Origin of the sequence: Thermacetogenium phaeum DSM 12270, from assembly GCF_000305935.1 — a bacterium.
Classification (GTDB): domain Bacteria; phylum Bacillota; class DSM-12270; order Thermacetogeniales; family Thermacetogeniaceae; genus Thermacetogenium; species Thermacetogenium phaeum.
Genome location: NC_018870.1, coordinates 1,766,030 through 1,822,953, shown reverse-complemented (window position 1 = coordinate 1,822,953; position 56,924 = coordinate 1,766,030). Strand labels below are relative to the sequence as shown.

The following is a 56,924-nucleotide window of genomic DNA, read 5'->3' as shown; positions in this document are numbered from 1 at the left end:
AATTGAAAGGGGTTAAAGGGATGAAGGATTCATTTATCGATTCCCTTGCCAGGGTTGCAGGGATCAGGATCGATCCGAAACGAAAGTTTTATTCGGCAACTCCCGAGGAAATTCTCTGCGGAGCAACGACGGATATTTACTTTGTCAGAACCCACGAAATCTTAAGTGAGTTGGGGCTGATCAACACCCCGGTGATGGCCGAGGTGTTCTGCCGCAGAGAAGGTGTTTTTGCGGGCATCAAAGAGGTAATGGATCTGCTTGAGGATAAGGACGTAGAGGTTTGGGCGCTTCCCGAGGGCAGCAGCATGCAGGGGAAAGAGGTTGTCCTGCGCCTCAAGGGCCCGTATGGGGAGTTCGGGATTTTTGAAACCCCGATCCTGGGCTTTTTGGCGAGCTCTTCGGGTTGGGCGACGGCGGCTCGCCTGGCGAAGGAGGCTGCAGGTGAGAAACCCGTGCTGTGTTTTGGAGCGCGCCATATTCACCCGGCGGTAGCCCCGGTAATGGAAAGGGCAGCTATCGTTGGAGGATGTGACGGAGCCAGCTGCATTTTGGCTGCCAAGCTGGCGGGTAGAGAGCCGCAGGGAACCATTCCCCACGCCATGATCCTGATCATCGGGGATACCGTAAAGGCTGCTCTGGCCTACCACAGGTTGATGCCGCCGGATGCGCCGCGAACTGTGCTCGTAGATACCTTTAAGGATGAAGCAGAGGAGGCCCTGAGGGTCGCCGAAGCTTTAGGCCTGGGCCTGACCGGCGTGCGCCTGGACACGCCCGGGGAGCGGGGAGGCGTCACTCCGGAACTGGTCAAGGAGGTGCGGGCGCGGCTGGATCAGAAAGGATATAATCATGTCCGCATTTTCGTATCCGGAGGCCTTACTCCTGAGCGGATCAGGGTTTTGAGCGAGGCCGGGGCGGATGCCTTTGGAGTTGGCAGCTACATCTCCGGTGCCGCACCCATCGATATGACCCTCGACCTTAAAGAGGTCAACGGAACGCCCTTGACCAAGCGAGGGAGGATTCCCGGGGAGACACCCAATGAGCGCCTCGTGAAAATGAAATAAAGCATAAGCGGACGGCCCCCTTCATAGATTGTACCAGGATGTGGTAAGAGGGAAGGGGGTTTAATGGATGCGCCGGTTCCATTTGAGCGGACGGGAAATTCCTATCTGGCTGCGATGTGGGGCATTGGCAGCGGCCGTTCTGTTGGTGGTGCTCCTGACCATCCGGGTTGTGGAGAGAGAGGCCGGGGTAAGTGTTCAGATTGCCAGATCCCCTGCCTTTCTTGATCCGGCCCGGATTTCTTCTTTTGAGGAGAAGCTGGTGTGTGGTGCCCTCTACGAGAGCCTTGTTGAATACGATCCGGTAAAAAACCGCTGTAAAGGGGTTCTTGCCGCAAGCTGGAAAGAGGATGCAGGAGGCACGATCTATACCTTTATCCTGCGGAAAGGGGTGCGCTTCCACAACGGAAAGCCGCTGACTGCAAGGGATGTCAAATACAGCTGGGAAAGGGTGATGAACCCGCGCCTGAGCAGCTACGGGTACCTGCTCCAAAATGTCGAAGGGGCGGATGAGGTTATCAGCGGTAAAAGACGCACTGCTGCCGGACTGGTGGTTGTTGACGACAGGACGGTGAGGGTCTTTTTAAAAGAGCCCGATCTGACCTTTCCCGCCGTTGTCAGCAGTCCGGTCCTGGCTGTTGTCAACCGGGAGCTTGCCGAGAAGTGGGGTGACAGATACGGGGAACAGGGAACCCCTGTCTCCGGAACAGGCCCCTTTTACCTCGCCAGGTGGAATGACGGAGAAATCCTTCTTTCCAAGAACAGGAGGCACAAAACGGCTGCGGCTTCCTTGAATTCTCTGGCCTTTGTCACCACAGGCAGCACCCAGGAGGCCAGGCGCTTTTTTGCATCGGGCAGGGTGGACATTCTGACCGGGGTGCCGTCCCGGTTTGCCGGGGAATTGGCAGGAGATAAGGCCGTTCTCGTCAAGAAACCCGTGCTCTCCTTTTATTTCCTGGGCTTTAACATGGGTCAGGAACCTTTTGGCAGGAAGGTTGACCTGCGCCGGGGGATCGATCGGGCCATTGATAAGGAAAGGCTGACTGCTCTCCTTTTGGGAGAGTCCGGCAGGCCTCTGGAGAGGCTGCTCCCTCCGGAGCTCGGCGGTGGTGAGAACTCACCGCGGAGGGAGGGCTCTGGTCGTCAGGAGGCCTTGCGTTTCCTGGCGGAGGCGGGCCATCCTTACGGTTTCAATCTCCCTCTCCTGTCCTTCGCCTTTAACGACACCCCGGGGCATGAACTGCTGGGGCGCTTGATTCAGGAAGAGCTGGACAAAGTAGGGGTTGAGGTCGACCTGAAAAAAAGGCCGTGGAAGGAGTATCTGAGGGAATTGCGGCAGGGGGAGCATTCCTTTTTCCGCCTCGGCTGGGAGGCTGATTACCCGGAAGCCGGGAACATCCTGGCGTGCAATTTTGCCGGCTGGGAGAGGAAGCGCAACAATTTAACAGAATACGGCAACGGGAGGTTTGACTCTCTGATCAAGGAGGCCCGGAAGGAGCGCCATCTCTCCCGCCGTCGGGAAATTTACCGGCAGGCGGAGGAGCTGATCCTGGCCGATCTCCCTGTGATTCCCCTTTTTCAGAAGGTGGCGGTCTTTGTAGTGCGCAAAGGTATTACCGGTTTTCAGGTGGACCCGCTGGGCAGGATAGATTTCGGAAGTCTCGGGCGGGCCGGTGAGCTGCAGCGCCGCTCTGCATCCACCCCGTGACCTGTACTATGGTTCTCCTGTCTGGCGGGTTGTCGAGGCCGCTACCGCGTTAGTCTTTCCCCCGGAGGGGTTACGTCCAACAATACAGCTTTACAAGGGTGTGCACAAGGTTTAAAATAAAGGGGACAAAGGGGGTGGCTTGACAGTGCCGACCTATGATTTTGAGTGCAAAAACTGCGGGCACCGGTTTTCGCTGTTTACTACGGTGTCCGGAAGATTGAGGGCCGTTTGCCCGACCTGCCAGAGCGGCAATCTCCAGCAGCTTTTTACCGGCATTTCTTTTGTGAAAGGGTCCGGCGGTGAAGGTGGCAGCCAGGCGGCTTCCGGAGGATGCTCCCGCGGCAGCTGCAGCGGATGTCCGGGGTGCTGATGGAGCCGGTTTTCCCGCTCTTCTATCGGGATGGGGAGTGCTTATTGACAAAACCGTCTAGTCGACCTTATAATAAGAGTGGATTTTAAAAATGCGGAAGTGGCGGAATTGGCAGACGCGCACGTTTGAGGGGCGTGTGGGCAACCGTGCGGGTTCAAGTCCCGCCTTCCGCACCAAAAGGCACAAAAAAGAGGCTGTAGGAAAAGACCTACGGCCTCTCTCTTTTGTCGAGACTTTTTAGAGCGCATTTGACAGCACGAGCGGAAAAATATTATTGTTAAAAGTATTTTTCCAGGATCTTTTTGACTGCTAAGAGAACTTTATCGAATTCTTCAGTCGTATAATCGAATTTATTTTCGCGTTCAATACCAATGCTGGTTACCAGGAAGTGTTCGTCAGGTTTAACTCCTGCGCTGTCGAGCACTTTTTTAGCGCACCCTTTAGAGCATCCCTCGATCAGCACCCATTTTGATGTATTGTTTTGAGCTTCAGATAGCTTTTGCCTGTCCTTCTCTGGGAATCTATCACCTGACAGCCTGATGAATTTGCAGTATCCTTGCTTTTCCAGAGTGCTTGCGGCGTTGTAGGCCAGCAGAGAAACGTTGGAGCCTCCTGGACAGGTAACGATAATCACATTGCTTTGGTTTTTTCCGGACATTTTATGACCTCCCTATTTTAGGACTGATAACACGAATAGTTGTCTTGAGATATCTTCGATGCAAGAATGATGGTTACCTGCCTAAGTGCAGTTAAAGCAGAAATGACTGGGATAACATGGATGATATCTTCGAAATATTTATTGTTTAATAAAAGAAAAAATGATAATATAAGAATATAATAATTTAAAAATTATTAAAAAATGTATGGCAGAAAGGAGTGCGGCAATGAAAGAGGTGGAGATCTTAGTGTTCGGCACTAATGCTGTAATTGAGGATTGCGGTTGAGGGTGTTCATCTGGGGACGCAGGCTGCGGACCGCCGAAGACGATAAAGAATGAAGCAGAAGAGCTGAAGGAATCTTTGATCAGGAATTTTGGCGAGGCAATAAAATTTCGTTATATAGATGTGAACAGCGATGAGATCAAAGAATACCCGGACGTTGCTAAAATCCTGCATAAGGTTCGCCTTCCGTTGACAGTGATCGACGGGAAACCAAGATTTCACGGCGGTTTTTCCTTCGGTATGATTGCCGGAGAGATCCAAAAAATACTTAAAGAATAGGAATTGAAGCAAATCCGGATAAGGTGGTTAAAACAGAAGGGAGCATCAGAAGTGACCGCAAAACCATCGGCAAGGCTTTCCGTTCTCGACCGCTTTCTAACCCTCTGGATCTTTCTTGCTATGGTGATGGGAGTTTTGGTGGGGTATTTTTTCCCTGGCATAGCAGGGGTGCTTGATAGATTGTCAATCGGCACCACTTCTATACCGATAGCCATTGGTCTAATCGTTATGATGTATCCGCCCCTGGCCAGGGTGAAGTACGAGGAACTGGGCAAGGTTTTTAAAAATGGCAGGGTGTTGGGGCTGTCTTTGATTCAGAACTGGATCATCGGGCCTATCTTGATGTTCGTGCTGGCCGTTGTCTTTTTAAGGGGTTATCCGGAGTACATGATAGGGCTCATTTTGATCGGTCTTGCCCGTTGCATTGCTATGGTAATCGTCTGGAACAGCCTGGCCCACGGCGACTCCGAGTATGCCGCCGCTCTGGTTGCATTTAACTCTCTTTTCCAGGTGTTGTTCTACTCGATATACGCTTATTTCTTTATCACACTTCTACCACAGTGGCTGCATCTATCGCAGCAGATCACCGTTATTCATGTATCGATGGCCGAGGTTGCCAAGAGTGTAGCCATCTATTTAGGAATTCCTTTCCTCGCTGGGTTTATCACCAGGTTCGTCTTGATACCGGCTAAAGGCAGGGATTGGTACGAGCAGCGCTTTATTCCGAAGATCAGCCCCGTGGCATTGATTGCTCTGCTCTACACCATCGTCATTATGTTCTCACTAAAAGGGAAATATATCGTCAACCTTCCGCTGGATGTAGTGCGGATTGCTGTGCCCCTGTTGTTCTACTTTGTGATCATGTTCTTTGTTTCTTTCTATATCAGCCGGAAAGTGGGGGTTAATTACTCTCAGACTACGTCTCTTTCCTTCACCGCTGCCAGCAACAATTTTGAGTTGGCCATCGCAGTGGCAGTAGCCGTCTTCGGCATTGACTCCGGCCAGGCCTTTGCGGCCGTCATCGGCCCTCTCATTGAGGTGCCGGTTATGATCGGATTGGTCAATATAGCCCTGAGTTATAAGCGTAAATACTTTACACCGGAGGGAGAGCCGCTTCTCTAGAAAGGGGTATTTTATTAAAGATTGTCCGACAGCTCAAGGTCAATGTTGTAAGAGTGTTGGAAAGTGGTGGAGAAAGGCAGAATTAAACAGTTGGCGGTTTACTTGAAAGCGGAGGGGAAGCAGATAAAATTTATTGAATTTGGGAGGGGAAATGTATGGAGGAAAACAGATCGATAGAACAGGGACTTATCTACCTGGTGGCCTGCTCCGGTGCGTGCTCCAATTTCGGGCAACTTAGCGCCCGGGTAATGAGCAGGCTCGGCAAAGAAAAGTACGGTAAACCTTTTTGTCTTGCAGGATTGGGTGCTCATTTGCCCCGTTTTATCGAAAGGGGGAAGCAAGGGAGCTTCATTGTGATTGACGGATGTCCGCAGCAGTGTGCGCTTAAAACAGTGGAGCATGCAGGGATGAAATCTGTAAAGAGCATTGTCATTGCCCAGCTAGGAGTCGAGAAAAAAACCGGTAGTTTTGAGATATCGCCGGAAGAAGTCGAAAGAGTTTTCGAGCAGGTGCGTCGTTTGCTGAATGAAGAAGCAGATCTGCACAGCCTTTCCGAAGCCTGAACGCCGGTTTTGTCAAGGCGAGAGGAGGAGCGATCTGTGGAGGTTTATTTGAATAATGCTGCTACCTCCTGGCCTAAACCTGAAAGCGTTTATGTGGCAGTCGACGCCTATCTGCGCAACTTTGGTGCTAGCAAGGGGAGGGGTAGCTTTCGACGCAGCCAGGAGGCAACAGATATCATTGAGGACTGTCGTGCGAAACTAGCCAGGCTCTTTGGGGTTGATGAACCTTCTCGCTTTGTTTTTACCAGGAACTGCTCCGAAGCCCTGAACTTGGCGATCAAAGGGATTGTGCGCAGGGGAGATCATGTAGTCACCAGCAGCATGGAGCACAATTCCGTCTGGAGACCTTTAAAGGCCCTTGAGCAGAAGGGAGTCATCTCTTTAACCGCAGTGAAGTGCAATCGGCAGGGGGAAATTGATTTAGATGCAGTGAGGAAGGCGTTCATGCCAAACACACGCTTGCTGGTCTGCACCCATGCCTCGAACGTTACCGGTACCCTTTTCCCCATTGCCGAACTCTCTGAGATTGCCCATCAGCACAACGCCATTTTCCTTGTGGATGCTGCTCAAACGGCGGGGGTTTACCCCATCGATATCAGTTCCACAGGAATAGATCTGCTGGCATTTCCCGGCCATAAGGGACTGTTGGGGCCACAGGGTACCGGGGCGCTTTACGTTTCGCCCCAGTTGACACTGGAGCCGCTTATGGAAGGCGGCACCGGAAGCAGCTCATTGTCACCATTTCAACCGGAAGTGCTGCCGGAGCGTTTTGAAACGGGAACCCCGAACGGACCCGGCATTGCAGGCCTCGGTGCGGCTCTTGGATTTATTTTAGAGACAAAAATAGAGGTCATACGGCAAAAAGAACAGATGCTTACCGGTATCATCCTGGAAAGGCTGCAAAAGATTCCCGGTATTGAACTTTACGGGGTTCTTGACCCTGAACGTCAGGTGGGTGTGATTTCGTTTAACGTCCAGGATGTCAATCCTAGGCAAGCGGTGACTGCAGTTATTTCATGGAGATCATTTACGAGGATGGGGAGCCTTTGTCTCCCTACCAACACCTGATGTTTAAGCGACAGGATATCGAGAGTAAGAAGATGAGGGGGCCCATCTGATTTTTGAGAAAGAGCCGACTGCACAGGAATAAGCATCATTGCTTATGATTGCTGCAGATATCTCTAAAAAAGGAGCTAGGCCTGCTCGGGGTGGTTTTTCCCAAGTTCGCGAAAACAGGCTACCCGGTGCATCGAGCAGGCTTTCATTTCCGGCCGTTCCCGGTAACACCTGGGAAGGGGATGAGGGCAGCGCCGGGCAAAGGGGCAGTGCTCCCGTCCGGAGGTTGAACCCGGCTGGACGGCTTGTTCGCGTTTTTTTCCCGAATTGCGGACAGCCCTGGGCGGGCCGGAAACTTCTCTGGAAAGCGCCGGTGCCGCTTCCACCAGGCACTTCGTGTAGGGATGGAGGGGGTTGTTGACGACTTCGCTGGTGGGGCCTTCTTCGACGATCGACCCCCGGAGCATTACCGCCATGCGGTCGCTGACTTTCCTGGCAAGGGCGATGTCGTGGGTGATCAAAAGGAGGGCCAGCCCTCTCTCCTCCTGGAGATCGAGGAGGAGCTTTAGAATCTTTGCCTGGACGCTGGCATCGAGAGCAGACGTTGGTTCATCGGCAATGAGGAGCTTGGGGTCCAATACCAGGGCGCGGGCAATGGCCACTCTTTGGGCTTCCCCTCCACTCAGGTGATGGGGGTATTTCTGCATATACTCCTCATCGCTGGGCAATTCAACCTCATCCAGAACCTTCCGTACCTTTTTCAGCTTTTCCTCTTCACTGCGCCATCCCTGGACATCAAGCGGCTCTTTGACGGCTTGGTAAACGTTCATCCGGTGGCTGATCGACTCCCCGGGATTCTGGAAAACCATCTGGACACGCTCGTAAAACTCCTTTTTTCTCTGGAGGATCCGCTCACCCTCGAGGAAGACTTCACCTCGCTCGGCGGGAATGAGACCCATGACCGTCTTCGCCAGGGTGGTCTTTCCGGAGCCGCTTTCCCCGACGAGGGCGAGAGTTTCCCCTTCATAAAGGGTGAGGTCGACGCTTTGCAGCACCTCCACCTTGCCGAAGCTTTTGCTGATGTTTCTCACTTCCAGAAGAGGGATGATTCCCCCTCGGTGGCAGGCGAGATGCCTGTTGCCTTTTTGCTTAAGTTCCGGCACCTCCTGCTGGCAGACGGCTATTTTCTGGGTGCACCTGGGATGGAAAGGGCAGCCCTCTACCCTGTGGGACATCCTTCCCGGAATTCCCTGCAGATCCTTGGTTGTGGTCATGTTGGGATAAGAGCGGATCAGCCCTCTGGTATAGGGGTGCCGGGGAGATTCCAGCAGTTCTGCTGTGGGTCCCATTTCCAGGATCCTGCCACCGTACAAAACGGCGATTTTCTCTGCCATTTGAACGGCGGCAGCGATGTCGTGGGTGATCACCAGGGTGATCTTATTCCTCGCCACTTCCCTGAGCAGAGCGATGATCTCCACTTTTGTGAGGGAATCAAGCGCCGCTGTGGGTTCATCGAGGAGCAGCACCTCGGGGTCATTGGCCAGTGCGATGCAAATGAGGGCTTTTTGCTTTTCCCCGCCACTCAACTGGTGGGGGTAGGATTGCGCCCGCCTTTCGTCGAGGCCGACTCTGGCGAGAAGCTGCCGGGCACGCTCCCTGGCAAAATCCCTGTCCTTTTCTCCGTGCACCAGGATCGCTTCCATTATCTGCTGGTTGACGGTGTAAAGGGGATGCAGGGCGGCTTCCACATTCTGAAAGACCATGGCGATCTCCCCGCCGCGCAGCGAGCGCATTTCCTCTTCAGACAGGTTGAGGAGGTTTTTCCCCTGAAAAAGGATCTCGCCGGTTAAGCGGCCCTCGACGAGACCGAGAATGCTTAAGGAAAGGGTGGTCTTACCGGCACCTGTTTCTCCGATAATGGCAAGGGATTCCCCTTTTTTCAGGGTCAGGTTGATCCCTTTGAGCACATCAAGTCCGTTGTAGGAAACCTTAAGGTTTTTAATCTCCAGCATGGCTTACTCCTTTGCGCAATCGAGGATTTAAGGCCTTTTCCAGTGCATAGCCGAGGAAGCTCAGGCTGCTGATCAGCAGGGAGAGGGCAGTGCCGGGTGGTAAGAGCCACCACTTCCAAACTTCGAGGTAGGAAAACCTCAAAGCATGCTGCATCATTTTTCCCCAGCTGACTACAGCGGGATCGGAGATGCCCAAAAAGGAAAGCCCCGCCTCCATGAAAACCGACCTCCGGGCATCATGGATCATCGTTGCCACAATCACCGGGCCCAAATCGGGAATGATATGGTGCAAGATGAGGTGACTCCACCCGGCCCCGAAGGTGCGGGCAGCGGACACGTGCATCCGTTCTTTTAATGAGAGGGTTTGTCCCCGGATGACCCGGGCGCCTCCCGGCCAGAGAAAAGCGGAGATCAGCAGGATCATCAGCAGATAATTGGGTCGCAGATAGGCTGCCACCAGGATGACCACGATAACCGGAGGAATGACGATCAGGGCATCTACCAGCCGCATCAGCAGACGGTCGTAAATCCCACCGACAAGGGCTGTGGTACAGCCGACCACAACGCTGAACAGCGCAGCAAGCAGGGCAGCCCCACAGCCGACCACCAGAGAGGTGCGCGCCCCGTAGAGAAGTCTCGTCCAGATGTCCTGCCCGACATCATTGGTACCCAGCAGGTGCTGCCGGGATGGGGGGCTGAAAATGTGACCTGTGTAAGCCTCGGGCCGGTATTCGGTGAGCAGCGGGGCCAGGGCGGCAAGAACCAGCATCAAAATGAGCAGTATCAGCCCCACTTTGCCGAATTCGTCATCTTTGATCTCCTGCCAGTAATTGATGTGCACGGCAGATCCTCCCGCTCCTTAATGGGCTTGAGAAACCCTGGGGTCGATCCTCGCATACAGCAGGTCTACGAGGTAATTTGCGGCCAGGATCACCACCGTTGTCACCAGGAGAATTCCCTGCATCAGGGGGTAATCCCTGGTCAGCAGAGAATTGTAGAGGATTGACCCAACCCCGGGGTAAGAAAAAATGATCTCGATGAACAAGGCACCGGTAACCGAGTGGGCGAGCTGAAGGCCGGTGGCGGTCACCACCGGTAACAGCGAGTTCTTCCCGGCGTGTCTGTACCTGATCACCCTTTCCCGGCAGCCCTTTGCCTTCGCAGTAAGGATAAAGGCTTCGCCGAGGGTGGTAATCATCGTGTTCCTGGTCAAGAGGTAGGTTCCTGCTAGGCGCACCAGAACAAGGGCAAACAGCGGAAGCGCCAGGTGATGCAGGACATCGAAAATGAGCTCGAGACCGGTTTTTCCGGCATAGGGTGTGACGGCACCGGCTAAAGGCATCACTCCCAGAGCTACTCCGAAGAGCAGGAGCAGCAGGGTGCCCACGAAGAAGTCGGGAAGGCCGCTGAAAGACATCAGGCCTGCCAGAAAGACTTTGTCCAGAGGGCGGCCGCGCCGGTAGCCGCTTTCGATCCCCAAAACGATGCCGAGGATGCTGGAAGCCAGCACCGCCAGCCCCACCAGAAGCAGTGTCCAGGGTAGAGAACCGGCGATTACCTCCAGCACCGGGGCATTGTAGTAATAAGAATAACCCAAATCGCCGCGCAAGAGCGCCAGGAGATAGGAGATGAACTGCTCACCCAGCGGCCTGTCGAGGGAAAACCGCTGGGTGAGCTCTGCCTTCAGTTCAGGGGTCATGGCGATCAAGGCCTCTTCCCCGTAAATTGCCATCAAGGGGTCTCCCGGCATCAACCGCGGCAGCACAAAGTTGATTGTGATGATCAGGAAAAAGGCGATCAGATAGCTAGCTCCGGAACCCGCTTTTTTCAAGCTCGGATATCCTCCTACTTAACGAAAGCCAGCTTATTTAAAGGAATGGGAACTCCAATGGCGATTCCCTGTCTTGTGTAGAAGAGCTTGATTACTTTTTCATTAAAGGCCCAATAGGAGGTCGGATAGTAGAGCGTCAGCGCCGGAACCTCTTCGGCGTATAATTTCTGGATTTCTGCCAGGATCCCTTTGCGCTCCCTTTCGTCCATTGCCTGCTGCTGTTGTTTGAGTAGGTTGACAAGGGTTTCGTTTTCGGTGTACCTGGCGCTGTTGAAGCCCTGGCCGATGATGCTCCTGTTTAAGAAGTCCGGGTCGCCTCCGATCCCCCCGTGGCCGCTTAAGGCCAGGTCGAACTTCCACTCATTGACCAAATTGTCCCGGGTTTTCGACTCCACGCTCCGCAGGGTGACTTTGATCCCCACCTTCTCCAGCTGCTGCTCGATCATTTCCCCTTCCCGCTCACCCGGGGAGCCGGTTCCGCCGGCAACGAGAAGCTCAAGTTCGAGCACCTTTCCGTCCTTCTGATAGTAGCCGTCCTTCTTCACGTAGCCCAAACTTTCCATAATCTCTTGGGCCTTTGTGGGGCTGTACCGGTACTGCTCGGCTTCCGGGTTATACCAGGGGCTGTCTGGGAGCACAAACCCGGGGTTTCCAACCAGGCCGTGCCCCCTCAGGCAGGTAGCCACGATCTCCTCTCTATCGATGGCGTAGGCGAGGGCCTGCCGGAACCTTTTTTCATTAAATGGCGGTTTTTTGTGGTTGATCATCAGCTTGGCGTTCCAGTCGTGGGTGCCGATAACGGTGAACCCCTCTTTTTTCATTGCCTCCACGAGCTCAGAGGGGATGCCCGCAGCATGAACCTGCTTCTGTTTCAGGGCGCTGGCGGCCATTTCCTCGCTTATCTTAACGAACCTCAGTTGTTTAACTTTGGGCTTGCCCAGGTAGTAATCATCGTAGGCCTCATAGAGATAGGTCCCCTGAGCTTTGTTGTAATCAACCAGCTTAAAAGGCCCCGTCCCGACCACTGCCTTCTCTTCTTGGAACTGCTCTGGATCCTGGACGTCTTTCCAGATATGCTCGGGGAGGATGGGCAGGGTGCAGGCCACGTTGTCTACAAACGGTGCGTACGGCTTGCTCAAATAAATCTTCACAGTATCTTCATCAACTACCTCGGCCTTCTTTATGATGGAGGAGTCGACCCACTGATACGGGTGTTGCTTGATGTAGTCGATCGTAAAGGCCACGTCCTCGGCGGTGAACCTTTCTCCATCGTGCCAGGTCACATCTTTTCTCAGTTTGAAGAGGTAAGCGTTTTCATCCTCGAGGTATTCCCAGCTTTCGGCGAGAGCAGGGACATAGCCCCTGTCATCCTTCCAGACCAGGGTGTCGAAAATAAAACTCATCCGCACGTAGCCAGGCCCCCGGGAATAGTGAGCGTAGGGAGAGGGAAACCCCCAGTCTCCTGTCGTATCGGCAACCGTATACACGTCGATTCTCTCGGTGACGGGAGCCGTTTCCCGGGACGCCTTTTTAGCACCACAGCCGGCAGCAGCGAAGATAAGCAGGTTTAGGGCTGTTCCCAATATCAAGAGCCATCCGATAATTCTTAAGCGGGGTCTGAGATTAACCCGAGCCATGAATTTTCCCTCCTTTTATCGAAATGATGGATATTCTGAAAGGGTCACTTTACCGGAAAAACGCTTTTGTTGAGCCAGCCGATGCGGGCATTGGCAACGCTGTCAATTTCGGATGAGTAGGGCTTGATATCTAGCAGAGGGCTGCCGTCGATTGCTTCAACCCCCCGCACCAGCAGTCGGTTGCCATCTCTCTTCAGGAGTTTGGCAACACAGAAAGCGATAGGATTGGGGCGGGCCGGGGAGCGGCAGGCAAAAACGCCTCGCAGTTCCGGGCCCCACGGTGTCTTCGTCTGCAGAACATCCCGCTTTACCTGATGGCACCAGTAGAGGACGATCAGATAATCGGCCATTTCCACATCCTTGAGGGCGTCGGCAAAGCGGGGGTAGATTTCCAGTTCTACGGTTTCCTCGGAGAAACGCCCCTGAAAAGGAGCTTCCGACTTTTCTCGATAAGGGCTGTGCACCACGCCGACAGGCACCAGTTCCAAATGGATTCACCTCCTGAAACGAGCGCATCGCTACCCTGATAAAATAAAAAAACCACCAAGGCTCTTCCTTCTGGAAGATTTCGCACCTTCGTGGCGCCGTTACATTTCTGCTTTCTCTTGTTAATTAATCTTAAAGAGGCTTCACCAAGTTCGTCATTTTTTACTTAGAGACTTATTCTACAGAACTTTGATAATTCCTCCTTTGAATTACTACATTTTCTTCTTCTTATAGCAAAAAGACCGGCCGGTTGACCCCAAGGGGTTCGGCTTCTTCATTGAATTGATTTTCTGTTATACTTGTTCAGTAGCCGCTGCTTTCCAAAAGAAGAAAAAAACACAGAAGGGGACGACCATCATGAAAATGAACAAAAAACTGCTCGGACTGTTGGGGACAGGACATGCCGTTACCGACATCAACCAGGGAGCGCTTTCCGTCATTCTGACATTCTTTGCGCATTTCAGCCAGCTCCAGGTAGGTGCGGCGATGCTCGCTTTCAACCTCAGTTCTTCGGTTATCCAGCCGCTCTTCGGTGTTTTCAGCGACCGTTTCAGGGCGGCCTGGCTGCTGCCCGTGGGCTGCCTCTTGGCGGGATTGGGTATGGCCGTCACCGGCTTCACCATCGGCTATTTGCCTCTGCTGTTGGCCGTTCTCGTCAGCGGATTAGGAGTTGCTGCCTACCATCCCGAGGGTTCTAAGTTCGCCCGGTTTGCCAGCGGAGAGCGCAAGGCCTCGGGGATGTCTCTTTTTTCGGTGGGGGGCAATTTCGGCTTCGCGGCCGGACCGTTATTGGCCGGTTTGTTTTATAAGCTGGCGGGGCTTAAGGGGACGGTAGGGTTTTTGGTGTTAAGTGGGGTTATGGCTCTGCTCCTTTGGCTCAATCTGTCTGCTATCAATCGCACTCAAACCGGCGAATCGATGCCTGATGTCAACAATCCCCGCAACCGCTCCTCGAAGAAGGGGTTGGGCAGGGGTTGGAAGTACCTTTTACCGGTTTTCATTCTGGTTCTGGTGATCATCCTGCGTTCCTGGATTCATCTGGGAATCGTCACTTTTCTGCCCCAGTATTACGTTCGTTACCTGCATCACACCAACACCTACGCAGCAGCGGTGGTTTCACTGTTTCTTCTGGCAGGGGCTGTGGGAACGCTTATCGGCGGCCGCCTTGCCGACCGCTGGGGGTTGAAAACGATGATCATGCTCTCGATGGCGCTGCTTATCCCTCTCTTATACCTGTTGAGCCACTTAAAGGGTTTTTGGTTAATAACTGTAGTGGCCTTGACCGGGTGTGCCGTCGTATCCACCTTTGCTGTGACGGTGGTTTTCGGCCAGGAACTCCTGCCCCATAATGTCGGGCTTGCCTCAGGCCTGACGTTGGGTTTTGGGATCGGGATGGGCGGCGTCGGAACCACTTTGCTGGGGTGGGTCGCCGACCATTGGGGCCTGCCGGCAGCTTTTCATGCGATGATTATTTTCCCGGTGTTCGGGCTGCTATTGACGCTGTTGCTCCCCGGCAGAAAGGAGCTGGCCCGGATGAATCAGGAGGTCGAGGTGGTATCGTCCCGCATCTGATATCGTTATCGGCGAAGGGTGTTAAGTGTTACCGGTCGATCATTAAATGTCCGGCAGATCCCGGCATGATGGCGGTGAGCGGTACATTCATGCTGCCGGGGGCCTGGCAGGCTGGGTTCGTTTCGGAGGGCGTGAACTGTGGTGGGTCAGTCTTTAATTAAAGCTAGAATGGGAGCGAAAAGGCTGCCGGATAAAGGGGGGCGCGCTACCCGTCCTCCCTTTCCGGTAATAAATGCACTCCTTGACAGAGCGTTGCTCTAGATAAATAATATAACTAATGAAAAAACGGGGGTGCCGAAAGGCTGAGAGGCGGGAAACCGCCAACCCTTTGAACCTGATCTGGGTAATGCCAGCGAAGGGATGTGATATAGTGTCAGATTTCTTGTGAGCGCTCTCTTTGCTGGGGAGTGCTTTTTTGTTTCCCAATAAGCGGGTTTGGCGTCCGTTGGAAGTTGAGCAAGCAAGAGAAAAGCAAAGCAATAACAGGGAGTGAACGGGATGATCGGTAAGATAAACGACGACTTGTTCCGCAGGGCAATTCTGCCGCACACAGGGGCCGCGAAACCGCAGGTGATTGTCGGCCCCCGGATGGGAGTGGATGCCGCGATCGTCAAGATCGGAGATGAGTACATGGCCATCGCCGAGGACCCGATTTTCCCGGGGCCCACGACAACCCCCGGGGATTTCGGCTGGATCACCGTGCACATCGGTGCCAGCGATGTGGCCGTTACGGGGATTAAACCGCAGTTCATGACCTATTCGCTGCTGTTGCCTCCAGGAACCCCCGATGATTATATAGAGGCACTTGTCCGCAGCATCAGCGAAACCGCCGGGGAACTGGGCATTACTATCGTCGGTGGGCATACGGGTTACTACAGTTCGGTAACAGTGCCGACCATTGGCGGAATCACCGTCTGGGGGCTGGGACGGGATTTTGTTACCCCTGCCGGGGCGCAGGTTGGCGATGCCGTGATCGTAACCAAAGGGGTGGCCATTGAAGCGGCAGGTGTGCTGGCCAGTGAGTTTGGCGATAAATTGCTGGCTGCCGGCATTTCCGGCCACCTGGTAGAACGGGCGAGGCTAAGGTTACGGGAGATGTCGGTGGTAGCCGATGCAGCCACGGCTACCGACGTTGGAGGAGTCCATGCCATGCATGACGCTACCGAGGGCGGCCTGGAGCGCGGGCTCTGGGAGATCGCCGAAGCCTCTGGGGTGGGCTTGCGGATCGAGAGGGATAAGGTGCCCGTACCGGACGATGTCAGGGCCATCTGCGATTTCTTTAAGCTGAACCCTTTTCAGGTGATCAGCGAAGGGACGCTGGTTCTGACCTGTGGCTCGGACAAAACCGGAGAACTGCTGCAGGGTTTTGAACGGGCCGGAATCCCGGCTGCCGAAATCGGGCAGGTAGTACCGCTGGAAGAGGGGCGTTACTGGATTGAGGACGGCGGGCGGAAGCGGAAGCTCCTGCCGCCTCCTGTCGACCGATTCTGGGAAGCCTTTTTCAGCGCCCTGTCTCAGAAAGATGACTAGCCGATAAATTCTCAAAAGAAAGCCGGTTTTGGGAGGGAACTGTCTTGAATATCTACGTGAACGGCAAAGCAACCGATGTCCCGGACGGCCTCACCCTATCCGGGCTAGTTGCCCAAAGGAGGCTCAATCCCGATACGATCATCGTGGAACACAACTACAACCTGGTTCAGAAGGAGCGCTGGGACGGGATCATGCTCAAAGAAAACGACCGTGTTGAGATTCTGAGATTCGTAGAGGGAGGATGAAAAAGTGGTGGATGTCTTGGAGATCGGGGGAAGGCAGATTACCAACCGCCTTTTTCTGGGAACCGGCAAGTTTTCTTCAAACCGCCTGATTCCTGAGGCGGTCAGAGCCGCAGGCGTGCAGGTGGTGACCGTGGCTCTGAGGCGGGTGGACATGGAATTTGAGCAGGAAAATATAGCCGCCTATATCCCCGAGGACTGTATCATGATGCCGAACACCTCCGGTGCCAGGAACGCTCAGGAGGCGGTGAGGATCGCTAGGCTGGCCAGAGCGGCGGGCTGCGGCAACTGGGTCAAAATCGAGGTTATTTCGGACAACAGATACCTCCTTCCCGATAACTACGAAACCATCAAGGCCACGGAGATTCTGGCGGGAGAGGGATTTGTGGTCCTGCCCTATATGAGCCCGGACCTGATGGTGGCCGAAAAGCTGGTGGAAGCTGGAGCGGCGGCGGTGATGCCCCTGGGAGCACCTATAGGGAGCAACCGCGGGCTTAGAACCAGGGAGCTTATAAGAATATTAATAGACGAAATACCCCTTCCCATCATCGTGGACGCCGGGCTGGGGCGGCCCTCGGAGGCGGCGGAGGCCATGGAAATGGGAGCGGCAGCAGTTCTGGTGAACACCGCTATCGCCACGGCCGGGGACCCGGTGGCCATGGCCCGGGCCTTCAGCCTGGCCGTTGCGGCCGGGAGGCTCGCCTATCTGGCGGGGCCGGGGGAAAGTGTGGAGTATGCCAGGGCGTCGTCACCCCTGACAGGGTTTTTGAGGGATTGAGCAGGGGGGACAGGTGATGAGCTTTTACGAGGAACGAAAAAAGTACGAAAATTTTGATTTTGACGCTTTCTTCGAGCAGGTTACCGATGCCGATGTCAGGAGGGCAATCAACAAGGACCGCCTCACGCCGCTGGACTACCTGACCCTGCTGTCACCTAGAGCCGAGGCGCACCTTGAGGAGATCGCCCAAAAAGCGCACCGCCTCACCGTGCAGCATTTCGGGAGGGTGATCCTGCTTTTCACACCCATCTATGTGGCCAACTACTGCACCAACCAGTGCCTCTACTGCGGGTTTAAGGCCACCAATAGGCTGGAGCGGAAGAAGCTCACCCCGGCGGAGGTGGAGGAAGAGGCCAGGATCATCGCCGCCACCGGCTTGAAGCACATCCTTCTCCTCACAGGGGAGTCCAGGAGCAAGTCCCCGGTCTCCTACAGCATGGAGTGCGTTGAGATCTTAAAGAAATACTTCACCTCCATCGGGATCGAGGTCTACCCCCTGGAGGAGGAAGAGTACCGGGAGCTGGTCGATGCCGGAGTGGATGGGTTCTGCATGTACCAGGAGGTGTATGACGAGGAGGTCTACGCCAGGCTGCATCCCGCAGGGCCGAAGCGGAATTACCGCTACCGCCTGGAGGCCCCCGAGCGAGCCTGCCGGGCGGGGATGAGGACGGTGAACATCGGGGCGCTGCTGGGATTGCATGAATGGAGGACCGAGGCCTTTTTCACAGGGCTGCATGCTGACTACCTCCAGAGGGCCTATCCGGGGGTGGAGATCAGCATCTCCCCGCCCCGCATGCGGCCGGAGCTGGGGGGATTTGAACCCCCGGTGAAGATCACCGACAGGAATTTGGTGCAGTACATCCTGGCCTTCAGGCTGTTCATGCCAAGGGGTGGAGTGACCATATCCAGCAGGGAGCGGGCGGAACTGCGGGACAATCTCGTCAGGCTCGGGGTAACCAAGATGTCCGCGGGGTCCAATACGGCGGTAGGCGGCCGTTCCCACCCCGAAGCCGTCGGACAGTTCGAAATCTCCGACGGGCGCAGTGTGGCCGAGATGGCGGCAATGATCTATTCCCAGGGTTATCAGCCGGTCTATAAGGACTGGCAGATGGTTTGATGGCGGCAGCCAGGAACGGTTTTGAGGATGCTCTTTCCAAGGTCCTCGGCGAGCAGAGGCTCGCCAGGATCCAGCAGGTTAAGGTCGGCATCGCCGGCGCCGGGGGTTTGGGTTCCAACTGTGCCCTCTTCCTGGTGCGGAGCGGCTTTAAGAGATTGAGGATCGTGGACTGCGACGCTGTAGACTACGGCAACCTGAACCGCCAGTTTTACTTTGCTGCCCAGGTGGGGCGCAGAAAGGTGGACGCTCTGAAAGAAAACCTGCTGCTGGTCAACCCTGACCTGGAGATCGAGGCCGTTCACGCCAGGATCGATGCCGGGAATGTAAAGGAGCTCTTTGCCTGCTGCGAAGCCGTGGTGGAAGCCTTCGACCGCCCTGAAGCCAAGAAGCTGCTTGTGGAGGCCTATCTGGATACCTCGAAGCTCCTGGTGGCCGCCTCCGGCCTGGCTGGCTGGGGGAGAAGTGAAGGCATCAGGATCCGCCGCCTCCGGGATAACTTTTACCTGGTGGGCGACCTGGTATCGGGGGTGGGACCGGATCTCCCTCCCCTGGCGCCGGGGGTGTGCACTGCGGCGGCAAAACAGGCCGATGTGGTGTTGAGCTACTTTTTGGGGGAAGTAGAGCGCGTGTTCGATAACGCTGTTGATGAGCAACCGTAAGGAGGGGAACGGTATGGTAACCAGGCGCGGCCTGTCCGGCCTGCTGGAGGCGGACATCTACGGGATCACGGCTGAAGAGTACTCCCTGGGACGAACCAACATCGAAGTGGTGGCCGGGATGATTGATGCCGGCATCAGGGTGATCCAGTACCGGGAAAAGGATAAGAAGGACCGGGAGAAATACCTGGAGTGCCTGAAGATCCGGGAGATGACCGGGGAGGCCGGTGTCACCTTCATTGTCGATGATGATGTGGATCTCGCCCTGCTGGTGGGCGCGGATGGAGTGCACCTCGGACAGGATGATCTGCCGCCGGAAGAGGTGAGAAAGCTTGTGGGTGACGGGATGATCATCGGGCTTTCCACCCACTCCCCGGCCCAGGCCCGGGCTGCCGAGAGCTGCGGGGCGGTGGACTACATCGGGGTGGGGCCGATTTTTCCCACCAGGACCAAAAAGGACGTTTGCGACCCGGTGGGGCTCGAGTACCTGGATTTCGTCGTCCGGAACATCGGGCTTCCCTTTGTGGCCATCGGTGGGATCAAGGAGCACAACATCGCCGAGGTCGCCCGCCGGGGGGCCAGGTGCATCGCCATGGTGACGGAGATAGTGGGGGCTCCTGATATCAAGGCCAAAGTGGAGTCCCTGAGAAGAGCCATGAAGGCAATAACCAGAAATCAGGAGGGCTGAATATGGAGTATACAACTCAGATGGAAGCCGCCCGTAAAGGGGTTGTTACCCGGGAGATGGAGATCGTCGCCCGGAAGGAGGGGATGGATGCCGAAGGATTGAGGAAGCTGATGGCCGAGGGCAAGGTTGTGATTCCGGCAAATAAGAATCATAAATCTCTGGACGCGTGCGGTATAGGGCAGGGGCTGCGCACCAAGATCAACGTCAACCTGGGGGTATCCAACGACTGCTGTAACGTTGAAGGAGAGCTGGAGAAGGCACGGCTGGCCGTCGAACTGGGAGCCGACGCCATCATGGACCTGAGCTGCTACGGCAAGACCGAGGAATTCAGGCGCAGGCTTGTGGAGATGTCCCCGGCGGCCGTCGGCACCGTTCCGGTTTACGACGCCGTCGGCTTCTATGAAAAAGAGTTGCGGGAGATCACCGCCTCGGAGTTTCTGGGGTTGGTGGAGAAACACGCCCGGGACGGGGTGGACTTTATGACCATCCATGCCGCGATTAACCGGGAGACCGCCGCCAGGTTTAAGAAGGGGGAGCGGCTGACCGATATCGTCTCCAGGGGGGGCTCTCTGCTCTTTGCCTGGATGGAAATGAACGATCAGGAAAACCCTTTTTACGAGTATTATGATGAGATCCTGGACATCTGCAGGGAATATGACGTAACCATTAGCCTCGGCGATGCCTGCCGTCCGGGCAGCGTTAAGGACGCCACCGACTCCTCCCAGATTCAGGAGCTGATCGTCATGGGGGAACTGGCCAAAAGGGCCTGGGAAAAGGATGTTCAGGTGATGATCGAGGGGCCGGGCCATATGCCCCTCAACGAAATTGCGTCCAACATGCTGCTGGAGAAAAAGCTGTGCCACGGTGCGCCCTTTTACGTCCTGGGGCCGCTGGTGACCGATATTGCTCCGGGGTACGACCACATCACCGCCGCCATCGGTGGTGCGCTTGCTGCCGCCAGTGGAGCTGATTTTCTCTGCTATGTCACCCCGGCGGAGCACCTGCGTCTCCCCACCTTGGATGATGTGAAGGAGGGGATCATTGCCTCCCGCATCGCCGCTCACGCCGCCGATATAGCCAAAGGGGTGCCCGGGGCGCGCCGGTGGGATGACGAGATGAGCGCGGCCAGGCGCAGCCTGGACTGGGAGAGAATGTTTGAGCTGGCCCTGGATCCGGAAAAGGCCAGGCGTTACCGGGAGGAGTCCCTCCCGCAAGATAAGAGCACCTGTACCATGTGCGGCAAAATGTGTGCCGTGCGCAACATGAACCAGGTCATGGGGGGGAATACCGGTGGCGGGAGATAAGGTACTCCTCTGCAACGTCAGCCTCCAGGTGATACCCGGTGTTCCCGAAGAGGATCTCTACCCCATGGTGGACCGGGTGATCGAGCTGATTCGGAAATCCGGGGTGAAATACGTTGTGGGGCCCATGGAGACCACCATGGAGGGGGAACTGCACCGGCTGCTGGAGATAGTGGAAGAGGCGCAGAAGCTCTGCCTGCGGCACGGAGCCGGTCGGGTGCTGTCGGTAGTGAAGATCGACTGCAAAGCCGGTGGAGTGACCATAGAGGAGAAGATAGGAAAATACAGGGAAGGGATGGAGAAATGAGCGCAATGAAAGTAGCACTGACCATTGCCGGATCCGATTCCTGCGGAGGGGCGGGAATCCAGGCCGACCTGAAGACCTTCGCCGCTTTAGGCGTTTACGGTATGAGCGTGATCACCGCTGTAACCGCCCAGAACACAACAGGGGTAGTGAGCGTGAGAGAGCTGGATGCGGAGATCATCAGGGACCAGATCGACTGCCTCTTTAAAGACATCAAGATCGATGCGGTAAAGATCGGAATGGTTTCCAGCGCGGAGATAATCGATGTCATCGGGGAGAGGTTGCGGGCGCACCGGGCGCGGCATATTGTGGTCGACCCCGTCATGGTTTCCAAGAGCGGCTGTCACCTGCTCAGGCCGGAGTCCCGTGAAGAGCTGGTGAAGGTGCTGTTCCCCATTGCGGAGGTGGTTACCCCGAACCTGTTTGAGGCCGGGGTGATCACCGGTATGAAGATCGAAAATTTGAGCCAGATGGAGGAGGCTGCCGTCAGAATTCATGAGCTCGGGGCAAAAAACGTAGTCGTCAAGGGAGGGCATCTTACCGGTGAGGCCGTCGACGTGCTGTATGACGGTGAGTGTTTCAGGCACCTTCGCGGAAGAAGAATAGAGACCAAAAACACCCACGGCACCGGCTGCACCTTTTCCTCGGCCATAGCCGCCTACCTGGCCGACGGCCACCCGGTGTCGGAGGCGGTGAGGCGCGCCAAGGAGTACATTACCGGCGCCATCGAACACTCCTTCAGCCTCGGCAGAGGAGTGGGTCCTACCGATCACTTTTATCTCTACCGCAGGGAGGGGAGCTCTCATGGATGAAGCAAGAAGGATTGGAGGATTCAGCTTTTTCGCCCTCTGGTTTGGAGCCGCCGTCTCTCTAGCGGAGATCATGACAGGTAGCCTGATCGCTCCTCTTGGAATTAAAAAGGGAATTGCAGCCATCCTGATTGGGCACCTGATCGGGACCCTGATCTTGGCAGCTGTAGGGATGATCGGATTTGGGAGGAGGAGCCCCTCTCTGATTTCCAGCAGGCTCTCCCTCGGGAGGTACGGCTCTTATCTCATTTCCATCTTCAACATCATCCAGCTGGTGGGTTGGACGGCGATTATGCTTATTCAATGCGCCCGCTCGCTGCAGACGATCACCGGACGGCTATTCGGTTTTCAGAACTTTGCCGTGCTGGTTATCGTCACCGGCATCCTTGTTGCCGTCTGGGCATTATACATTGACCGCGGGATCAACTTGGTAAATAATGTTGCAGTGATCCTCCTGCTGATGTTGTGTCTCGTCATGTTGAATGCGATCCTCCCTGGTGAAGGGGCGCACAGGGTCGCGGGGAGTATCTCCTTCGGAACCGCCCTGGAGTTGAGCGTCATCATGCCCCTCTCATGGGTGCCGTTGATCTCCGACTATACTATGTCTGGGCGCAGCGCCAAGGGCAGCTTTTGGGGGAGCTTTTTAGGTTACTTTGTGGGCAGTTCATTTATGTACATAACGGGGCTGTTGTCGGCGGTCTATGCCGGCACCCCAGACCCTATCGCTGTTCTGATGAAGCTCAATCTCGGGATCTCTGCCCTGCTGATAGTGGTTCTGTCGACTGTTACCACGACCTTCCTGGATGTATATTCTGCTGTGATGTCCACACTGAATCTCACCTCCAGGATCGCCAGGAAAAACCTGATCCTGATTTTCTCCGGGCTGGGAACGCTGCTCGCCCTCTTCTTCCCGATGGAGCAGTACCAGAACTTTCTGTACATGATCGGTTCGCTCTTTGCTCCCACCTTTTCGGTTGTGATCATGGACTACTTCCTGTTCAGAGAAGACAGGGCAGACGATCTCTTCAATATCGAGGGTTTGCTTGCGGCGGCAGTGGGTGTTGTTGTTTACTATGCCGTGGTCAGATCTGACCTGATGATCGGCTCAACCATACCCTCTATGCTCGCCACGGCAACTTCTTATCTGTTCTTCCGGTTTGTGAAGCACAACTTTATTGTGAAAGGAAGAGAGACATGGTCGACAAAATTGCAGAGGTCATGAAAAGGGTGAGGGAAAGCACGCCTCTTGTCCAGTGCATAACCAACTATGTTACAGTCAACGATGTTGCTAACATCCTTATCTGTTTCGGCGCTTCACCAGCAATGGTGGAGGTGCGGGGAGAGGTTGAGGAGTTTGCGGCTGCAATCTCGGCGCTCTACATCAACCTTGGGACGCTGACCGGGGAGCAGAAGGAGGCAGCTATAGCTGCAGCCCGCAGGGCGACGGAGCTGGGGAAGCCGGTTGTGCTCGATCCGGTGGCCTGTGGAGCGATCTCCAGGAAGATGGATGTCATCGACCGGCTGCTTGAATGCTCCAGGATTGCGGTGATCAAGGGGAACACGGGGGAGATCAAATCCCTTGCGGGGTATTCGGGGAAGATGAGAGGTATGGATTCGGTGGATGAGGGTGAGGACTTACCTGAAGCCTGCCGAACCCTGGCGGAGCGTTTGAACACTGTGGTGGTGGCTACCGGCAAAACCGATGTGGTGACCGATGGCAGGCGCACCTGCCTGGTGGACAACGGTACCCCTCTCTTTGGTGCGATCACGGGATCAGGATGTATGGCGGGTGCGCTTGTAGCAGCTGCCGCAGCTGTTGAGAGCGATCTCTTCGCTGCCAGTACGGCGGCGATGGCGGCGATGGGAGTCGCCGGTGAAATGGCGGCTGAGCTTGCCGGGCCAACTACTCCCGGCACCTTCAGAGTGCGGCTTTTTGATGCTGTTTATGCTCTGACGGGGGAGGAGGTGGCAAAAAGATGCAGAATCCGGCTCGTGTAGATTACACCTTGTATCTGGTAACGGATCGGGGGATCCTCAACGGGCGAGATCTTTTTGAGGCCGTTGAAGCAGCTATCAAAGGGGGCATTACTCTGCTCCAGCTTCGGGAGAAGGAGGCCTCCTCCCGGGAATTCTATGAGCTCGCCGTCCGGATGAAGATGCTTGCCGATCGCCATCGAATTCCGCTGATCATCAACGACAGGCTGGATATTGCCCTGGCGGTGGATGCCGACGGCCTGCACGTGGGTCAGGAGGATCTCCCGGTGGAAATTGCCAGGCGACTGCTGGGGCCGGGAAAGATCCTGGGGTGTTCTGTCTCTAATGAGGAGGAGGCGCTGCAGGCGGAAAGGGCAGGCGCCGATTACCTGGGAGCGGGGAACGTCTACCCGACGGGAAGCAAGGAGGTGGCCACTCCTCCCATCGGGGTGGAAGGACTGCGCAGGATCAAGGACACCGTTTCCATCCCGGTTGTCGGGATCGGCGGGATTGGTTTACATAATATAGAAGCGGTTAAAGAGACGGGGGTCGACGGGATCTCTGTCATTTCTGCCATCCTGGGGAGCCGGGATATCGAGAGGGCGGCCTGGGAACTCCGCAATGCCTGGAGGCGGCAATGAAACGGGTATTTTTCACGGACTTCGACGGCACCATCACCAGGAAAGACACATGTGAGGCGATGGTGGAGGCCTTTGCCGCCGACGGCTGGCAGGAAATTAACGAAATGTGGGAAAGGAAAGAACTTTCCACCGAGGAGTGTGCCAACAGGACTTTTCAGCTTTTCAGGGCCGATCTTGGCGATATCAGGAGGCTGGTGGAGGGCATTGAGATCGACGGCACTTTTAAGGATTTCCTGAACTTCTGTCGGGAGAGAGGCTACCGGGTTTATGTTTTGAGCGACGGTTACGCTTTCAACATTGATACTATCTTCAGAAGATACGGGATCGATGTGCCGTATTTTGCCAATAAGCTGATCTACGATAACGGATTTCAAATCAGGTGCCCTTATCTCAACCCGGAGTGCGGAAACTGCGGGACTTGCAAGAAAAAATTGATGGAGAAGCTGAAAGAGGCCGGGGAGCAGGTAGTATATATCGGAGACGGTTCTTCCGATACCTGCCCTGCCGCTCATGCCGACCTGGTGTTTGCCAAGGAAAAGCTGTACAGGTTCTGCCGGGAGAAGGGTATCCCTGCGCTTCCTTTCGATAGTTTCGGGGATATAATTGAAGCGGTGAAGAGGATGGAATCCTGCGGTTGAACAGGCTAAGAAAGCTCTAGTTCCTTTTTCTACTTCATATCATTTGTCTGGTAAGTACGGGGGAGGGTGGATGATGAGGTTTCTGATCATGGCCAATGGGGAATACGGCGACCTCGCCTGGTATCGAGATCGCCTGCGGTTGTTCGACCGGGTTGTCTGTGCCGACGGAGGGGCGGGTGTTGCCCGGATGCTGGGCATTGTCCCGGACTGGATCGTAGGGGATCTGGATTCCATCCGGGAGGAGGACCGCTCTCAATTAGAAGGGGCAGGTGTCAGGTTGGAAATCCACCCGCCGGACAAGGATTTTACCGACACCCACCTGGCCCTGGAGCTTGCCCGGAGGGAGGGCGCCCGGGAGGTGGCGGTCTGGGGCGGAACCGGCTCCCGCCTCGACCACACCCTTTGCAACCTCTTCAATGCTTCGAGGTTTGTAGAAGACGGTATCGAGGTTCGCTTCGAGTCACCGGATTTGACCATCTATCTGGTCGACAGGCAGCTGATCGTCCCGGGCAGTGTTGGGGACACCGTATCCGTACTGGTTCTGGGTGACCGGGCGACCGGGTTGACCGAGGAGGGGTTTCGGTATCCCTTACAGGATGCGGATCTGGACGGAAGGTGTCAGTATACGGTTTCTAACGTCATCACCAGGCCGCATCCCTGCATCAGGGTCGCTACCGGCATCCTGGCTGTTTTTCACTACCGCAGTCTGCCGGAATAAGGGGCGGTTTTTAGCTCCCTGAAGAAGAGGCCGGTTGACTTTAAAGTAAATTTAAGCGGGCACGAAAGTGCCCGCTTTGCGATGGCTGCCCTTTAAAGCCGTTCGTGGGGGGCGCCGAGACGGATCCCACCGGCGCTCTCTTTCCCTGGTGTTACTCTGCCAGTTCGCATTCTTTGATGATGGACACCGTGCGGTCGAGGGCGCAGGCGGCTTCTGCCCTCGTCATGGGATCGTAGGGGCGGAAATAGCCGTTGAATCCCTTCATGATCCCGGTATTGCTGGCGAAAACTATCTTGCTTGTTTCCTCATCGGTCAGATCTTTATAAATAGGCCAGATCATAATGTATGTAACGGGTATCTTTTTTGCGGTAAAGCATTTTGCGATCGCCTGGGCGGCCTCAATGCGGGTTACCGGTGCGCTCGGGTTAAAGCTTCTGTTGGTGGTTGGAAAGATATCGTTGATGGCGCACAACAGGACGGCGTCGCTGAACCATTTTCCCGGTTGGACATCATCGTAGTAGTCTTCAAGGGAAGGAGCCTCGCCCAATTCTTTGTCTCCGGTGTCCAGCTTGAAGGCGTTATTGAGGCAGACGGCCAGCTCTGCCCTTGTTATCGCCCGGTCTGGGGCGAACAGGCTGTTTCCCACGCCGTTCATGATTCCCTGACTGCAGACCGAATTAATTTGGGGAGCTGCCCAGTGGTTTTTGATGTCGGAAAATCTTGTCCCCGCGGCAGCCCAGGCGGGGGACGCTATGATGCCGAGCAAAAGCATTGCCGCTAAGGTTAGCGTTAGGTAGCGTCTTTTCATCATGATGTTTCTCGACCTCCCTTCATTTTGTCTATTTTATCCTGAGTTTATCAGTTGACCCCGATTTTGGCCGAATTCCAAAACGAAAAATGGCTTAACAACGGCATTTTTGGCAATGGGGAGATGAAAATTTGCAAAAAGTGTAGTGGCAAACTTTTTTGATAAAAATACCGTTCAAGCTGGCATATCCATGCGCTATTATGGTATAATACAGGCATGTTCCTGAAGATTACTAAATCAAACAATTACCAATATGTACAGCTGGTCAGGTCCTACCGGGAAAACGGCAGGACCAAACACGAAGTCCTGCTCAACCTGGGCAGGCTCGACCTGCTCGAGAACAATCCCAGCATCCAGCGCCTCGCCCTGCGCCTTCTGGAACTCTCCAAAGCAAAGCAAAAGCAAACACTTGATCTGAACAACGCATCAGAGGCGGAGATCTTAAACTGGGGTTACCTCGTCTACCAAAAAATCTGGAAGGAGTTCGGTTTGCACAAATTCCTGCCATCCCTTACTGCAGGCACCAAGATCCAGTTCAGCCTGAACGATGCCTGCTTCCTGATGGCCGTTCAGCACCTGTTAGACCCCATGAGCAAGCTGAGCACCTTCAACAACCAGCAGCGGTACGTGAACATGCCGAAGATAGACCTAAACCACCTCTACCGCTCCCTGGATATCCTCTGCGAAAACAAAGAGAGACTGGAAGAGATGCTCTTTTACAAGAACGTCAATCTCTTCAACATGCAGGTGGACGTGGTTCTGTACGATGTCACCACCTTCTCCTTTGAGAGCGTTAAGCCTGACAGTCTGCGGGACTTCGGCTTCAGCAAAAACGGCAAGTTCAACGAAGTGCAGGTAGTGATGGGACTTTTGCTCGACTGTGAAGGCAGACCCATCGGCTACGACCTCTTTCCGGGGAACACCTTTGACGGCAATACCCTGGAGAAAGCCCTGGAAAAGCTGAAGGAGAGGTTCCACATCCGCAAGGTGATCATCGTCGCCGACCGGGGGATCAACGGTAAGCTCAACCTTAAAAAGATCCTGGACAAAGATTACAGCTACATCTTTGCCTCCCGCTTGAAAAGGATGAAGAAAAGCGTGCAAAAGGAGATCTTCTCACCTGAAGGCTATCAGGAGATCATATCCTCTGACTCAACGGAGCCGGAAGACAGGATACGCTACAAAATCATTGACTACATCAACAGCTTTAAAGACGAAGACGGCCAAGTTTACAACCTGGAAGAGAACCTGATCGTCACCTATTCCGAAAAAAGAGCCAGGAAAGACAGGGCAGACCGGGAAAGGTTAATCGAAAAGGCCAAAACCCTGCTCGCCGACAAATCGAGGATCAAATCCAGCAACAAGCGGGGCGGCAAGAGATTTCTTAAAGAAATCGGCGCCGACTCCGACTGGGTTCTGGATGAAGAAGCCATTAAACGGGATGAACAGTTCGACGGCTACTACGGCATCCAGACCAATGAGAAAGACCTGAGTGCGAAAGAGGTGCTGGACGCCTACCACAACCTCTGGAAGATCGAAGAGTCCTTCCGGATCATGAAATCCACCCTGGAGGTGCAGCCGGTCTTCCACTGGACGGAGATGCGGATCAAAGGGCACTTCGTGGTCTGTTTTCTTGCCTTTCTCCTTGCCCGCACCCTGGAACTCAGGCTGCAAAATGCCGGAATCAAGGCTTCTCCGGAAAAGATCCGGGAGGCGATCAATTCCATGAACTTCGCCAAAGTCGAGATTGATGGCAGGGCTTACTACATTAAAACCAAAGGAGCTGATTTGAGCAAAAAGATACTGCGCCTGCTGCGCATGAAACAACCGAACAATGTGATTGCTGCTGATGACTTCCAGGATTAGGGAAAGTAGTGGCAAAATGCGCGCTTTTTAAAAAAACTTTTCAGGTTTCATGCGGGTTTGAGCAGGGTCATCTGATAAACTCAGGACGGTATCGAGGTTCGCTTCGAGTCACCGGACTTGACCATCTATCTGGTCGACAGGCAGCTGATCGTCCCGGGCAGTGTTGGGGACACCGTATCCGTACTGGTTCTGGGTGACCGGGCGACCGGGTTGACCGAGGAGGGGTTTCGGTATCCCTTACAGGATGCGGATCTGGACGGAAGGTGTCAGTATACGGTTTCTAACGTCATCACCAGGCCGCATCCCTGCATCAGGGTCGCTACCGGCATCCTGGCTGTTTTTCACTACCGCAGTCTGCCGGAATAAGGGGCGGTTTTTAGCTCCCTGAAGAAGAGGCCGGTTGACTTTAAAGTAAATTTAAGCGGGCACGAAAGTGCCCGCTTTGCGATGGCTGCCCTTTAAAACCGTTCGTGGGGGGCGCCGAGACGGATCCCACCGGCGCTCTCTTTCCCTGGTGTTACTCTGCCAGTTCGCATTCTTTGATGATGGACACCGTGCGGTCGAGGGCGCAGGCGGCTTCTGCCCTCGTCATGGGATCGTAGGGGCGGAAATAGCCGTTGAATCCCTTCATGATCCCGGTATTGCTGGCGAAAACTATCTTGCTTGTTTCCTCATCGGTCAGATCTTTATAAATAGGCCAGATCATAATGTATGTAACGGGTATCTTTTTTGCGGTAAAGCATTTTGCGATCGCCTGGGCGGCCTCAATGCGGGTTACCGGTGCGCTCGGGTTAAAGCTTCTGTTGGTGGTTGGAAAGATATCGTTGATGGCGCACAACAGGACGGCGTCGCTGAACCATTTTCCCGGTTGGACATCGTCGTAGTAGTCTTCAAGGGAAGGAGCCTCGCCCAATTCTTTGTCTCCGGTGTCCAGCTTGAAGGCGTTATTGAGGCAGACGGCCAGCTCTGCCCTTGTTATCGCCCGGTCTGGGGCGAACAGGCTGTTTCCCACGCCGTTCATGATTCCCTGACTGCAGACCGAATTAATTTGGGGAGCTGCCCAGTGGTTTTTGATGTCGGAAAATCTTGTCCCCGCGGCAGCCCAGGCGGGGGACGCTATGATGCCGAGCAAAAGCATTGCCGCTAAGGTTAGCGTTAGGTAGCGTCTTTTCATCATGATGTTTCTCGACCTCCCTTCATTTTGTCTATTTTATTTATGCAGAAATCCCCAGCTGACTTACACTATAATTCGAACTTCAGGAGGGGGACGGTTTCTGCCCTTTTTCGTAAAAGAAGTCTCAACTCAAGATAAATTTAATCCTGGAATACAAAATTTACCTTGACATAGCATCATGATATTGTAATATATTAATAAAGAAAAAGTAGCGACCCGGACTAGAGGTGAGCGGCAATAGAGGGATTGGAGACCTATACTACAAATCCACGGTTGTTTAAGGAAAAGGCGGAGGTTTTGAAGGCTCTGGCGAATCCTGTGCGGCTCTGTATAGTCAGGGGTTTGATGGCGCAGGAAAGTTGTAACGTTTCTCACATACAATCCTGTCTGGAGATGCCCCAGTCGACCATTTCTCAGCATCTGGCTAAGCTGCGCAGTGTCGGGATCATTGAAGGAAGGCGTTGCGGGTCGGAGGTTTATTACAGCGTAGTCAGCGAGGATTCCAAAAAGATAGTTCGGGCTTTGTTCGGTTAGTTCGCCTTCCATGCGGGGGGCTATTTTGTGGTTTTTATATCAGTTTATTATTATATATGGATAAGGGGTGTTAAGTGATGGGGAAGAAAGTATTGATCGTCGGCGGTGTGGCCGGTGGTGCCAGTGCTGCTGCTAGGTTGCGGCGCCTGGATGAACAGGCGGAGATAATCATTTTTGAAAGAGGAGAGCATATATCCTACGCCAACTGCGGGCTGCCCTACTATGTCGGCAGGGTCATCAGCGACAGGAAAAAGCTCCTGGTGCAGACCCCGCAGGTGATGCGGGACCGCTTTAATATCGATGTTCGTGTCAACAGCGAAGCGATCGAGATCAGGACCGACAAGAAAGAGGTTGTGGTGCGGGAAAGAAGCGGGCATACATATTCCGAATCGTACGACTATTTAATCCTCTCTCCGGGGGCCTCCCCGGTGCTTCCCCCGCTACCGGGGAGTAAAGCCGAGAATGTCTTTGCCGTCCGCAGTATTCCGGACGTGGACGCCATCAAAGGGTTCATAGAAGAGAGGAAGATAACCAGGGCTGCGGTGGTGGGGGGAGGTTTTATCGGGCTGGAGATGGCGGAAAACCTGCACCGGCTGGGCATCCAAACTTTTTTAATAGAGATGGCGAACCAGGTGCTGCCCCCGCTGGATTACGAGATGGCCGTTTTCCTGCACCATCACCTGAGGGATAAGGGGATTAATTTGATTCTCAATGACGGTGTCGGTTCCTTCGGGCAGAAGGAAGGGCTGGTGGAGAAGGTCGTCCTCCAAAGCGGCCGGGAGATCCCGGTCGAACTGGTGATCATGGCCGTCGGCGTGAGGCCGGAAGTGGAGCTGGCCAGGCGGGCGGGGCTCGCCGTCGGGGAGCAGGGCGGTATTCTCGTCAATGAGCGCCTGCAGACCTCCGATCCGCACATTTTTGCTATTGGTGATGCCATCGAATTTAAGGATTTTGTTACCGGCCGGCAAACTGTGATTCCGCTGGCAGGCCCCGCCAACAAACAGGGGCGCATTGTGGCGGATATTATTGCCGGGAGGGATGCTGCTTACGGGGGAACCCAGGGTACGGCCATTGTTAAGGTGTTTGATCTGGTCGCTGCGGCAACAGGTGCCAATGAGAAGATTTTGAAGAACCTGGGAATACCCTATGAGGTATCTTATACCCATCCCGGTTCCCACGCCGGCTACTATCCCGGCTCCGTTACCATGCACATCAAGCTGCTTTTCGATCCGGCCGGCGGGAAGATTTTGGGTGCCCAAATCGTCGGGCGCGAAGGGGTTGACAAGCGGATAGATGTTCTGGCGGCAGCCATCAGGAGGGGGGACACGGTCTTTGACCTCCAGGAACTGGAGCTGGCCTATGCTCCTCCCTTTTCTTCCGCCAAGGACCCTGTGAACATGGCGGGGTATGTGGCCGGAAACATCGTCAACGGTGATCTGCGGGTGATCCACTGGCACCAGATCGACGGGCTTGACAGAGCGTCCTCCCTGCTTATCGATGTGCGCACACCGGCCGAGTTTGAGGCCGGCCATATACCGGGTGCGGTGAACATCCCTGTGGACGAGATCAGAAGGCGCCTGGGGGAGATCCCTAAGGATAAGGAGATCATAATCTACTGTCGGGTCGGTTTGAGGGGTTACCTGGCGTATCGCATTCTGGTACAGAACGGTTTTCCGAAGGTCAGGAACTTGAGCGGTGGATGGCTGACCTACCATCCGGTGAAGGAGGAGGAGAAGTGGATGAAGCAGGATCCGATGGCCAGCGGGGAGCAAGATGCGGAACAGATGAGGAAAACTGAAGTGAGTTCTGCACCGGCCGGGAAGACGGTGGAAATAGACGCACGCGGCTTGCAGTGCCCGGGGCCGATCGTACAGGTTTTTCAGACGATGAAGAACCTCAAAGATGGAGATATGGTTGCGGTTTCGGCAACCGATCCGGGATTTCTGAACGACATCAAGTCCTGGTGTGCCAACACCGGAAACCGGCTGCTGAAAGTCGAAGAAGAAGGAGCTGTTATCAAGGCCCTGATCAGGAAGGGGCGGGGAGACGGCACCGCTTCGGATGCTGTGGCATCTTCATTAGTCCCCCAAAACAGGGATCAGAACACCTTTGTCGTTTTCAGCGGTGACCTCGATAAGGCAATAGCCTCTTTTATTATCGCCAACGGTTCGGCCTCCATGGGGAAGAAGGTCACCATGTTCTTTACCTTCTGGGGGTTGAACATCCTGCGCAGGAAACCCCAGGTCGCTTTGAACAAGGGCTTTATGGAGCGCCTGTTAGGCAAGATGATGCCCCAGGGAAGCACCGGCTTGCCGCTTTCCAAGATGAATATGTTGGGGCTGGGGCCGCGCCTGATCCGCCGGATCATGCAGCAGAAGAACGTCGCCTCCCTGGAACAGTTGATTGAACAGGCCCGGCGTTTGAACGTAAGGCTGGTGGCCTGCAATATGACTATGGAGATTATGGGAATCAAGAAGGAGGAGCTGATCGAAGGGGTGGAAATCGGCGGAGTGGCTACATTTCTCAATGAAGCGGATAAGTCGGGGACCACTCTCTTTATTTAACCGGCAACTAATCAACGATTTGAATGAGGGGTGATTCTGATGCCTATTTATGAGTACCGCTGCAAGGTATGCGATGAGAGGTTTTCGGTTTTGGCGAGTTTTTCGGAAAAGAGCAACGTGCAGTGCCCGAAGTGCGGCGCAAAGAACGTAAGGCGGTTGATTTCGCCTTTTTCCGTGAAGTCCTTTTTTAAAAGCTGCGGAAGCGGGGGTAAAACACCTACCGGCGGCTGAAGGTTCTGATGCCGGGGGTAGTTTGCCCTCTATAAAACCTCTATAAAAAACCTGCGGGCTTTTTCTCGAGCGACGGGCGTTTGCCCTCGAAAAAGCCCTTTTTACATCGACCGCAGGCTTCGCTAAGATTCGCATTCCTGCCCTGCGCTTATCTGCCTCTTTCCACGGCCGGTTCGGCCGCTTGAATGATATCCCGAATAGTTGTTGCTGCAGCAGCCGGCTGCATCTTTTTTCTGCGTGCTTTGGGAAGGCAGGGATCGGGCAGCTGCCGGTTGAATAAAGAATTGAGTGCGACTTATCCGGGGGGAGCAAAAGTGCGCCGCAAAATCGGATGGCTGTTGATTGCCGTTGGTCTGCTACTCATTCTGACGCCCCTGTTGGGCAAAGGATACGGTTATTATAGCCAGTTTCTGATGCGGCAGGAGCTGGAGCGGGATAAGAGGGCTGCAGGGCCTGCAGCACTGGCACCAGAAACGCCACCCTGCATCAGACCTCCCTTTCTTCTAACGATTCCGGCCATTTCCCTGGAGGCTGTTGTTGTCGAAGGAACGGAGAGTAAAGCCCTGAGTAAAGGCCCCGGACTGGATGCCCGTGGAGTTTACCCGGGAATGCCTGGGAATGTCATTATAGCAGCACACCGCAATGTCTTTGGAGCGTGGTTCAGGGAACTTGACGAATTGCAACAGGGGGACGAGATCTTCATATCCTCCGGCGGCAAGAAGATCACCTATATTGTGGAAAGCGTGCAGACGGTGCCGGATGACGATCTCTCAGTTCTTAAACCCAGCGCGAGCAGCAGCTTGACCCTCATCACCTGTGATCTTCCTGTTAGCTCCGGTCGCAGGATAGTTGTCAGGGCTTTACCTGCCGAAACCTGAGCCTCAAGGCGCCGTCTCTTTGGCCTCCCGGGGTTCGGCGGCCGGTGGGTTCTTCCCGTCATGGCGGAAGATGGCAATAGCCGCATCAGGGCAGACCGTCTGGCAGGTTCCACAAACGATGCAGCCCTTCATACGAGGTTCCACGGTCGGCACCCCGTTAAAGGCCAGGTGATGGGACCACTCGATGACGTTGGTGGGGCACTTTTCAATACACAGCCCGCATCCTTTGCAGAGTTCGGGAAAAACGGCGAAGGTCCCCCGGTCGTTTTCGTAGACGTGAGGATGCCATCTTGATGCCACCGATTGTCCATCTCCTTTACAGATTCTTTAATGATCGGTTCTTTAGGCTCTGATGCTTATGCTTTGTTCGTTATTGGCTGGCCCAAACGGGGGGACCGTTTTTTGACCCGGTGAGGTTCTTCCCTTGAAAGGGTAGAAATTACCGCCTACAGTGGAAAGCCTTTGAAAGTAGAATTGCCGTAATGAGCGCCTTCCATACGTATTGTTACCTGGAAGATGAGTAATTTATTGTAATATCACCGGGGGTCGAGTTCGAATCTTTTCAGCTTAGAGCTTTGGGAGAAGATCCATTCGGCCACCAGTCTGGCTTGTTCGTGGACTTCATCGGCAAAGTCAGGGGTATAAACACTCTTGACAAGGGTGTAATGCGGGTTAAGGAAGGTGATGGCACTGCGAATTTGCTCTGGTAATGCGGGGAATGCTTTCTTGGAAAGATTTAAGAGGTTGCGTTCGGCAGGTGAGACGTAACCGGGGCAGTTTGCTTTGATGAGCATTTCGAGGGATTTTCGGAAGTAAATCGTCGCCATGTCGTACTGTCCGGCTTTTTTCTTTAGGAGCGCTTTCTTCCAGTTTTCTCTTGCTTGATACAGGGAATACAGCTCTTCATCTTCGTCCTCGGTTTCCCGCTTGCCCTTTTTTTTCTTTCCGAATGGCCAGAAGGAGCCGGGAAACTTGAGGAGTTCAAATGGGCTGGGGCCCGTTTTCGGTTTTTTCATCCTGGTTCACCTCCCATCTTACTTTTATTTTATAATGTGCCACATCCTGGTGCAATGTGCAGCAGGCAGCTGTTTAAAACCATGACAGGGAAGCACTTTTTTTTAGTATCGGCTGTGGTATACTGGTAAAAGCGGGCATTCTTAAAAAACGGAGGGATAGATTATGGACAGGAATATCAGGGTGCGCTTTGCGCCCAGTCCTACAGGAGACCTGCACATCGGGGGTGCCCGGACGGCCTTATTCAACTGGCTTTTTGCCCGCCACAACGGGGGACGTTTGATCTTGCGTATAGATGATACCGATCTCGTCCGTTCCACGGAGGAGTCGACGCGGGGGATCCTCTCGGCGCTCCGCTGGCTTGGTATTGACTGGGATGAGGGGCCGGAGGTGGGAGGAGAATACGGGCCCTACTTTCAATCCCAGCGTCTGTCACTCTATGAAGAGGTTGCTCAGGATCTGGTGGCTAAAGGTTTGGCGTACTACTGCTACTGCACGCCCGAAGAACTGGCGGAGCGGCGGAAGCAGGCGCTGGCCGAAGGAAAGGCGCCCCGCTATGACGGGAGATGCCGTCACCTGACAACGGCGGAGAGGCTCAAAAAAGAAGAGAAGGGGCTGCGCCCTGCCGTCAGGCTCCGCGTGCCTGATGTGGGGGAGACGGTTGTCCACGACTATTTCCGCGGGGATGTTTCTTTTTCACACGACGTTCTCGATGACTTCATTATCGTGAAATCGAACGGCATGCCGACTTACAACTTTGCCTGCGTGGTGGATGATGCCTTTATGAAGATCACCCACATTCTGCGTGCCGAGGAACACCTGTCCAACACCCCGCGGCAAATTCTGATCTATCAGGCAATTGACCGGCCGTTGCCCGTTTTTGCCCATGTTCCCATGATCCTGGCGCCGGACCGCAGTAAGCTGAGCAAACGCCACGGGGCCACCTCGGTGGAGGAATTCCGGGACATGGGTTATCTGCCGGCAGCTTTGATCAACTATCTGGCCCTCCTGGGCTGGTCACCGGAGGGGGAAGAGGAGATCCTTTCCATTACGGAACTGGTGCGCCAGTTCACCCTGGAGAGGGTGGGGAAGACGGCGGCGATCTACGATCTTAAAAAGCTGACCTGGATCAACGGCCATTACTTGAACCAGGAGGACCTCGACCTTATCGTCGATCTGGCCGTTCCTTTTTTGCAGCGTAAGAACCTGATCCCGGCAGAGCCAACCCCTGAGGAGATGGAGTACATCCGGAAGGTGGTGGGTGCCGTCCGCACCCGTGTTAAAACTCTTGCCGAGATCGCCGAGGCCTCTGAGTACTTCTTCAGCGACGACTTTTCTTATGACGAAAAGGGTGTTCGGAAGCATTTCCAGAAGGCAGGTGTAGCGGAGCGTCTGGAGATGGCCCGCAGGAGGCTTGCCGAAACTGAGCCTTTCGATCTCGAAAGCACAGAAAAAGCTTACCGGGATCTGAGCGCGGAACTGGGCATCAAAGCCGGGGAGATCATCCATCCAACCAGGCTCGCCCTTACCGGCCGGACGATGGGCCCAGGGCTCTTTGATATCATGGTGATTCTGGGGAAGGAGAAGACATTGAACAGGCTCGAACGGGCAATTAACTTCATCAAAGGCTTGGTTGTTCAAGAGGGCCATGTAAAATTTCAGTAGGTAAAAGAAGGGGATCGGCTTCTTAAAAAGAAAAGAGACCTCGGCACCCAAAATCTATCACCCCAAAAAGGAGTGTGAGGTCTCATGTTAGATATTCGCCACATAGTGGGGGCAGTCCTTCTTTTTGTCAAAGGTTTAGTCAAATTAATTGGAGAGTGCGAAGACTTCTCTGAGCTTGAGAAAGGGGTTCACGAACTCTGCCAGGACGTGTGTAACCAGATTTTCACCTGGGCATTAGAAAAGATCGATACCCGTCTGATGAATGAACGAGACCGGAGCATCTGGGAGGTTGTCGGTTTTCGGACAAAAACAGCCATCAGCACCTTTGGGGAATTTCCCTTAAAAAGGCGCCTGTACAGGAACAAAGAAACCGGGGAAACCAAATTCTTTTTAGACGAACTGCTGGGCTGGCCGGAGCGGGCCAGGGTTACTCCTTACCTCAAAGAGTTGGCAATCAAACTAAGCACCGAACTTTCCTTTGGCCGGGCAGCGGAGATATTGAGTTATCTTGTACCTAAATTAAGCACCATGACCATCTGGCATATCACCCAAGAAGCAGGCGAAATACTGCAGCGAGAAGGGGAAGAGAAGAGAGCGGCGGTATTTGAAGACGGAGGAGCACCAGGTGGGAAAGAAGTGGTTGGGGAGTTGCATATTGAAGGTGACGGAGTGATAGTCAATCTGCAACGGGAAAAAGAGAAGCGAGGAGAAATCAAACACATAGTAACCTACGAAGGGAAGAAACAAGTTAGCCGGAACCGCTTTGCCCTGCAAAACAAGCTTGTTGTAAGCACCCTAAGTGAAGGACAAGTGGCCTGGGAAGAGAGCTATGCTCGGGCTGGGGGGAAATGGGATTTAGAACAGATCAAAGAGATCTACATAGGTGGCGATGGAGCAAAATGGATCAAAGAGGGGCTGGAATACTTCCCCGGTGCTGTATACTGCTTAGACCCATACCATCTAAACAGGCATTTAACCGAAGCCCTCTGGTATGACGAAGAAACCTTTCAGAAAGTAGGCGCAGCCATCTCTCATAGCAACTGGCAGGAAACCCAAGCAATACTCACAGAAGCAATCAAAAAAACCAGAGGCAACCGGAAAAAGAGGCTCATCAAGCTATTGCATTATCTTGAAGAGAACTGGACGGGGATTATTAACTCGGCAGGAGCAAAACGTTTAGGAACCATCGAAGGGCAGATTCAGCACAACGTAGCACGGCGGATGAAACGCCTGGGGGCCAAGTGGACCACAACCGGAGGAGACCGGATGGCCCGGCTTCTGGCTGCCAAAGCAAACGGAGAGCTTAGCAATTATGCTTCGCGCTGGCCAGTGGAACATGGAAAGCTGAAGGAGATAGCGCAGATAAAACCGGTAGAAAAGTCGGTAGAAAAACAAAAAGCCGGAGAAATAGGGGAATGGCTGCAGGCGACAATACCGGCATTAAAAGGGCCTTTTGCGGATCGTCCCTGGATAAAACATGTTTTACGGGAACTGACCCGGCCGGAATTTGCTGCTCTTATTTGCTAACCGGTTTTCCGAGTAGCACTGATAGCTTGGCCTCTGCATGTGTTAAATGTTTTGCGACGGGGTAACGTGTTATTGTTGTCTGTTCCTCCTAGCTACCTGGTTGTCAAGTTTATCTCAACAATCTTCAGTTAAATTCAAGGTCAAAGCCATTGCTTTGAAGCTTAAGGTTTTGAACGTCGAGGTCTCTTAAGGGGAAAAATTTTATTTAAAAATACCTACTGGATCTTGACATGGACGTTCAAGAGTAAATCCGGCTCTATAATAAAAAGTGTGGGATAGGGGTAGATGGAATTAAGCAAGGAGGAAGGCACGTTTTGGTTGTAGGAGGAAAAGAACGGGGGCACATCCAAATTGAATGCTAGCAAACAAAACCCTTCAAGAAAGGAGTGCCCCTATGCATAAGATTAACACGTTCATCCTCGAAGGACAAGAGAATTTTGAGAAAATATTACAGCCCGTTTTAGAAGAACCCCACGACCCAGGGGATATTGTGTTAAAGGTAACCATAGACCCTCCAGAGGTATGTCCTGTATGCAACGAAGGCAAATTACATAGGCATGGCTTTTTAAAGGAAAACCGGAAGCCCAAAGAAAGAAAAATTCGTCACGCTTTTTTATACGGGAGGTGGATTATTCTATCCTGGGTCCCTGTACGGTATAAGTGTTGCCGTTGTCATAAGACTTATACCCTTCGTCCTCCGGGTACCAGCCCCTGGGCCAGATTTACAAGATTAGGGGTGCAGACAGTAGTTTATTATGCCCAGAGGATGAGCTTTACCTATGCGGCCCAACTATTAAACCTTAATCCTAGTAGGGTTATAAGATTAGTGGACAAGTATATCCAGCCTAGTCTTCCTTGGAATGATACTCAAGAGCCTATAGTGTTAACCTTAGATGAGCTATCCTTTAGCGGGAATGATTTTGTATGTGTGGTAGGGAGATTGGAACCGGACAAGAGGCCTTTGACTGTTTTAGAGGATGATAAAAAGGCAACTATAAAGGGTTACCTAGAGGGGCTCAAGAAAGCTGGGGTTAAAGTAGAGGCAGTAGTAATTGACATGAAAGATTCTTGGCGTAAGTTAATCAAAACAGTCTTTCCTTCAGCCAAGATAATAGTAGACCCCTTCCATGTAATCCAGGACGCTAACCGTCGCTTAAATGAAGCACGAAAGATAGAGCAAGAAGCAAGCAAGGAGAATATACCTCGTCTACCTTTGATTAAAGCTAAAGAGAAACTTACTCCCAGACAACAAGAAAAGCTAGAGGAAATTAAGAATAAATACCCGTCCCTCTATGAATTGTACCAGCTAAAGGAAGATTTGAGACAGATCCTAAAGATGGACCGGGTAGAGGAGGCAGAAGCTGCTTTAAGCCGTTGGCTCATAAATGCAGAATGCGCTGAAAATGCAGAAGGACGGGTATGGGCTCGTACTATCAAGTCCTGGAAGTCAGAAATATTAAACCTCGTAAGTTATACCCAGCAAGGCCGGCGTTACACTAATGGTTATATAGAAGGTAAAAACACCCTAATTAAAATGCTAAAACGCTTAAGCTTCGGGTTGGAAATCGTACCCATTTCATTAAGAAAATGTTCTTGGGATGTTGCCCCCAAAATTTGATCCCACAACTATTGACATAGAGCCAGTAAATCCTTGACGAAAGGTAAAGATTCGCGTATACTTATAGGCGTAAAAGGATGCGGGATGGTGTAGCGGTAGCACAGGTGACTCTGGATCATCTAGCCCAGGTTCGAATCCTGGTCCCGCAGCCAGAAAACAGGGCCCTATCGTCTAGCGGTCTAGGACACCACCCTCTCAAGGTGGAGACACGGGTTCGAGTCCCGTTAGGGCTACCAGAAAAATCAAGGCTTCCGGGGTTGGAAGCCTTTTCCTATAGCCAATTTTACAAATTTCCTGCCAGAATGCCCCTGATTTCAATCAAGGGATGGCCGTGCTGTCCAACAACATCTTCTTTGATGGCCGCCAGATAAGGTGGCGAAAAGAGCGTTGGGCAGAACGGCGGAAAGCGCTCCAGCGGGTAGGGAGACTGTCCCGTGTCAAGAAAGAAGCAGGTCGTGAACGAAGATGGGTGCGGTATATCAACCACTGTATTTCCAGGCGTATTGTCGAGATCGCGAAAGCTGAAAGCAAGGCGATTGCATTGGAAAACCTGCTGGGCATCCGGGAACGGACCAAAGGATCCAAGAAGTTCAACCGGATGATGTCGGGCTGGAACCTCCGGGAGCTGGCCTCGTTCATCGAGTATAAAGCTGCGCTTCAAGGCGTGCCCGTAATCTACGTCGATCCCAAGGAGACTTCTAAGACATGCCCCAAGTGCGGGAATGTTTCCCGCTACAATCGGAAGAAGCAGGGCTGGTTCAAATGCACGAAATGCGGCTACCAGTCTGATGCGGACAGAGTTGGAGCTATAAACATAGCCGCTAGAGCGCTCGATGCTCTCGGGGCATGACCCTGCGAGAAAGGGGAGTGTGACACCCCTTAAGGCCAAGGTGATGATCCGGATCATCCGGAGAATGCTGGCTAACCTGCGGCGAAAGCTGCCATCCCGCGCTTGAGGATGCCCCTCAATTCATTGAGGCGGCACAAACGGGTTATATGGTGCACGAACGGGCTTTGTCTACATAAAAATAATCATTGTAACAACTGTAACAACGGTTACTGTAACGGTTACCGTTTAGGAATCCTCAACCGGAAGCCTAAGCCTGGGAAATGAGATGTGTCCCTATTTTATTGCGAATCTTTCCCGCAATTCCTTTTCCTTTTCCCTGCTCAAGAAAACCCTGTCTCCGGACTCCAGGATGATGTCGTAGGAACGGACTTAACTTGGAAAGAACCTTTCGCGTTCTAAAGAAGGCCGCCAAGGCGTTAGAGCGACAATTCATCTCTGAAAATTCCAGTCAAATTTCAGTTCTTTCACAACATCCTGATCGACCAAGACGTTTGCTTTTCTCTTGAGTTCCAGGGTGTAGCGGTTCCAGTAGGATTCCCTTGCTTCCCGGATTTCAGGGGTTATCACTCCGCTTTTGTCCGGTTTCAGGAGTTGCCCGGCCTCTTCTGCTTCTTTGATCACAGCTTTGTACAGTTTGTCGCACATGGTGATCCGGAAGGCGTTGTACCACTCGTATTCCTCCCAGTACTCGGTTTCGGAAAGCCTCCATTCCTTGATCATCAGATCCACTCCCGCGCGGTACTCCGGGTTTGTCTGGTATTCTTTCTTTTCCCAGGCCAGGTATGCGTCGACTTCTTCTGGAGTGTGAAGCATTTTTCTCTTTAGGGCTTCGTTCAGGAGAACTTTTTCTTCAAACAGAACGTTAACGGCGCGTTTTTCAAGTACAGGGCCGGAAGATGCAGCTAAGCCTTTTCTGAACTCCAGTTCGCCAACTGTAAGAGGCACTGCCTCAATCCAAGCAGCGACCTGGTCAGTTGGCTGTTCTATATTCTTCAGGCTCTGGACAGCTCTTTTGAGCAGATCCTTGTGGTACCAGCTGGAATCCCTTTTAATAAATCGTAACAATGTTTTTCCAAAAGCGAAAGGGTTCCCGGAGGAAGCATTCTAGGCCAGTGCAAGCCGTTGCTCCAGATTTGTCCACTCTGACTGGCCTTTACAGTATTGTTTGTATCAAGGAGATAAACATAGTAAAGATTAACCATGCCATTTCCTACTGAAGGAGGCCAAATCCCATCTGCCGGAATTTTGTAGGCATGTACGTCTTGATTAGCTACCGCTTTATAGGCATTATTACCTCCGGTAATTGCTAAAGCATAGTAACTAACATGATAGTTAAATGTCTTCCATCCCCAATCAAAAGAATAAGCATTATGACTAAAACGATTGTAGCCACTTATTTCCTCGGCTGCCTGCGCGCTTATATTTACGCAAAAAGAAGCTGCTAAAAATATGAACACGGTCGAAAAACATAAGAAAACTACTTTTAAACTTTTTTCCATTTTAATCCCCCACCTTTTCTTTTTTCGTTTTAGCTTGCCTGCCAAGCTTCCTTTATCCTTCAAGAATATCCGTTATCCCTTTTCCGGCAGTTTCGGCTGATACCAGTGGAACCAGCAAGTAGTGCTTACTCCAGTTGCCGCTACGAGCAGGAGCAGTTGAATATACCCTAGAAATTAGACACCAATTTGTCGGGCAGAGTAAATCACCGTGTACTGAACGTTACATACGGGGATAGAAGAGGAGGGGCCAGCAACCCCCTCCTTACCGATTTTTCTCATTTTCTTTATAGCCTTCCCAGAATTTTTCAATAATTAAGATTCCCCATGCGTAAGCAAATACCAATATTCCGGCAATCATTAGGGGGTCGGTTTTAATATAAACATGGATTTTTGGACTCATAAAGAGGATGATGCCTACCACCAACAGGTCAACGATTCTGGCTTTATTTTTTTGTGAAGTAAAAGCTTGACGGAAATAGTAGACAAACCAGCTAATAACAATAGGCTTAAAAGAATCTGATAATCCATCTTCTCACCTTAGTTGCGATATAAGCCCATTGAATTAAAGACAATTTTTCTCTGGGTGCCATCGAATTCTTTAGAGTAAAAATCAGCCATGGTAGCGGAGACAACAGCACCTGCATTAGTTTCGGTTTCAAACATAAATGAATACCTATGCCCCGCATATAGATAAAACTGTTCTGTGGAAGTTACACGCTGGTTATCAAAATATCCGGAAGTGGGATTGAAAATGGTTCTTGTTATGGTTTGACCATTAGTAGTATCGGCAACTTTGACTCTTACCGCCAACGAACTCCCGCTCCAAATGCTTCCTGTAACGTTGAAATCAGTTATAATGGAATAGTTTCCAGTTGTAGATGGAATATAATAGTCATATCCCCATGCCTTTGCCCAAAATGAACCATATATTTCTGCTCTTGAGCCATTATAGATAGTTCCTATTGAGGGCCAATAGGCATTACTCCAACCAACTCCCGAGCCCCCTTTTGATTGGCTCCTATAAGGAAACCACGTCCAATACTTTATCTGGGTAGCGGCCGGAGAAACTGTACCGGGAGCATCAGAAGAAATCGGGAAAGCTTTTGCCCTTTGGAGTATTTCTTGTAAAGCCTTATCTTCTGCTTCGGCTTTTTGTTGGTCAGCAATTGCTTTATTTTTATTAAATTCTTTAATGCCTTCGTCTAACGGCAAGACGTTATCAGCATTATTTTGCAGTAGAATATCCCAGGGGCTTAGATTATCTCTACTAGACGAAACATTGTGAGAATAGGCAACCGGGACAGCTAATGATAAAAGTAAACAAACAACCACAAGAATTGAAATACTTTTTTTATGGCTTCTACCTCCCTCTAAGTTTTGCAAGCGCCTATATTTATTTAGCAACCTAAAGGGTTTATGCATCGAACTAGCTTATCTCACTGAAATTCGTTGCCAAAGTCTACCTTCTTGCTGCGGCCTCTTTTCCGTAAGGCTTTACTCTATTATCCACCACCTCCTCTGACCAAAACTCCAGGTGGCCTTCCTTTACTAAGTCGAGCGTTAGGCTAAAATAAAGCTATCTGCACCCTTGCCTGCAAAGGAAGAGCACTCACCTCCAATGAAAAGTTGGTTGATGGCCTACTGGTTCACCGGAGATCGCTCTTTTTATGACCCTGAAGAAAATTATCGATCATCCTTTTTCCGGCACTTTCGGCTGATACCAGTGGAACCAGCAAGTGGTGCTTGCTCCCGTCGCTGCTACGAGCAGGAGCAGCGCCGAAGCAAATCGCAGAAGATTTGTCTTAAGCGGTTTGAACATGCTACTTGACGGCAGGAAATATGATTTTGTGGTGGTGCACTCCTCGGTACTGGAGGCGAAAAAGGAAAAAACACTGAAGCAGCGCATTGCCAAGCAAAAAGAAGAACTGAAAAAGTTTGCGAAAGAACTGGCCCGGCAAAGGTTTGCCTGTATACCCGATGCTGAAGCAGCCCTCAAAAGTCTGCAGGAAAAGGCCGAAGCAATGGGATTTGCAACTCAGGGCGAAATAAAACTTGAAGAAAAGCGTTCCTATTCCGGCAAGGGCCGCCCCCGGAAGGGGGAACAACCGGAAGTCTTTGTTACTTACCGGTGTCAATGGCAAATTGGAGAGATGAAACAGGAGTGTTATGAGCATCTACGCCAAAAAGAGTCAACCTTTGTCCTGATTACCAATGTCAAGGACAAGCAAAATTGGGATGACCGCAGGATTCTCCAGGAGTACAAAAACCAGAATTCGATAGAGACCAGGTTCCGGTTCTTGAAGAGCCCGGTCTACCTCGGCCCTGTCTACCTGGAAAAACCCAACCGCGTCCAGGCGCTCGGTTATGTTTTTATCCTGGTGCTTCTAATTGCTTCCTACCTGGAGTACCGGGTACGCAAGAGTTTGAAAAAGAACAAGCAATATGTGCTGCTGCCGGGCAAGAAGAAGACCGACCGGCCTTCAATCAAGACTATTATGGAGATCTTAAGCCTTATCGTGGTGGTTATCGTCAACGGGAAACGCTATTTCCCCCGTAATCAAAATGAGCAGGCTTTAAACATGGTGAGGTGGGCCGGATATGAGCCTGTGGATGTCTACCTTAAGCCACTGCCCTGGTATCCAGGGGCGTGATAAATGAGTTTTTAATTGTCTACGATAAAATAATAGGAAATGGAATATTCTGACACGCGGAATATCGAATATAATATTCGCAGGACGTATTTTTGCATAAGAGTATTTCAACCGGTCAATCGTGTGAGCACTGAAAAGCCTTTCAATAGTATCATTCTTTACAATCATCATTACATGGGAATTTGGAATTACGATAACACCACCCGCGGCGGCACTTTCCTAGGTTGATGACTAAAACAAGCGATGGTTTATAGCTCAAGAGATAGCAGGGTTAGACCTTCGAATGTGCTGCGTAACGTTGGAGAAAGGCCGGGAGCCGCTACAATTCCACCTTTCGGATCGAGACAGGAGCGAACGTAGTCCTTTACCCGGGGCAACACCCCCTTGGCCCGATTGGGAGCGAAGGTCCTAAAAACCTCTAAGGTCTTGTAAGTGGAATAGAGGTCAGGAAAAGGAGCGCTCGATGCATGGCGAAATCCTCCCCCTTCATCCTTCACACTTAACGTAGTAGCTACGGAAGGAGCCTGACGCAACTTATCGGGAGGTAGGCCCAGCGCCCTGGTTATCTGGGCAATCCAGAAAGCATTGTTTAGTTCATCGCCGTTCAGGTGCTCCGGTCGGAGCATGAGGGAGGTGATTTTCGTCTGCAATGACTTTTTTATTTTGATCTGCAACAATGCGGCAGCACCCGTTAGATGCCCAAGGTCGCGAAAGTCAGCCACGGAACCCTCATCGACAGCACAGTACAAGGCCTCTTTGATCCAGGAACTCACTCGACCGGATACCATAAACGGTTGGTCCAGAAGTTCCCGCGAAGCGAGGATATAGTATATTTCTGCAGCAGACTTACGCACCGATTTTGGGTCAGGTGGAGAAGCAGTCAGCTGCTCTAACCGCACCTGCAGAAATTTTGCCACCAAGGATTCTTTGGGCACCTTTATGTTGAGAAGGCGGCTGACTGCCAGACCATAATAGGTATCTAAGATATCTGGCCGGGACGGCCCAGTTGTATACCAACTATCGCCGCGAAACCGTTGAGCCGCTTTGCGGGCAGCGGTTGGTTCAGGGGGGATTCCGGCGACCAGCAAGAGGAGTTTCTGAACCTTAAAGGTGTATTGAGGTTCTAACCCTTGATCAGGCTGAATAGAAAACCCTCCGTCAATACCACGCTTTGATGTGATTTCTTGTATTAACATCAAGGGGAGAGTCAACCGCGAGCCGACTGCCTGATGAAGTTCGGCTAACTGGAGAAGAACTTCGATTGAGAAAGGATCATTTCCGATCTGCTCCAGAGTTTTGGTTGTCCATTCGGCAACAAAAGCGCGTGCTTGAGAACGATCAAAAGGTACGTGCAGTCGATAGGCAGCCAGTATCAATGGTCCACCTTGCTTCATAAGAGCTGTCTTCGAATCCGGTGCAGCCGTCCACTCGGAGTTCAGAAGAGTCTGCAGCGCCCGGCGGGTGGGGGAAAGTGCCTCTTCTGGCGCGTTTAAGAAAACAAGCAGATTGGCTGCCACCTGAGTGGCATCAAGTTCCGGGGCTGTTCCCTCATCCCAACTGTAGAGTCCGTTGGTATGTCGGAGTTTTAGCAACTCTCTCAAGCAAACCGCCTTATCTACAGTCTTTCCCAGGCTCGTCCGAAGCAGGTAGTATAAATATAAATTATGGAGCTTTGGATAACCATCGGATACGGTAAACTCCTGCTGCACCAGTTGATCGAGCCATGGGTCGAGAAGGGCTAGAACGTCAGGACTGACTGTTTCGTTTGCCTGGTGCAACAACGCGGCCGTCCAAGCTGAGGCGTAAAGCTTCTCTTTGGTCACTTGACCGATTGGAACCACGGGCGGTTCTGCGTAACCTGCTTCCCCTGACCCGCAAACCCAGGCCGAGTCTACCAACCTACCTGTAGCCCGGCGCCACTCCAGCGGCAGATCAGCGGAGATCACTTTTATCAAAGGACCAGTAACGGTTGCTTTGTCGGATTGCCATAGCGCACAACCGGAAAGAAGTACCACCAGTAAAAGCAATACGTATACCAATCGTTTTCTGAACATGGCGTTTACTTAATATGTTTATTTTTGGCTTCCTGGGGCGCGGCAAATAGAAGAGGCTTCCAATCGCCCTCCGCGACCACTTGGGGTTTCCCGGAAGCCAGAGAGATAACAATGTAGCGCCCCTGCGAGTCGGAAGGGTCAACAACGGTGACCATGAAACGGTCATTCCCTAGAGGTGTGATAACAGGAGGAGCAGGAATTTCTACTGCGGCTGAGGTATCAGATTGAGGGATGGGCCGGAATGCCAAAACGATAGCGATCAAGAAGAGGGCAAGGACACCTAAGAAAAGTAACCATCGTTCATTCATGACTGTATTCCTCCTAATCTTAAATTATCCTTAACGAATACACACTTAAAGACCTGATCCCGACCAGAGGTCGGGATCAGGTCACGAGTAACCATCAGCTTATAGCCAAGTGCTGTCGTAGGCGTTGATGGTATAGAACGATGTGCCGAACTTGTAGTCTCCCGTCGCATCGTGGGAAGCCCAAAGATCATAGCCATCGAAGGTAATTCCATAGTAATAGTGGTCGATTCTCCAATTATTATAAACGGTTCCTGTCCAAGTGGCCGTCTTTGATGTAGAGCCGCCACTGATGGACCACCCGGAACCAGCGCCGATAGAAACGCTTACGCCTTTGAAGGTCAATTTATCGCTCAGCTTAACCCGATCAGCGTTGTATGGGGTAGTGCCCCACCAGTGGGTGTGAGAGTCACCATCAACAGAGCCGTGGCAACACAAGTTGTAGGTAAGGTTATCATCGAATTCGGAATCGATAGAGGAAGATGATCCCCCAGGCGGGGTGATTGTTTTACTGTTGTAACCAGAAAGTGTCGCGGTATAAAGGACACTCACATCACCTGCGGTCTTAGATTTTGTAAATGGGTTGAGTTTTCCATATTCAGCTTCATAAGATTCCTTGTCGACCATTACGCCAGGAGCGGTGTAAACGGCATCGTATTGATCTCTGCTGATCAACTGTGGTCCCTTAACTTCTGTGCTGGCACTAGCCGGCATTTCCAGGTCGGTATCGGCGGCACCCGCCAACGGCAGACCCACGGTAAAGGTGGCGAGGATGCTCACCGTGAAGAGGGAAACCATCCATAGACTGATCTTTTTTCTAAGGAATTTTTTCATTTTTTCACTCTCCTTTCAATTTCAATTTTCTTAAGGGTTCATACAGTTGTCGGGAAGATGCTGTTCTCTTACTCCATTTCCCTCCCCTCCCTTAGTGAGTAATTTAGTTTCCAGTGAGAATTGTGAACGGCAGCTGTCAAGGATTAATTATGCCAATTAAAACAATTTTAGTACACATTTGGTAAACATACGGTACACTTTCTAGTTGTGTCCATTATTACGGTGTAAAATTGGCTGGGCTTGAAGTAGGAGAGCCACCCTTCCCCATAAGCGAATCGCGGAAGATTTCTCGTAAGCGGTTTAAACACGCCTCTCACCCCCTGGAAATCGGCGCTGAAGATCCCTTTAGACGCGGAAAGACTTATTCCTGCCTGATCTTCCCAAACGGGTCAAAAGGCGGCACAAACGGGTTATAATAGTGCACGAACGGGCTTTGCCTGTGTCTACGGAAACAGCGCAGGCCGCACCCCAAGGAACGGCAGCGGGTGGAGGAGGCCAAGTGCGGTACCATTCAACGAATCACCGCATAACTCACCAGGCCTTTAACCCCAAGCAGGCGTTCCGGTTGTCCCCCTTGTAGCGGCACTTGATAAATGCTTACACTTGCAGCAGACTGGTGTGGTGAAGAAAACACGAGATTAGGGTCTTTATCGAGGAAATAGATTTTCCCCTCCCGGTCGCACAGCGGCCAGTAGGAGTTTAAGTCGGGTGGAATGTGCCGGAGATGTGTGAGCCGCCCGGTTTTCAGTTCCAGAAGGACTAGCTTAGCCCGGAATGGGTCGGGCACATCCGGACCCTTGTACTGACTTCCTTCCCCCAGGAACTCACGATAATCCGGCTTGCCCTGAGAAAAGAGAAAGTGCTTCCCGTCCGGCGTAAAGCATCCGGGGGAAGTGTACAGTTGGGTAGTGCTCATAAGATCCCGCTTCTGGCCGGTTTCAGGGTCGAGGGTGACAAGCCATTCCACACGGGGGTCGGCCGGGCTGGTCGTCCCCACCACGATCTTTTTGCCGTCGGGAGTCCAGGCGACGGAGGTGATGATCCGGTAAGCCACGTCTGGCGCAGCCGGATTGGTGAAAGGCGGGAGCATTTCCTTTTCGCGCCCACTCGAGAGGTCAAGCACGACGAGTGCTGTCCCTTCGCCTTTCTCATCCTTTTTCCCGGAAGCTACCTGCCGTCCATCCGGGGAGAGGGCGGGCCAGTGAAACACCCCGTCTTTGAGACGGCGCAAAATAAATGCAGGTGCTTTTTCAGAGGAACGAGGCGCGCTGCTTTCCTCCGCCGGCTGCACCAGGTAAAGCGCCTTTTTGGTGGCAACGAGAAATTCCTCCTCCTCAGGGTGAGCACTGAGGTAAGTAACGCGCTCTGGAAGCCGCCTGCGGAAAACCTCTTTCTGCGTCTGGTAATCGACAAGGATGACTTCCTGCTGTTCAGCCCCGCAATAGGCCACATGTTTTCCCGCCCAGGCGAAAAACCGCCGCGGGAAAAGGAGGTACTCTTGCTTTGCCTCTCCTCCGGAGGGTGTGAACTTAAATAGCATTACTTCTCTGCCCCGGCTGTCGCGCAGCCGCCCGGTCCAGACTTCCTTGTCTTGCTCCTGAGTAACCGATACGTAGCCAAGCAACGGCGAGTAATCGTTTGCTTCTTTCAAAGCACCTAAAGTGCCGTTGCAGCCGGTGAGATCCCCGAGCATCACTATGACAAAAGAGGGAGCAAGGGCCAAGAATAAGATGGATATTATTCTTCTTGCCATTTCATTATCCCTTCCTTTCCCAGGGCATAAAATACGAGGAAGAGGAGCCCCTGTTCCTCCTTCCCCCCTCACAGACGACGCAAGCAATCTTACACGTAATCTAGGGATCAAGCAAATATTTGTAACGGTATGGACCGTAAGAACTCTCAACCGAAGATTTAGAACGTGCAGTGTGCGCTACTCGGTCGTAGGCGTTGAGTTTAGTGCTCTCGTACAACACATAGTTCCCGTTGGCATCCCGGTAATGGAAGATCATTACATGATCTGCGTTGCAAAGAATGTCACCCTGCTTGAGTTCCGCAAAATTGTTTAGCCGAACGGAAATATCTGAACTCATCAATCCGTAAGTGTTCCGTTTTGAAGAAAGTCCCCAGCACCTGCTCACATATCCAGAGCAATCAACTCCTGCCGTCTTTTGCTTATAATTGCCCGTTGTATCGATATTCCCTGCTGCCCAGTTACTGCTGAGCTCACTGTCGAAGCCACTTAAGGAGCTAAACCCTCCCCAACAGTAGGGAACAAACTGGTAGTATCTGTTATATCCCTGGTTGATATATCTTGGTCTTTGCCAAGGTTTCTCCGCGTAGGTCCCTTCGTAGTTGTACCGGTTGCAGTACCACTGCTTAGCATGATAAGCACTTGCCGTCGACATTATTTGGGACCTGCTTATGCTCGTTGGAGTAACACCTTTTGTTTCTTCCTCACGAATAGCAGGAGTTACCTGCTTTTCTTGCAACAGGCGTGGAATTTCCTTCAGGGAAGACCAGGAAGCAACCATGACTACGGAAATCCCATCTGCAGAGGGATCTAAGAGATAGACGTTGCCGTCTGCGTCGATGGTCACATCTTTGTTAGGGTAGGCGTATCTTACTGGCGAAAAGGTCACAAGTTGCTCTACATTTCCCGTTTGGTCATTTAGCCCAACGATAAGATCAGTCTCGTCCGTCGTAATTCTGAAAAACCATGTGGTTCCTGCTTTTCCTAAACAATTAAACGCGCTCATTGAATCGGCGAGCCAGTCGGGAAACTTAAACATTTTATTGAGGTTGAGCATAGAAACAGAAACTCCAGTTTCCTTTGCAGACCCACATAAACGCTCGACTTGCCACAATGTACCATCTGGTGCCATCGTTCCTCTGTTACTGGTAATGACTGTTAAGTCACCAGAAGGATCAGGCCTTAGTACCAGCGTTTCCATTGCGTCCGGGCCAGAACGAACCACATATACCTCTCCTTGCTCGGTAACCCCGAAACCAGCCACGGGTTCAATTTCAACATTTCCCAATCGATTTACAATAACCTTTCCGTCGACCAGCACAATTACCGCTTCTGCACTTACATCTAATAAGTATATTTTCCCAGCTGCATCGACCGCGAGGCTATATGCCCAAAACTCCTCGGGAAAAGATATTTTCTCCACGAACTGCCCAGTATCTTTGTTGTATTTAAGTACCCGATGGTGCGCGTTGTCGAGAACATATATATTGCTTCCCTGTACTTCAAAGGCGTTGGGGCCTTCAGGATATCCTCTTCCCAGAGCATCCGTATAACCGATTCCCTCCTCGGAAACAGGAATTCGGACGAGAGTTTTGAAAAATGACTTTTCCGCCTGCGATACATTTGCATAACCCACTGTAGCAGGCACCGCCAGCAGCGCTACAGCCAGCACCGCCACCAAGACCGCCCGCCACCGGGCACCAAGTCTCGCCATAGCATGGATACCTCCTTAAAAAATTTTTCCATTAACCTTCCGCCGTGAAGAGAACCACCTCAAAGCTCAGCCTTATCATCCATCACCTCCACTGACTCAAAACTTCCTGCTGCCACCTTTTACCACAGCATAACCTGGCCGCGCTCCGGCGTAAATACCACAAAAATGGTATTTTTTATTCGCCTTTGATCAGCGGCTGAGTTTGGCGAGCAATTCGCGTAGGTTGCTCACGCCGAGCTTTTGGTAGATGTTTCGACGGTGGGTCCTGGCCGTCCCGATGCTCAAGTAAAGCCTTTTGGCAATCTCTACGTCGTCCAGCCACTCAAGTATCAGCTTTAAAACCTCCCGTTCCCGTGGTGTGAGCTTTGCGGCCGCCTCCGGCGGGATACGGAGTGGTGCTAACGCGATGGAATCAGTTTGCTGGCGCTGCGTCAGCTCCACTAGCAAAAGCTCCCGCTCTATCAAGGCCACCAGCGTTTGCAAAAGCGCCGCGGCCAGGCCCAGTTCCTTCTCGGCGTGCATTGATATGTCGAGGTAGCCTGAGATTTTGCCGTTTGGGTCCTTCACCGGGCTGGCGACGCACCACCAGTCCTTGAAGAGCTGGCAGTAGTGCTGCTCGCCGCGTATGGCAACAAGGCGCTGGTGCTCCCGCGCCAGGGCCAGGGCGTTCGTCCCGCAGCTTTCCTCGGTGAAGACGGTGCCGGGCCTAACCCCGACCTCTTCAGCCGCAGCCAAAACCTCCGGAGCGGCGAAGATTTTGAGGGCTACGAGTTCCGGATCGCAGAGGATATAGATATATTCTCGCTGCAGACCGGCACGGCATACGGGGGTGATCACCCCTTCGGCAACGGCGATAAACGAGGCGCCGGCTTTCAGGCACGGCCCAAGCTCGGTTTCTGACAGGATCCGCCGGGGCTTTATAAGGTCGGGCGGCACCTTCAGGGAGTAACAGCGGGCGTAAGACTGCGCCAACTCAGCCGGCGGGCAGAGATCGAGGTGGCAATCTCCTGCCCTCGCTCCCGGTTTGGGCGAAAAAGGCAAGGCAAACTTCACCTCCCCCTGGTACAAGACCGGCTAACTTGAAAGTTTTGGCGCATCCCGGCGTGGGCTTGGGAGACATAGTTAGCACAGTTATTAAAGAGTAAGTCTACCTTCCTGCCACGAAACTCCTTTCTCCAAGCTTTGTCCTATTATCCAGCACCTGCCGGAAATCGGTGCTGAAGTTCCCTTTAGACGCGGAAAGACTTATTCCTGCCTGATCTTCCCAAACTGGTCAAAAGGCGGCACAAACGGGTTATAATAGTGCACGAACGGGCTTTGCCCGTGTCTATAAAAAAATAACCGTTGTAACAACGGTCACCGTTAGGAATCCTCAACGGGAAAACTGGGAGATGAGGCTGCCATCTGTCTCTCCCCACTGCCTGCAGGAAGGCCATTTATTATGAGCTTACTCTGGAAAACGCCCTGGACAAACTGGTGCATTATCCCGTGGATCTCCGTGTTTTATTTTAAACGAGGCACCTCTTTCCTCTTATTAGTACAGCGTGCTCCGTTATGGGATACGTATTGTCGAAAAGGACGAAGACCCCCAGGTTACCTTTCAGGAGCGAATCCTATCGATGGATTACGATTTTGCTCCCCCCAGGAAGCGCTACCTGGAGGAGACCCTGGAAGCGTGAAATATGACCACCATGAGCGCGGCGCGGCCACCGGCAACGAAACCGCCCCAAAGGGCACCGGGAGTGTTACAGTCCCTATTAACAAGGATGGTGATGCTAAGGCCGTCAGGAATCCCCCAGGAAGGCCGTAAAACGAGTCGGTCACATGTAGGTTCTACCCCTGCATGTGACCTCAACAAGTATCGATAGCTTGAGGGTCGCCCCAAAAGTCAACCTGGCTGACAATCCGGCAAACAAAAGATGCGCCACCTACACGGCCTCAAGGAAAGGGAATGCCGCTCTCGAGAGCGTATTTTGGGTAGGGAGTATGCAATTTATTAAATTCCTGGTTTCCGGCTAATCAAAGCAAGGGACATTTTCACTGCATTCCGAACTGCACTAAGCTGAGACTGGTCGGATTTGAGATAATCTTCACTGCTTCCTCGCTTTATTTTAGCCGTCTCTTCGGCTATTTTGCAGACCTGTTCCTTGGCCCACATCCAGGATGCTAGCTGCTCTTCTGTTAACTGTTTATCTTCTTTTATCAACACGATTAAGGGTTTTACATAAGAGTTGCGAAAACACTTCATTGCCTGATAAATAGCAGGCAATTCCGAGAAACCGGCATTCCAAAATTCTCTGGTAACGATTTGCACGCGGTCCTGGGGAGAAGTATTGTGCTCAAGTTCTGAAATTGTATCCAGCCTGGCAAAGATTAAAAATTGTTCAAGTTTAGCGTCTACTGTATACAGCCTTGTCAGACTAATCTCTTGCCAACCTGTTTGTTTCAATTCCTCACAAATATCGTTCAGTCCCAGGTATAACCTCACGACATCTTTGTCCAAATCATTGCGTAGGGTGCTTCTCCACAGCTCATTTAAACGATTGTACTTCGTGTTGTATAATGAACCAAAACATGAAAAACATGCACCTATTAGCACCATAGAAACTAGCGCACAATAAATTATGGTCTTGTGTCGGATTATAACCCCTCCCTTGCCACTCTTGGGTTTAGTTCTAGAATTCTCTGCTCGGCTACATTCGGGTAGTGTCAATACTTTTGTGTAAAAATTTTATGAAATGACGTCCCTCTAATATTTATAATTTGGAAAAAGTGGCTTAAGATTTCATTGAATTACCGCTAAAGCCAAAATCTGCTAACCACCACCCTTTTACTTAATTAAAAGGAATAACCAATATCCGTAACAAAGGCATCTCTTGCGCCCTAAACCGCTACCCTGGAGACCACCGGCCCGGGAATAAGGGACGGGAAAGCAGCTGGCTCCACCTCAAATATCCGATGTTTGTAATTTAAGCAACAGCCTTGCTCGCCTTGACAAATCCGTCAATCCTTTTCTTTGCCCAGGTCTGGTTGAGCTCACAAGATATGGCGTAGATACAACGTAAGCAGCAATCCTCGCTGGGCAGGCTGTCCATTTGGCGGGTACGCCGCCGGAATTCCTTGAAAGTCCGTTCAATTGTATTGGTGGAGCGTAACAGTTTCCATAAGGGCTTGGGCTGGGTGTAAAAGCTTAAAACCGCCGCCAAATCCTTTTCCAGGCAACTAACGGCCGAAGGGGCCACCTTTTCCCATGTTTCCTTCCAGGTGCGGAAGCGCTCTTCAGCTTCCTCTAAGGAACCGGCGTAAAAGATGCGCTTTGCATGGGCCAGGCAGTCTTTTTGGATTTTGCGGGGTAGTTTTACAGCTACGTTTCTTAATTTGTGCACGACACACCTTTGCACCCGGGCCCTCGGGAAGGCCTCAGCAAAGGCTTGCTCGAGACCTGGCAGACCGTCCATGATCCCTAAGACGAGGCTTTCCCCTTTTAAACCCCGCCTTTTTAGATCCTTGAAAAACTCCCTCCAGGAGGAAGCACTTTCTCTATCTCCCAGTTGCACCCCCAGGATCTTCCGGTAGCCGTCGGCGGTGATGCCGATGGCCACGAGAAGAGACTCTTTACTCACAGCGAAGCGTTTTACCGGCAGGTTTAAACCGTCTAACAATAGGCTGCTCCAGCCAGGCACGCATCTCCTGGGTGAGTTGTTTGTTGATCCGGGAGATGGTACCGGGAGAATAACCCTTGCCGAATAGTTCTTTGGTGACCTTTTTCATCTTGCGGGTGCTGATCCCGCCGATGAAGAGGTCAATGAATCTGTCTATCGATTTTTTCTTCCCGGCGTTTATAGCGGGAAAGAACCCTTGATTCAAATTCCCCGTTTCTGTCCCTGGCCACCTGGATGTCTTCAATTAGGCCAAAGCGGGTCAAAAGATCCCTTTCGTAATATCCGTTGCGGTAATTGTCCCGTCTTTCCTCACCTCTTTGGTATTGCTCATAACCTAGGAAATTGGTCAGCTCTTGTTTTACCGCCTGTTCTACGGCGTGCTTGATAAAACCCCGGATGTCGATAAAAATTTCTTGCCCCCATTTTTCATTGATCTGGACAGATTGCATTTCTTCTGGTAGACTAATCTTCAAGGTGTACCCTCCTTTAGTTATTTTTAGGAGATGTTTGTCTATATTAGAGGGTACGCCATTTTTATTGGTGATCCTTTTTACACAATTAATTTTACGCTACCGCCTACCCCTTGCACAAAACATGAAATATATCAACTTAAGAGCCCTCACAATTTGTCTGTCCTGGAAATTGAACTTTTCCCGGTATCAACAATAAACTGACTGTATCTGATCCCAAAAAAGGTATAGGCATCAACCGTAACTTCATATGCACATTTTAATTTATAAAATCTGACACTACCAGGTGTCTCATCTGGCGGCAAATATATTAACGACTCTCCTGGTTTTCTCGTTATGTTTGTTACTTTAAACCGAAAAGCCACCAAAGGCTCAAGCGAACCCCCAATTAACTGGCGAACTTGTAACACGGCATATTCTGTAACAACTTTCTCCTCGGATGATAGCCCTGGGAGTTTTTCTTGGATGAACAAAAACGGGGCGGCAAAGCCTCCAGCCCCGATTATCAGCACGAAAAGCAAAACTATTATCAATCTGTTCATTTTCAACATTTCAAACCTAATACCTCCAGTTTTTTTCTCCAGGTAAAGAAATTTGCCATGCAGGAACAATGAATTCCCAATCATCACCGAAACTGCACCAGACACTTTTACATGACGAAGGATAACGGTGCCCTAGCTGTGCGACAAGTTTTCCGGTATCAGATGACGAATTTCCATTAGAAGTGATAATTGAGCTACAATACCAGCTATTTGTTGAGATATTAACTGCGGAAGCAGAACCTATAGTATAAGCTTTCTCTCCATCTGGATCGCCTAATCTTGTATCAAGGTAAGGATCTGGGAGGTTTGAGGACCAATAATCCACCCAGGGAAACTGACCCGGCCATGAATCAGTTGGGTCAAGATATGCTTTTCCATCATAGTAATACGTGAAAAAATCGTGTTCATACGTAGAATTTGAAGTAAAGCCAGATTTGTCATCCCATCTTAACCATTGGCAAACCGTTCTTCTTGTATCAGAGTATTGTCCAGTCAAGCAGGTTCCTTCCTCAGGCACCCAGGTCTCAGCCGTAGCTGTTACGGCATAAGACGTTGAAGATTGTTTTAAAGACGGGTCATCCTTCTCATTTAACGGTATCAATCTAATGTTTTCAACGGGTAACCTCTGTGTTAACATTGAAACTGAATGTTGAGGTCCTCTCACCATAACGCCAGTTATTGTC

Annotated in this window: 58 protein-coding genes, 3 tRNA genes, 2 pseudogenes and 1 riboswitch (1 of these 64 cut by a window edge); of the genes and pseudogenes, 37 read left to right on the top strand and 26 right to left on the bottom strand. The window is 52.3% G+C overall.

What is annotated here, in order from left to right; genetic code table 11:
• The first annotated feature begins 2 nt into the window (after nt 1–2).
• From TPH_RS08975 to TPH_RS08960, 5 genes and pseudogenes are all read left to right on the top strand, one after another.
• Nucleotides 3–1,061, top strand: a complete 1,059-nt coding sequence (locus TPH_RS08975) for a nicotinate phosphoribosyltransferase (protein WP_428837355.1) — start codon at nt 3–5, stop codon at nt 1,059–1,061.
• A 67-nt stretch (nt 1,062–1,128) separates the two neighbouring features.
• The gene (locus TPH_RS08970; protein ID WP_015050880.1) at nt 1,129–2,766 is read left to right on the top strand and encodes an ABC transporter substrate-binding protein; all 1,638 of its coding nucleotides are present in this window, start codon (nt 1,129–1,131) and stop codon (nt 2,764–2,766) included.
• Between the two features lie 145 nt (nt 2,767–2,911).
• Nucleotides 2,912–3,040 (top strand): annotated as a pseudogene (locus TPH_RS16540) (FmdB family zinc ribbon protein); the annotation flags it as partial.
• Between the two features lie 25 nt (nt 3,041–3,065).
• Nucleotides 3,066–3,197 carry a hypothetical protein gene (locus tag TPH_RS16205; protein WP_269077465.1) on the top strand — a complete coding sequence of 44 codons (132 nt, stop codon included), beginning with the start codon at nt 3,066–3,068 and terminating at the stop codon, nt 3,195–3,197.
• A 32-nt stretch (nt 3,198–3,229) separates the two neighbouring features.
• Nucleotides 3,230–3,312 (top strand) — tRNA-Leu (locus tag TPH_RS08960).
• A 101-nt stretch (nt 3,313–3,413) separates the two neighbouring features.
• Here the strand turns inward: TPH_RS08960 and TPH_RS08955 are convergent.
• Nucleotides 3,414–3,794 carry a putative zinc-binding protein gene (locus TPH_RS08955; protein ID WP_015050878.1) on the bottom strand — a complete coding sequence of 127 codons (381 nt, stop codon included), beginning with the start codon at nt 3,792–3,794 and terminating at the stop codon, nt 3,414–3,416.
• Nucleotides 3,795–4,155: 361 nt separating this feature from the next.
• Here TPH_RS08955 and TPH_RS08950 point away from each other — a divergent pair, with 361 nt between their 5' ends.
• The 4 genes from TPH_RS08950 to TPH_RS08935 all read left to right on the top strand — a co-directional run bounded on the left by TPH_RS08950 (nt 4,156) and on the right by TPH_RS08935 (nt 7,109).
• On the top strand, nt 4,156–4,356 hold the full coding sequence (locus tag TPH_RS08950) for a hypothetical protein (RefSeq protein ID WP_015050877.1): 201 nt from the start codon (nt 4,156–4,158) through the stop codon (nt 4,354–4,356).
• A 51-nt stretch (nt 4,357–4,407) separates the two neighbouring features.
• Nucleotides 4,408–5,478: an ACR3 family arsenite efflux transporter gene (arsB, locus tag TPH_RS08945; protein WP_015050876.1), complete on the top strand. Its 1,071-nt coding sequence runs from the start codon at nt 4,408–4,410 to the stop codon at nt 5,476–5,478.
• A 155-nt stretch (nt 5,479–5,633) separates the two neighbouring features.
• The gene (locus TPH_RS08940; RefSeq protein WP_015050875.1) at nt 5,634–6,041 is read left to right on the top strand and encodes a putative zinc-binding protein; all 408 of its coding nucleotides are present in this window, start codon (nt 5,634–5,636) and stop codon (nt 6,039–6,041) included.
• A gap of 36 nt (nt 6,042–6,077) precedes the next feature.
• Complete coding sequence (locus TPH_RS08935) at nt 6,078–7,109, top strand: aminotransferase class V-fold PLP-dependent enzyme (protein WP_015050874.1); 1,032 nt, start codon at nt 6,078–6,080, stop codon at nt 7,107–7,109.
• Between the two features lie 125 nt (nt 7,110–7,234).
• On the opposite strand, the gene TPH_RS08930 is transcribed toward TPH_RS08935, so the two are convergent.
• The 5 genes from TPH_RS08930 to tsaA are packed head-to-tail and all read right to left on the bottom strand — an operon-like array spanning nt 7,235 to nt 13,065.
• Complete coding sequence (locus TPH_RS08930; protein ID WP_015050873.1) at nt 7,235–9,109, bottom strand: ABC transporter ATP-binding protein; 1,875 nt, start codon at nt 9,107–9,109, stop codon at nt 7,235–7,237.
• Complete coding sequence (locus TPH_RS08925) at nt 9,096–9,950, bottom strand: ABC transporter permease (protein WP_015050872.1); 855 nt, start codon at nt 9,948–9,950, stop codon at nt 9,096–9,098. Before TPH_RS08925 ends, TPH_RS08930 begins: the two co-directional genes overlap by 14 nt.
• Nucleotides 9,951–9,968: 18 nt before the next feature.
• The gene (locus TPH_RS08920) at nt 9,969–10,940 is read right to left on the bottom strand and encodes an ABC transporter permease (protein WP_015050871.1); all 972 of its coding nucleotides are present in this window, start codon (nt 10,938–10,940) and stop codon (nt 9,969–9,971) included.
• A 14-nt stretch (nt 10,941–10,954) separates the two neighbouring features.
• A complete protein-coding gene (locus TPH_RS08915; protein ID WP_015050870.1) occupies nt 10,955–12,577 on the bottom strand; it encodes an ABC transporter substrate-binding protein in 1,623 nt (540 codons plus the stop codon).
• A gap of 44 nt (nt 12,578–12,621) precedes the next feature.
• Nucleotides 12,622–13,065 (bottom strand): tRNA (N6-threonylcarbamoyladenosine(37)-N6)-methyltransferase TrmO, encoded by a 444-nt coding sequence (gene tsaA, locus TPH_RS08910; protein WP_015050869.1) that lies wholly within the window; start codon nt 13,063–13,065, stop codon nt 12,622–12,624.
• Nucleotides 13,066–13,420: 355 nt separating this feature from the next.
• Here tsaA and TPH_RS08905 point away from each other — a divergent pair, with 355 nt between their 5' ends.
• The 15 genes from TPH_RS08905 (at nt 13,421) to TPH_RS08835 (ending at nt 26,031) form a co-directional block, all read left to right on the top strand.
• Nucleotides 13,421–14,635, top strand: a complete 1,215-nt coding sequence (locus tag TPH_RS08905; protein ID WP_015050868.1) for an MFS transporter — start codon at nt 13,421–13,423, stop codon at nt 14,633–14,635.
• A 277-nt stretch (nt 14,636–14,912) separates the two neighbouring features.
• Nucleotides 14,913–15,014, top strand: a riboswitch (TPP riboswitch).
• 119 nt (nt 15,015–15,133) lie between these two features.
• Complete coding sequence (locus tag TPH_RS08900; protein ID WP_015050867.1) at nt 15,134–16,165, top strand: AIR synthase family protein; 1,032 nt, start codon at nt 15,134–15,136, stop codon at nt 16,163–16,165.
• 44 nt (nt 16,166–16,209) lie between these two features.
• Nucleotides 16,210–16,410, top strand: coding sequence for a sulfur carrier protein ThiS (gene thiS / locus TPH_RS08895; protein ID WP_015050866.1), 201 nt, complete (start codon nt 16,210–16,212; stop codon nt 16,408–16,410).
• A gap of 4 nt (nt 16,411–16,414) precedes the next feature.
• Nucleotides 16,415–17,185: a thiazole synthase gene (locus TPH_RS08890; protein WP_015050865.1), complete on the top strand. Its 771-nt coding sequence runs from the start codon at nt 16,415–16,417 to the stop codon at nt 17,183–17,185.
• 16 nt (nt 17,186–17,201) lie between these two features.
• Nucleotides 17,202–18,302, top strand: coding sequence for a 2-iminoacetate synthase ThiH (thiH, locus tag TPH_RS08885; protein WP_015050864.1), 1,101 nt, complete (start codon nt 17,202–17,204; stop codon nt 18,300–18,302).
• Nucleotides 18,302–18,961, top strand: coding sequence for a sulfur carrier protein ThiS adenylyltransferase ThiF (gene thiF, locus TPH_RS08880; protein WP_015050863.1), 660 nt, complete (start codon nt 18,302–18,304; stop codon nt 18,959–18,961). Before thiH ends, thiF begins: the two co-directional genes overlap by 1 nt.
• Nucleotides 18,962–18,974: 13 nt before the next feature.
• Complete coding sequence (gene thiE, locus TPH_RS08875) at nt 18,975–19,646, top strand: thiamine phosphate synthase (RefSeq protein ID WP_015050862.1); 672 nt, start codon at nt 18,975–18,977, stop codon at nt 19,644–19,646.
• Nucleotides 19,647–19,648: 2 nt separating this feature from the next.
• The gene (gene thiC / locus TPH_RS08870; RefSeq protein ID WP_015050861.1) at nt 19,649–20,950 is read left to right on the top strand and encodes a phosphomethylpyrimidine synthase ThiC; all 1,302 of its coding nucleotides are present in this window, start codon (nt 19,649–19,651) and stop codon (nt 20,948–20,950) included.
• Nucleotides 20,937–21,254, top strand: a complete 318-nt coding sequence (locus TPH_RS08865; RefSeq protein WP_015050860.1) for a thiamine-binding protein — start codon at nt 20,937–20,939, stop codon at nt 21,252–21,254. The genes thiC and TPH_RS08865 overlap by 14 nt, the downstream gene beginning before the upstream one ends.
• Nucleotides 21,255–21,259: 5 nt before the next feature.
• Nucleotides 21,260–22,063 (top strand): bifunctional hydroxymethylpyrimidine kinase/phosphomethylpyrimidine kinase, encoded by an 804-nt coding sequence (thiD, locus tag TPH_RS08860; RefSeq protein WP_037999276.1) that lies wholly within the window; start codon nt 21,260–21,262, stop codon nt 22,061–22,063.
• Nucleotides 22,056–23,282, top strand: a complete 1,227-nt coding sequence (gene cytX, locus TPH_RS08855) for a putative hydroxymethylpyrimidine transporter CytX (RefSeq protein ID WP_015050858.1) — start codon at nt 22,056–22,058, stop codon at nt 23,280–23,282. The genes thiD and cytX overlap by 8 nt, the downstream gene beginning before the upstream one ends.
• On the top strand, nt 23,255–24,058 hold the full coding sequence (gene thiM / locus TPH_RS08850; RefSeq protein WP_015050857.1) for a hydroxyethylthiazole kinase: 804 nt from the start codon (nt 23,255–23,257) through the stop codon (nt 24,056–24,058). Before cytX ends, thiM begins: the two co-directional genes overlap by 28 nt.
• Complete coding sequence (gene thiE, locus TPH_RS08845) at nt 24,037–24,675, top strand: thiamine phosphate synthase (RefSeq protein WP_015050856.1); 639 nt, start codon at nt 24,037–24,039, stop codon at nt 24,673–24,675. Before thiM ends, thiE (TPH_RS08845) begins: the two co-directional genes overlap by 22 nt.
• A complete protein-coding gene (locus TPH_RS08840; protein ID WP_015050855.1) occupies nt 24,672–25,313 on the top strand; it encodes an MtnX-like HAD-IB family phosphatase in 642 nt (213 codons plus the stop codon). The genes thiE (TPH_RS08845) and TPH_RS08840 overlap by 4 nt, the downstream gene beginning before the upstream one ends.
• A gap of 70 nt (nt 25,314–25,383) precedes the next feature.
• On the top strand, nt 25,384–26,031 hold the full coding sequence (locus TPH_RS08835) for a thiamine diphosphokinase (protein ID WP_148275893.1): 648 nt from the start codon (nt 25,384–25,386) through the stop codon (nt 26,029–26,031).
• A gap of 151 nt (nt 26,032–26,182) precedes the next feature.
• Here the strand turns inward: TPH_RS08835 and TPH_RS08830 are convergent, their stop codons facing one another.
• Entirely contained in the window at nt 26,183–26,842 is a 660-nt protein-coding gene (locus TPH_RS08830; RefSeq protein ID WP_015050851.1) for an S-layer homology domain-containing protein, read from the bottom strand.
• A 213-nt stretch (nt 26,843–27,055) separates the two neighbouring features.
• Between TPH_RS08830 and TPH_RS08825 the strand changes: the two genes are divergently transcribed.
• Nucleotides 27,056–28,705 carry an IS1634 family transposase gene (locus tag TPH_RS08825; RefSeq protein WP_015050853.1) on the top strand — a complete coding sequence of 550 codons (1,650 nt, stop codon included), beginning with the start codon at nt 27,056–27,058 and terminating at the stop codon, nt 28,703–28,705.
• Nucleotides 28,706–28,822: 117 nt separating this feature from the next.
• Nucleotides 28,823–29,071: a motility associated factor glycosyltransferase family protein gene (locus TPH_RS08820; protein ID WP_015050852.1), complete on the top strand. Its 249-nt coding sequence runs from the start codon at nt 28,823–28,825 to the stop codon at nt 29,069–29,071.
• A gap of 151 nt (nt 29,072–29,222) precedes the next feature.
• Here TPH_RS08820 and TPH_RS08815 read toward each other — a convergent pair whose 3' ends face one another.
• The gene (locus TPH_RS08815) at nt 29,223–29,882 is read right to left on the bottom strand and encodes an S-layer homology domain-containing protein (RefSeq protein WP_015050851.1); all 660 of its coding nucleotides are present in this window, start codon (nt 29,880–29,882) and stop codon (nt 29,223–29,225) included.
• 243 nt (nt 29,883–30,125) lie between these two features.
• On the opposite strand from TPH_RS08815, the gene TPH_RS08810 reads away from it, so the two are divergent.
• The 4 genes from TPH_RS08810 (at nt 30,126) to TPH_RS08795 (ending at nt 34,086) form a co-directional block, all read left to right on the top strand.
• A complete protein-coding gene (locus tag TPH_RS08810; RefSeq protein ID WP_037998969.1) occupies nt 30,126–30,413 on the top strand; it encodes an ArsR/SmtB family transcription factor in 288 nt (95 codons plus the stop codon).
• 77 nt (nt 30,414–30,490) lie between these two features.
• Nucleotides 30,491–32,977: an FAD-dependent oxidoreductase gene (locus TPH_RS08805; protein WP_015050849.1), complete on the top strand. Its 2,487-nt coding sequence runs from the start codon at nt 30,491–30,493 to the stop codon at nt 32,975–32,977.
• A 39-nt stretch (nt 32,978–33,016) separates the two neighbouring features.
• Nucleotides 33,017–33,208, top strand: coding sequence for an FmdB family zinc ribbon protein (locus tag TPH_RS16535; RefSeq protein WP_015050848.1), 192 nt, complete (start codon nt 33,017–33,019; stop codon nt 33,206–33,208).
• 314 nt (nt 33,209–33,522) lie between these two features.
• Complete coding sequence (locus TPH_RS08795) at nt 33,523–34,086, top strand: class E sortase (protein ID WP_015050847.1); 564 nt, start codon at nt 33,523–33,525, stop codon at nt 34,084–34,086.
• A 3-nt stretch (nt 34,087–34,089) separates the two neighbouring features.
• Here the strand turns inward: TPH_RS08795 and TPH_RS08790 are convergent, their stop codons facing one another.
• Together TPH_RS08790 and TPH_RS08785 are read right to left on the bottom strand one after the other, a co-directional pair.
• The gene (locus tag TPH_RS08790; RefSeq protein WP_015050846.1) at nt 34,090–34,386 is read right to left on the bottom strand and encodes a 4Fe-4S dicluster domain-containing protein; all 297 of its coding nucleotides are present in this window, start codon (nt 34,384–34,386) and stop codon (nt 34,090–34,092) included.
• Between the two features lie 236 nt (nt 34,387–34,622).
• Entirely contained in the window at nt 34,623–35,102 is a 480-nt protein-coding gene (locus tag TPH_RS08785; RefSeq protein ID WP_015050845.1) for a HEPN domain-containing protein, read from the bottom strand.
• A 163-nt stretch (nt 35,103–35,265) separates the two neighbouring features.
• Between TPH_RS08785 and gltX the strand changes: the two genes are divergently transcribed.
• The 6 genes from gltX (at nt 35,266) to TPH_RS08755 (ending at nt 40,760) form a co-directional block, all read left to right on the top strand.
• Complete coding sequence (gene gltX, locus TPH_RS08780; RefSeq protein WP_015050844.1) at nt 35,266–36,765, top strand: glutamate--tRNA ligase; 1,500 nt, start codon at nt 35,266–35,268, stop codon at nt 36,763–36,765.
• An 84-nt stretch (nt 36,766–36,849) separates the two neighbouring features.
• Complete coding sequence (locus TPH_RS08775) at nt 36,850–38,292, top strand: ISLre2-like element ISTph1 family transposase (protein WP_015050843.1); 1,443 nt, start codon at nt 36,850–36,852, stop codon at nt 38,290–38,292.
• Between the two features lie 394 nt (nt 38,293–38,686).
• Complete coding sequence (locus TPH_RS08770) at nt 38,687–39,910, top strand: ISL3 family transposase (protein WP_015050842.1); 1,224 nt, start codon at nt 38,687–38,689, stop codon at nt 39,908–39,910.
• 78 nt (nt 39,911–39,988) lie between these two features.
• Nucleotides 39,989–40,062: transfer RNA gene (locus tag TPH_RS08765), tRNA-Gln, on the top strand.
• Nucleotides 40,063–40,070: 8 nt separating this feature from the next.
• A tRNA-Glu gene (locus TPH_RS08760) sits at nt 40,071–40,146 on the top strand.
• A gap of 95 nt (nt 40,147–40,241) precedes the next feature.
• Nucleotides 40,242–40,760: an RNA-guided endonuclease InsQ/TnpB family protein gene (locus TPH_RS08755; protein ID WP_015050841.1), complete on the top strand. Its 519-nt coding sequence runs from the start codon at nt 40,242–40,244 to the stop codon at nt 40,758–40,760.
• Nucleotides 40,761–41,189: 429 nt separating this feature from the next.
• Here the strand turns inward: TPH_RS08755 and TPH_RS08750 are convergent, their stop codons facing one another.
• The 5 genes from TPH_RS08750 to TPH_RS15995 form a co-directional block, all read right to left on the bottom strand.
• Nucleotides 41,190–41,705: a hypothetical protein gene (locus TPH_RS08750; RefSeq protein ID WP_015050840.1), complete on the bottom strand. Its 516-nt coding sequence runs from the start codon at nt 41,703–41,705 to the stop codon at nt 41,190–41,192.
• A 47-nt stretch (nt 41,706–41,752) separates the two neighbouring features.
• Nucleotides 41,753–42,322, bottom strand: a complete 570-nt coding sequence (locus tag TPH_RS15150) for a hypothetical protein (RefSeq protein ID WP_148275892.1) — start codon at nt 42,320–42,322, stop codon at nt 41,753–41,755.
• Between the two features lie 9 nt (nt 42,323–42,331).
• Nucleotides 42,332–42,409: a cyclic lactone autoinducer peptide gene (locus tag TPH_RS14805; protein WP_236608871.1), complete on the bottom strand. Its 78-nt coding sequence runs from the start codon at nt 42,407–42,409 to the stop codon at nt 42,332–42,334.
• A 387-nt stretch (nt 42,410–42,796) separates the two neighbouring features.
• The gene (locus tag TPH_RS08745) at nt 42,797–43,642 is read right to left on the bottom strand and encodes a hypothetical protein (protein ID WP_148275891.1); all 846 of its coding nucleotides are present in this window, start codon (nt 43,640–43,642) and stop codon (nt 42,797–42,799) included.
• A gap of 307 nt (nt 43,643–43,949) precedes the next feature.
• On the bottom strand, nt 43,950–44,027 hold the full coding sequence (locus tag TPH_RS15995; RefSeq protein WP_236608870.1) for a cyclic lactone autoinducer peptide: 78 nt from the start codon (nt 44,025–44,027) through the stop codon (nt 43,950–43,952).
• Here TPH_RS15995 and TPH_RS08740 point away from each other — a divergent pair.
• Complete coding sequence (locus TPH_RS08740) at nt 43,996–44,910, top strand: IS1634 family transposase (protein ID WP_015050837.1); 915 nt, start codon at nt 43,996–43,998, stop codon at nt 44,908–44,910. The genes TPH_RS15995 and TPH_RS08740 overlap by 32 nt on opposite strands.
• Before the next feature lie 248 nt (nt 44,911–45,158).
• Here TPH_RS08740 and TPH_RS08735 read toward each other — a convergent pair whose 3' ends face one another.
• The 11 genes and pseudogenes from TPH_RS08735 to TPH_RS15145 all read right to left on the bottom strand — a co-directional run.
• Nucleotides 45,159–46,964, bottom strand: coding sequence for a hypothetical protein (locus TPH_RS08735; RefSeq protein ID WP_015050836.1), 1,806 nt, complete (start codon nt 46,962–46,964; stop codon nt 45,159–45,161).
• 5 nt (nt 46,965–46,969) lie between these two features.
• The gene (locus TPH_RS08730) at nt 46,970–47,272 is read right to left on the bottom strand and encodes a hypothetical protein (protein ID WP_015050835.1); all 303 of its coding nucleotides are present in this window, start codon (nt 47,270–47,272) and stop codon (nt 46,970–46,972) included.
• Nucleotides 47,273–47,371: 99 nt separating this feature from the next.
• Nucleotides 47,372–48,103, bottom strand: coding sequence for a hypothetical protein (locus TPH_RS08725; RefSeq protein ID WP_015050834.1), 732 nt, complete (start codon nt 48,101–48,103; stop codon nt 47,372–47,374).
• A 511-nt stretch (nt 48,104–48,614) separates the two neighbouring features.
• Entirely contained in the window at nt 48,615–49,856 is a 1,242-nt protein-coding gene (locus tag TPH_RS08720; protein ID WP_015050833.1) for a hypothetical protein, read from the bottom strand.
• Between the two features lie 100 nt (nt 49,857–49,956).
• The gene (locus TPH_RS08715) at nt 49,957–51,567 is read right to left on the bottom strand and encodes an NHL repeat-containing protein (protein WP_015050832.1); all 1,611 of its coding nucleotides are present in this window, start codon (nt 51,565–51,567) and stop codon (nt 49,957–49,959) included.
• Nucleotides 51,568–51,756: 189 nt separating this feature from the next.
• Nucleotides 51,757–52,620 (bottom strand): LuxR family transcriptional regulator, encoded by an 864-nt coding sequence (locus tag TPH_RS08710; protein ID WP_236608775.1) that lies wholly within the window; start codon nt 52,618–52,620, stop codon nt 51,757–51,759.
• A 943-nt stretch (nt 52,621–53,563) separates the two neighbouring features.
• Complete coding sequence (locus tag TPH_RS08705; RefSeq protein ID WP_148275890.1) at nt 53,564–54,016, bottom strand: hypothetical protein; 453 nt, start codon at nt 54,014–54,016, stop codon at nt 53,564–53,566.
• Nucleotides 54,017–54,536: 520 nt separating this feature from the next.
• A pseudogene (locus tag TPH_RS15990) lies at nt 54,537–55,338 on the bottom strand (IS256 family transposase).
• A 31-nt stretch (nt 55,339–55,369) separates the two neighbouring features.
• A complete protein-coding gene (locus TPH_RS16200) occupies nt 55,370–55,702 on the bottom strand; it encodes a transposase (RefSeq protein WP_015050828.1) in 333 nt (110 codons plus the stop codon).
• Between the two features lie 146 nt (nt 55,703–55,848).
• Nucleotides 55,849–56,250, bottom strand: coding sequence for a hypothetical protein (locus TPH_RS08690; protein ID WP_148275889.1), 402 nt, complete (start codon nt 56,248–56,250; stop codon nt 55,849–55,851).
• Between the two features lie 7 nt (nt 56,251–56,257).
• Nucleotides 56,258–56,924: the 3' portion of a hypothetical protein gene (locus TPH_RS15145; RefSeq protein WP_015050826.1), read on the bottom strand. Its footprint extends 77 nt past the window's final position; 667 of the gene's 744 nt are visible here — the last part of the coding sequence; the start codon falls outside the window, past its right edge; it ends in the stop codon at nt 56,258–56,260.

What these genes read in the sequence shown, in the direction of transcription:
- TPH_RS08905 (WP_015050868.1), top strand. Translation starts at nt 13,421, where the DNA reads ATGAAAATGAACAAAAAACTGCTCGGACTGTTGGGGACAGGACATGCC.
- thiM (WP_015050857.1), top strand. Translation starts at nt 23,255, where the DNA reads ATGGTCGACAAAATTGCAGAGGTCATGAAAAGGGTGAGGGAAAGCACG.
- thiE (WP_015050862.1), top strand. Translation starts at nt 18,975, where the DNA reads ATGGTAACCAGGCGCGGCCTGTCCGGCCTGCTGGAGGCGGACATCTAC.
- TPH_RS08970 (WP_015050880.1), top strand. Translation starts at nt 1,129, where the DNA reads ATGCGCCGGTTCCATTTGAGCGGACGGGAAATTCCTATCTGGCTGCGA.
- TPH_RS08835 (WP_148275893.1), top strand. Translation starts at nt 25,384, where the DNA reads ATGATGAGGTTTCTGATCATGGCCAATGGGGAATACGGCGACCTCGCC.
- TPH_RS08840 (WP_015050855.1), top strand. Translation starts at nt 24,672, where the DNA reads ATGAAACGGGTATTTTTCACGGACTTCGACGGCACCATCACCAGGAAA.
- thiD (WP_037999276.1), top strand. Translation starts at nt 21,260, where the DNA reads ATGAAAGTAGCACTGACCATTGCCGGATCCGATTCCTGCGGAGGGGCG.
- TPH_RS08690 (WP_148275889.1), bottom strand. Translation starts at nt 56,250, where the DNA reads ATGTTGAAAATGAACAGATTGATAATAGTTTTGCTTTTCGTGCTGATA.
- TPH_RS16535 (WP_015050848.1), top strand. Translation starts at nt 33,017, where the DNA reads ATGCCTATTTATGAGTACCGCTGCAAGGTATGCGATGAGAGGTTTTCG.
- TPH_RS08930 (WP_015050873.1), bottom strand. Translation starts at nt 9,109, where the DNA reads ATGCTGGAGATTAAAAACCTTAAGGTTTCCTACAACGGACTTGATGTG.
- thiF (WP_015050863.1), top strand. Translation starts at nt 18,302, where the DNA reads ATGGCGGCAGCCAGGAACGGTTTTGAGGATGCTCTTTCCAAGGTCCTC.
- TPH_RS08830 (WP_015050851.1), bottom strand. Translation starts at nt 26,842, where the DNA reads ATGATGAAAAGACGCTACCTAACGCTAACCTTAGCGGCAATGCTTTTG.
- TPH_RS08775 (WP_015050843.1), top strand. Translation starts at nt 36,850, where the DNA reads ATGTTAGATATTCGCCACATAGTGGGGGCAGTCCTTCTTTTTGTCAAA.
- gltX (WP_015050844.1), top strand. Translation starts at nt 35,266, where the DNA reads ATGGACAGGAATATCAGGGTGCGCTTTGCGCCCAGTCCTACAGGAGAC.
- thiH (WP_015050864.1), top strand. Translation starts at nt 17,202, where the DNA reads ATGAGCTTTTACGAGGAACGAAAAAAGTACGAAAATTTTGATTTTGAC.
- TPH_RS08940 (WP_015050875.1), top strand. Translation starts at nt 5,634, where the DNA reads ATGGAGGAAAACAGATCGATAGAACAGGGACTTATCTACCTGGTGGCC.
- TPH_RS08725 (WP_015050834.1), bottom strand. Translation starts at nt 48,103, where the DNA reads ATGAAAAAATTCCTTAGAAAAAAGATCAGTCTATGGATGGTTTCCCTC.
- TPH_RS08815 (WP_015050851.1), bottom strand. Translation starts at nt 29,882, where the DNA reads ATGATGAAAAGACGCTACCTAACGCTAACCTTAGCGGCAATGCTTTTG.
- TPH_RS08720 (WP_015050833.1), bottom strand. Translation starts at nt 49,856, where the DNA reads ATGGCAAGAAGAATAATATCCATCTTATTCTTGGCCCTTGCTCCCTCT.
- TPH_RS08770 (WP_015050842.1), top strand. Translation starts at nt 38,687, where the DNA reads ATGCATAAGATTAACACGTTCATCCTCGAAGGACAAGAGAATTTTGAG.
- TPH_RS08915 (WP_015050870.1), bottom strand. Translation starts at nt 12,577, where the DNA reads ATGGCTCGGGTTAATCTCAGACCCCGCTTAAGAATTATCGGATGGCTC.
- TPH_RS08785 (WP_015050845.1), bottom strand. Translation starts at nt 35,102, where the DNA reads ATGAAAAAACCGAAAACGGGCCCCAGCCCATTTGAACTCCTCAAGTTT.
- thiE (WP_015050856.1), top strand. Translation starts at nt 24,037, where the DNA reads ATGCAGAATCCGGCTCGTGTAGATTACACCTTGTATCTGGTAACGGAT.
- TPH_RS08730 (WP_015050835.1), bottom strand. Translation starts at nt 47,272, where the DNA reads ATGAATGAACGATGGTTACTTTTCTTAGGTGTCCTTGCCCTCTTCTTG.
- TPH_RS08735 (WP_015050836.1), bottom strand. Translation starts at nt 46,964, where the DNA reads ATGTTCAGAAAACGATTGGTATACGTATTGCTTTTACTGGTGGTACTT.
- TPH_RS08955 (WP_015050878.1), bottom strand. Translation starts at nt 3,794, where the DNA reads ATGTCCGGAAAAAACCAAAGCAATGTGATTATCGTTACCTGTCCAGGA.
- TPH_RS08805 (WP_015050849.1), top strand. Translation starts at nt 30,491, where the DNA reads ATGGGGAAGAAAGTATTGATCGTCGGCGGTGTGGCCGGTGGTGCCAGT.
- TPH_RS08900 (WP_015050867.1), top strand. Translation starts at nt 15,134, where the DNA reads ATGATCGGTAAGATAAACGACGACTTGTTCCGCAGGGCAATTCTGCCG.
- thiC (WP_015050861.1), top strand. Translation starts at nt 19,649, where the DNA reads ATGGAGTATACAACTCAGATGGAAGCCGCCCGTAAAGGGGTTGTTACC.
- TPH_RS08715 (WP_015050832.1), bottom strand. Translation starts at nt 51,567, where the DNA reads ATGGCGAGACTTGGTGCCCGGTGGCGGGCGGTCTTGGTGGCGGTGCTG.
- cytX (WP_015050858.1), top strand. Translation starts at nt 22,056, where the DNA reads ATGGATGAAGCAAGAAGGATTGGAGGATTCAGCTTTTTCGCCCTCTGG.
- TPH_RS08825 (WP_015050853.1), top strand. Translation starts at nt 27,056, where the DNA reads ATGTTCCTGAAGATTACTAAATCAAACAATTACCAATATGTACAGCTG.